At 39.1% G+C, this 57,226-nt stretch carries 58 protein-coding genes and 2 tRNA genes (2 of these 60 running past the window's edge); 34 read left to right on the plus strand and 26 right to left on the minus strand.

Annotated elements, in window-relative coordinates; all coding sequences use genetic code 11:
• Positions 1 to 344, minus strand: partial view of a group I truncated hemoglobin gene (locus tag BUF13_RS11055; RefSeq protein WP_073572439.1) — the 5' portion only. Its footprint begins 31 nt before the window's first position; the window shows 344 of its 375 coding nt (coding positions 1–344); it begins with the start codon at positions 342 to 344; its stop codon lies off the left edge, out of view.
• A gap of 122 nt (positions 345 to 466) precedes the next feature.
• Positions 467 to 1,567, minus strand: a complete 1,101-nt coding sequence (locus BUF13_RS11060) for a nickel-binding protein (protein ID WP_073571874.1) — start codon at positions 1,565 to 1,567, stop codon at positions 467 to 469.
• Between the two features lie 368 nt (positions 1,568 to 1,935).
• On the opposite strand from BUF13_RS11060, the gene BUF13_RS11065 reads away from it, so the two are divergent.
• The 5 genes from BUF13_RS11065 to rsgA all read left to right on the plus strand — a co-directional run bounded on the left by BUF13_RS11065 (position 1,936) and on the right by rsgA (position 7,839).
• A complete protein-coding gene (locus tag BUF13_RS11065) occupies positions 1,936 to 2,595 on the plus strand; it encodes a hypothetical protein (RefSeq protein WP_073571875.1) in 660 nt (219 codons plus the stop codon).
• Between the two features lie 284 nt (positions 2,596 to 2,879).
• The gene (locus BUF13_RS11075; protein WP_073571877.1) at positions 2,880 to 3,566 is read left to right on the plus strand and encodes a CPBP family intramembrane glutamic endopeptidase; all 687 of its coding nucleotides are present in this window, start codon (positions 2,880 to 2,882) and stop codon (positions 3,564 to 3,566) included.
• Between the two features lie 488 nt (positions 3,567 to 4,054).
• Positions 4,055 to 5,452, plus strand: coding sequence for an amidohydrolase family protein (locus tag BUF13_RS11085; protein WP_073571879.1), 1,398 nt, complete (start codon positions 4,055 to 4,057; stop codon positions 5,450 to 5,452).
• Positions 5,453 to 5,553: 101 nt separating this feature from the next.
• On the plus strand, positions 5,554 to 6,726 hold the full coding sequence (locus BUF13_RS11090; protein ID WP_073571880.1) for an alpha/beta hydrolase-fold protein: 1,173 nt from the start codon (positions 5,554 to 5,556) through the stop codon (positions 6,724 to 6,726).
• Positions 6,727 to 6,777: 51 nt separating this feature from the next.
• Complete coding sequence (rsgA, locus tag BUF13_RS11095) at positions 6,778 to 7,839, plus strand: ribosome small subunit-dependent GTPase A (RefSeq protein WP_073571881.1); 1,062 nt, start codon at positions 6,778 to 6,780, stop codon at positions 7,837 to 7,839.
• 85 nt (positions 7,840 to 7,924) lie between these two features.
• Here the strand turns inward: rsgA and BUF13_RS11100 are convergent, their stop codons facing one another.
• Entirely contained in the window at positions 7,925 to 8,320 is a 396-nt protein-coding gene (locus BUF13_RS11100) for a DUF1573 domain-containing protein (protein WP_073571882.1), read from the minus strand.
• 114 nt (positions 8,321 to 8,434) lie between these two features.
• A complete protein-coding gene (locus tag BUF13_RS11105) occupies positions 8,435 to 9,877 on the minus strand; it encodes an ATP-dependent DNA helicase (RefSeq protein ID WP_073571883.1) in 1,443 nt (480 codons plus the stop codon).
• A gap of 15 nt (positions 9,878 to 9,892) precedes the next feature.
• Here BUF13_RS11105 and BUF13_RS11110 point away from each other — a divergent pair, with 15 nt between their 5' ends.
• Genes BUF13_RS11110 through coaD form a run of 4 tightly spaced genes read left to right on the plus strand, consistent with a single transcriptional unit; the run spans position 9,893 to position 12,321 of the window.
• Positions 9,893 to 10,402 carry an NUDIX domain-containing protein gene (locus BUF13_RS11110; RefSeq protein ID WP_073571884.1) on the plus strand — a complete coding sequence of 170 codons (510 nt, stop codon included), beginning with the start codon at positions 9,893 to 9,895 and terminating at the stop codon, positions 10,400 to 10,402.
• A 47-nt stretch (positions 10,403 to 10,449) separates the two neighbouring features.
• Positions 10,450 to 11,031, plus strand: coding sequence for a hypothetical protein (locus tag BUF13_RS11115; protein WP_073571885.1), 582 nt, complete (start codon positions 10,450 to 10,452; stop codon positions 11,029 to 11,031).
• Between the two features lie 12 nt (positions 11,032 to 11,043).
• Positions 11,044 to 11,862, plus strand: a complete 819-nt coding sequence (locus tag BUF13_RS11120; RefSeq protein ID WP_073571886.1) for a DUF3822 family protein — start codon at positions 11,044 to 11,046, stop codon at positions 11,860 to 11,862.
• A 3-nt stretch (positions 11,863 to 11,865) separates the two neighbouring features.
• Positions 11,866 to 12,321, plus strand: a complete 456-nt coding sequence (gene coaD, locus BUF13_RS11125) for a pantetheine-phosphate adenylyltransferase (RefSeq protein WP_073571887.1) — start codon at positions 11,866 to 11,868, stop codon at positions 12,319 to 12,321.
• A 13-nt stretch (positions 12,322 to 12,334) separates the two neighbouring features.
• Here coaD and BUF13_RS11130 read toward each other — a convergent pair whose 3' ends face one another.
• Positions 12,335 to 13,009, minus strand: coding sequence for an NUDIX hydrolase (locus BUF13_RS11130; RefSeq protein ID WP_073571888.1), 675 nt, complete (start codon positions 13,007 to 13,009; stop codon positions 12,335 to 12,337).
• Between the two features lie 97 nt (positions 13,010 to 13,106).
• Between BUF13_RS11130 and pyrE the strand changes: the two genes are divergently transcribed.
• A complete protein-coding gene (pyrE, locus tag BUF13_RS11135; protein WP_073571889.1) occupies positions 13,107 to 13,754 on the plus strand; it encodes an orotate phosphoribosyltransferase in 648 nt (215 codons plus the stop codon).
• A 30-nt stretch (positions 13,755 to 13,784) separates the two neighbouring features.
• Here the strand turns inward: pyrE and BUF13_RS11140 are convergent, their stop codons facing one another.
• The 7 genes from BUF13_RS11140 to BUF13_RS11170 all read right to left on the minus strand — a co-directional run bounded on the left by BUF13_RS11140 (position 13,785) and on the right by BUF13_RS11170 (position 19,913).
• Positions 13,785 to 14,975, minus strand: coding sequence for a hypothetical protein (locus BUF13_RS11140; RefSeq protein WP_073571890.1), 1,191 nt, complete (start codon positions 14,973 to 14,975; stop codon positions 13,785 to 13,787).
• Between the two features lie 5 nt (positions 14,976 to 14,980).
• Positions 14,981 to 15,811 (minus strand): type 1 glutamine amidotransferase, encoded by an 831-nt coding sequence (locus BUF13_RS11145; protein ID WP_317129064.1) that lies wholly within the window; start codon positions 15,809 to 15,811, stop codon positions 14,981 to 14,983.
• A 38-nt stretch (positions 15,812 to 15,849) separates the two neighbouring features.
• The gene (locus BUF13_RS11150; RefSeq protein ID WP_208327376.1) at positions 15,850 to 16,968 is read right to left on the minus strand and encodes a carboxylate-amine ligase; all 1,119 of its coding nucleotides are present in this window, start codon (positions 16,966 to 16,968) and stop codon (positions 15,850 to 15,852) included.
• 11 nt (positions 16,969 to 16,979) lie between these two features.
• A complete protein-coding gene (locus BUF13_RS11155) occupies positions 16,980 to 17,936 on the minus strand; it encodes an ATP-grasp domain-containing protein (RefSeq protein ID WP_073571892.1) in 957 nt (318 codons plus the stop codon).
• Between the two features lie 29 nt (positions 17,937 to 17,965).
• The gene (locus BUF13_RS11160; RefSeq protein ID WP_073571893.1) at positions 17,966 to 18,679 is read right to left on the minus strand and encodes an esterase family protein; all 714 of its coding nucleotides are present in this window, start codon (positions 18,677 to 18,679) and stop codon (positions 17,966 to 17,968) included.
• A gap of 100 nt (positions 18,680 to 18,779) precedes the next feature.
• On the minus strand, positions 18,780 to 19,301 hold the full coding sequence (locus BUF13_RS11165; RefSeq protein WP_134204430.1) for a hypothetical protein: 522 nt from the start codon (positions 19,299 to 19,301) through the stop codon (positions 18,780 to 18,782).
• Between the two features lie 84 nt (positions 19,302 to 19,385).
• Positions 19,386 to 19,913 carry a gamma carbonic anhydrase family protein gene (locus tag BUF13_RS11170; RefSeq protein WP_073571895.1) on the minus strand — a complete coding sequence of 176 codons (528 nt, stop codon included), beginning with the start codon at positions 19,911 to 19,913 and terminating at the stop codon, positions 19,386 to 19,388.
• Positions 19,914 to 20,036: 123 nt separating this feature from the next.
• Here BUF13_RS11170 and BUF13_RS11175 point away from each other — a divergent pair, with 123 nt between their 5' ends.
• The 9 genes from BUF13_RS11175 to BUF13_RS11215 all read left to right on the plus strand — a co-directional run bounded on the left by BUF13_RS11175 (position 20,037) and on the right by BUF13_RS11215 (position 28,775).
• Entirely contained in the window at positions 20,037 to 20,759 is a 723-nt protein-coding gene (locus tag BUF13_RS11175; RefSeq protein ID WP_073571896.1) for a YceI family protein, read from the plus strand.
• Positions 20,760 to 20,815: 56 nt separating this feature from the next.
• A complete protein-coding gene (locus tag BUF13_RS11180) occupies positions 20,816 to 22,051 on the plus strand; it encodes an anthranilate synthase component I family protein (RefSeq protein WP_243839731.1) in 1,236 nt (411 codons plus the stop codon).
• The gene (gene dinB / locus BUF13_RS11185) at positions 22,041 to 23,153 is read left to right on the plus strand and encodes a DNA polymerase IV (RefSeq protein ID WP_262710372.1); all 1,113 of its coding nucleotides are present in this window, start codon (positions 22,041 to 22,043) and stop codon (positions 23,151 to 23,153) included. Before BUF13_RS11180 ends, dinB (BUF13_RS11185) begins: the two co-directional genes overlap by 11 nt.
• A 77-nt stretch (positions 23,154 to 23,230) precedes the next feature.
• Positions 23,231 to 24,709 (plus strand): tRNA (N6-isopentenyl adenosine(37)-C2)-methylthiotransferase MiaB, encoded by a 1,479-nt coding sequence (miaB, locus tag BUF13_RS11190; protein WP_073571898.1) that lies wholly within the window; start codon positions 23,231 to 23,233, stop codon positions 24,707 to 24,709.
• Positions 24,706 to 26,001, plus strand: a complete 1,296-nt coding sequence (locus BUF13_RS11195; RefSeq protein ID WP_073571899.1) for a sigma-54 interaction domain-containing protein — start codon at positions 24,706 to 24,708, stop codon at positions 25,999 to 26,001. Before miaB ends, BUF13_RS11195 begins: the two co-directional genes overlap by 4 nt.
• Complete coding sequence (lptE, locus tag BUF13_RS11200; RefSeq protein WP_073571900.1) at positions 25,985 to 26,524, plus strand: LPS assembly lipoprotein LptE; 540 nt, start codon at positions 25,985 to 25,987, stop codon at positions 26,522 to 26,524. Before BUF13_RS11195 ends, lptE begins: the two co-directional genes overlap by 17 nt.
• Positions 26,525 to 26,555: 31 nt before the next feature.
• Positions 26,556 to 27,320 carry a hypothetical protein gene (locus BUF13_RS11205; RefSeq protein ID WP_073571901.1) on the plus strand — a complete coding sequence of 255 codons (765 nt, stop codon included), beginning with the start codon at positions 26,556 to 26,558 and terminating at the stop codon, positions 27,318 to 27,320.
• 11 nt (positions 27,321 to 27,331) lie between these two features.
• Positions 27,332 to 27,694 carry a preprotein translocase subunit SecG gene (gene secG, locus BUF13_RS11210; protein ID WP_073571902.1) on the plus strand — a complete coding sequence of 121 codons (363 nt, stop codon included), beginning with the start codon at positions 27,332 to 27,334 and terminating at the stop codon, positions 27,692 to 27,694.
• A gap of 151 nt (positions 27,695 to 27,845) precedes the next feature.
• Positions 27,846 to 28,775, plus strand: a complete 930-nt coding sequence (locus tag BUF13_RS11215; protein ID WP_073571903.1) for a sterol desaturase family protein — start codon at positions 27,846 to 27,848, stop codon at positions 28,773 to 28,775.
• A gap of 11 nt (positions 28,776 to 28,786) precedes the next feature.
• On the opposite strand, the gene BUF13_RS11220 is transcribed toward BUF13_RS11215, so the two are convergent.
• Positions 28,787 to 29,497 carry a hypothetical protein gene (locus tag BUF13_RS11220; protein ID WP_073571904.1) on the minus strand — a complete coding sequence of 237 codons (711 nt, stop codon included), beginning with the start codon at positions 29,495 to 29,497 and terminating at the stop codon, positions 28,787 to 28,789.
• A 219-nt stretch (positions 29,498 to 29,716) separates the two neighbouring features.
• Here BUF13_RS11220 and BUF13_RS11225 point away from each other — a divergent pair, with 219 nt between their 5' ends.
• The 3 genes from BUF13_RS11225 (at position 29,717) to BUF13_RS11235 (ending at position 32,232) form a co-directional block, all read left to right on the plus strand.
• On the plus strand, positions 29,717 to 29,995 hold the full coding sequence (locus BUF13_RS11225) for a co-chaperone GroES (RefSeq protein WP_026954618.1): 279 nt from the start codon (positions 29,717 to 29,719) through the stop codon (positions 29,993 to 29,995).
• A 37-nt stretch (positions 29,996 to 30,032) separates the two neighbouring features.
• On the plus strand, positions 30,033 to 31,661 hold the full coding sequence (gene groL, locus BUF13_RS11230; RefSeq protein WP_073571905.1) for a chaperonin GroEL: 1,629 nt from the start codon (positions 30,033 to 30,035) through the stop codon (positions 31,659 to 31,661).
• A gap of 172 nt (positions 31,662 to 31,833) precedes the next feature.
• The gene (locus BUF13_RS11235; protein ID WP_073571906.1) at positions 31,834 to 32,232 is read left to right on the plus strand and encodes a response regulator; all 399 of its coding nucleotides are present in this window, start codon (positions 31,834 to 31,836) and stop codon (positions 32,230 to 32,232) included.
• Here BUF13_RS11235 and BUF13_RS11240 read toward each other — a convergent pair.
• The 10 genes from BUF13_RS11240 to BUF13_RS11290 form a co-directional block, all read right to left on the minus strand.
• A complete protein-coding gene (locus BUF13_RS11240; protein ID WP_073571907.1) occupies positions 32,229 to 33,332 on the minus strand; it encodes a serine hydrolase domain-containing protein in 1,104 nt (367 codons plus the stop codon). The genes BUF13_RS11235 and BUF13_RS11240 overlap by 4 nt on opposite strands.
• Positions 33,333 to 33,345: 13 nt before the next feature.
• Positions 33,346 to 34,851, minus strand: a complete 1,506-nt coding sequence (locus BUF13_RS11245; RefSeq protein ID WP_073571908.1) for a S10 family peptidase — start codon at positions 34,849 to 34,851, stop codon at positions 33,346 to 33,348.
• Between the two features lie 62 nt (positions 34,852 to 34,913).
• Positions 34,914 to 36,191, minus strand: a complete 1,278-nt coding sequence (locus BUF13_RS11250) for a metal-dependent hydrolase family protein (protein ID WP_073571909.1) — start codon at positions 36,189 to 36,191, stop codon at positions 34,914 to 34,916.
• Between the two features lie 50 nt (positions 36,192 to 36,241).
• Positions 36,242 to 36,649, minus strand: coding sequence for a GNAT family N-acetyltransferase (locus tag BUF13_RS11255; protein ID WP_083586435.1), 408 nt, complete (start codon positions 36,647 to 36,649; stop codon positions 36,242 to 36,244).
• 316 nt (positions 36,650 to 36,965) lie between these two features.
• A complete protein-coding gene (locus BUF13_RS11265; protein WP_073571911.1) occupies positions 36,966 to 37,385 on the minus strand; it encodes a VOC family protein in 420 nt (139 codons plus the stop codon).
• A gap of 43 nt (positions 37,386 to 37,428) precedes the next feature.
• Complete coding sequence (locus BUF13_RS11270; RefSeq protein WP_073571912.1) at positions 37,429 to 37,788, minus strand: DUF2116 family Zn-ribbon domain-containing protein; 360 nt, start codon at positions 37,786 to 37,788, stop codon at positions 37,429 to 37,431.
• A gap of 62 nt (positions 37,789 to 37,850) precedes the next feature.
• Positions 37,851 to 38,459 (minus strand): class I SAM-dependent methyltransferase, encoded by a 609-nt coding sequence (locus BUF13_RS11275; RefSeq protein WP_073571913.1) that lies wholly within the window; start codon positions 38,457 to 38,459, stop codon positions 37,851 to 37,853.
• A gap of 54 nt (positions 38,460 to 38,513) precedes the next feature.
• A complete protein-coding gene (locus tag BUF13_RS11280) occupies positions 38,514 to 41,168 on the minus strand; it encodes a PQQ-dependent sugar dehydrogenase (protein ID WP_073571914.1) in 2,655 nt (884 codons plus the stop codon).
• Between the two features lie 92 nt (positions 41,169 to 41,260).
• Complete coding sequence (locus BUF13_RS11285; protein WP_073571915.1) at positions 41,261 to 41,965, minus strand: XRE family transcriptional regulator; 705 nt, start codon at positions 41,963 to 41,965, stop codon at positions 41,261 to 41,263.
• A 204-nt stretch (positions 41,966 to 42,169) separates the two neighbouring features.
• The gene (locus BUF13_RS11290) at positions 42,170 to 42,532 is read right to left on the minus strand and encodes a four helix bundle protein (RefSeq protein WP_243839732.1); all 363 of its coding nucleotides are present in this window, start codon (positions 42,530 to 42,532) and stop codon (positions 42,170 to 42,172) included.
• Between the two features lie 373 nt (positions 42,533 to 42,905).
• On the opposite strand from BUF13_RS11290, the gene dinB (BUF13_RS11295) reads away from it, so the two are divergent.
• The gene (gene dinB / locus BUF13_RS11295; protein ID WP_073571916.1) at positions 42,906 to 44,096 is read left to right on the plus strand and encodes a DNA polymerase IV; all 1,191 of its coding nucleotides are present in this window, start codon (positions 42,906 to 42,908) and stop codon (positions 44,094 to 44,096) included.
• Here the strand turns inward: dinB (BUF13_RS11295) and BUF13_RS11300 are convergent, their stop codons facing one another.
• Positions 44,097 to 44,936: an alpha/beta hydrolase gene (locus tag BUF13_RS11300; protein ID WP_073571917.1), complete on the minus strand. Its 840-nt coding sequence runs from the start codon at positions 44,934 to 44,936 to the stop codon at positions 44,097 to 44,099.
• Between the two features lie 428 nt (positions 44,937 to 45,364).
• Here BUF13_RS11300 and BUF13_RS11305 point away from each other — a divergent pair, with 428 nt between their 5' ends.
• The 3 genes from BUF13_RS11305 (at position 45,365) to BUF13_RS11315 (ending at position 46,244) form a co-directional block, all read left to right on the plus strand.
• On the plus strand, positions 45,365 to 45,808 hold the full coding sequence (locus tag BUF13_RS11305) for a DoxX family protein (protein ID WP_073571918.1): 444 nt from the start codon (positions 45,365 to 45,367) through the stop codon (positions 45,806 to 45,808).
• Between the two features lie 139 nt (positions 45,809 to 45,947).
• Positions 45,948 to 46,021: transfer RNA gene (locus BUF13_RS11310), tRNA-Pro, on the plus strand.
• 141 nt (positions 46,022 to 46,162) lie between these two features.
• A tRNA-Leu gene (locus BUF13_RS11315) sits at positions 46,163 to 46,244 on the plus strand.
• A gap of 32 nt (positions 46,245 to 46,276) precedes the next feature.
• Here the strand turns inward: BUF13_RS11315 and BUF13_RS11320 are convergent.
• Positions 46,277 to 47,374 carry an AI-2E family transporter gene (locus tag BUF13_RS11320; protein WP_073571919.1) on the minus strand — a complete coding sequence of 366 codons (1,098 nt, stop codon included), beginning with the start codon at positions 47,372 to 47,374 and terminating at the stop codon, positions 46,277 to 46,279.
• 122 nt (positions 47,375 to 47,496) lie between these two features.
• Between BUF13_RS11320 and BUF13_RS11325 the strand changes: the two genes are divergently transcribed.
• Both BUF13_RS11325 and BUF13_RS11330 read left to right on the plus strand, forming a co-directional pair.
• The gene (locus tag BUF13_RS11325) at positions 47,497 to 48,348 is read left to right on the plus strand and encodes an alpha/beta hydrolase (protein ID WP_073571920.1); all 852 of its coding nucleotides are present in this window, start codon (positions 47,497 to 47,499) and stop codon (positions 48,346 to 48,348) included.
• A gap of 87 nt (positions 48,349 to 48,435) precedes the next feature.
• A complete protein-coding gene (locus BUF13_RS11330) occupies positions 48,436 to 49,566 on the plus strand; it encodes a 1-acyl-sn-glycerol-3-phosphate acyltransferase (protein WP_073571921.1) in 1,131 nt (376 codons plus the stop codon).
• A gap of 22 nt (positions 49,567 to 49,588) precedes the next feature.
• On the opposite strand, the gene BUF13_RS11335 is transcribed toward BUF13_RS11330, so the two are convergent.
• Positions 49,589 to 50,827 carry a GAF domain-containing sensor histidine kinase gene (locus BUF13_RS11335; RefSeq protein ID WP_073571922.1) on the minus strand — a complete coding sequence of 413 codons (1,239 nt, stop codon included), beginning with the start codon at positions 50,825 to 50,827 and terminating at the stop codon, positions 49,589 to 49,591.
• Between the two features lie 135 nt (positions 50,828 to 50,962).
• Here BUF13_RS11335 and BUF13_RS11340 point away from each other — a divergent pair, with 135 nt between their 5' ends.
• From BUF13_RS11340 to BUF13_RS11365, 6 genes are all read left to right on the plus strand, one after another.
• A complete protein-coding gene (locus BUF13_RS11340; protein WP_073571923.1) occupies positions 50,963 to 51,547 on the plus strand; it encodes a peptidylprolyl isomerase in 585 nt (194 codons plus the stop codon).
• A gap of 4 nt (positions 51,548 to 51,551) precedes the next feature.
• The gene (locus BUF13_RS11345; protein WP_073571924.1) at positions 51,552 to 52,622 is read left to right on the plus strand and encodes a Gfo/Idh/MocA family oxidoreductase; all 1,071 of its coding nucleotides are present in this window, start codon (positions 51,552 to 51,554) and stop codon (positions 52,620 to 52,622) included.
• A gap of 33 nt (positions 52,623 to 52,655) precedes the next feature.
• On the plus strand, positions 52,656 to 54,611 hold the full coding sequence (locus BUF13_RS11350) for a PAS domain S-box protein (protein WP_073571925.1): 1,956 nt from the start codon (positions 52,656 to 52,658) through the stop codon (positions 54,609 to 54,611).
• Between the two features lie 339 nt (positions 54,612 to 54,950).
• Complete coding sequence (locus tag BUF13_RS11355) at positions 54,951 to 55,709, plus strand: SDR family NAD(P)-dependent oxidoreductase (RefSeq protein WP_073571926.1); 759 nt, start codon at positions 54,951 to 54,953, stop codon at positions 55,707 to 55,709.
• Between the two features lie 35 nt (positions 55,710 to 55,744).
• Complete coding sequence (locus BUF13_RS11360; RefSeq protein WP_073571927.1) at positions 55,745 to 56,608, plus strand: fumarylacetoacetate hydrolase family protein; 864 nt, start codon at positions 55,745 to 55,747, stop codon at positions 56,606 to 56,608.
• Positions 56,605 to 57,226: the 5' portion of an amidohydrolase family protein gene (locus tag BUF13_RS11365; RefSeq protein WP_073571928.1), read on the plus strand. It continues 206 nt past the right edge of the window; 622 of the gene's 828 nt are visible here — the first part of the coding sequence; the start codon lies at positions 56,605 to 56,607; its stop codon lies beyond the right edge, outside the window. Before BUF13_RS11360 ends, BUF13_RS11365 begins: the two co-directional genes overlap by 4 nt.

Genomic DNA, 57,226 nt, shown 5'->3' on the forward strand with positions numbered 1-57,226 from the left:
CATAGGATTTCCAGTACATCCTTTTTGGTTTGGGCATTTTTCCCATGCTTATCCAATATTAATAATATATCCTCCATAGTTTCCATATATTCTGAAGCGCTGATGTTCATCCCTTTATGGGTAGTTACCATGTCTTTTCCGGTATAATCTAGAGGACCACCACTTCCTGCTGTGAAGAATTCAACTGTATGTGATTTTATCCTCGACAAATTTTTAGGTTGTTCCAAATAAGGAGTAAATCGTGCTGAAATAACAGGATTGTTCAAATGTGCATCTACCACATCATCAACAATTTTTTCTATCCCTTTTACCCCTCCTAATCTTTCAAATAATGACTCCGACATGGTATTGGCTTTAATGGTTGTTAAAAGTTTTATTTCCATTCAAAATTACCATTTGCTAAAGAGCTGTACTATCACTTTCAAACCAAAAGCTTGTAAAATTTGACCAAATAAAAGTAGAATCTTTAAATCAGTTGGGCGTGAATAGCAGTTTGGTAATCTTTTGGAGAAACTCCATACATGCCTCGAAAGCATTTGGAGAAATAGGAAGAACTAGAAAAGCCACATAAAAAACCTGTTTCAGAAATAGAACTAGGATTACCTTCAAGGATTTTTAAAGACCTTTCAAGTCTATATTTTTTGAGAAAATAATTGGGAGACATTTCTGCCAAATTCATACAATTTCGATAGGCCTGAGACCTACTATACCCCAAATTGCTTGCAAAAGAATCAATTCTTAATTCTGAATTAGAAAAATTACCTTCCAAATACTCGAAGAACTTTTCAAAAAAAATCATTTCAACCACACTGATACTCTTTTCCTTATTCGGATTAAGGTTAATTTCTAAAGAATCGGCTTCATATAGTTTTTGTACTTCAGGAGAAACGGAAAATTCTTTACCGATTTCACTTAGTCGCTTGGAAGTACGAATTGTATCTTCGAAGATTAATTTGTTTCCATCAACGGGCAATCCTGAATCTAACCCCAAACTAAAACTTAGACTGGGAATTGATTGACCAATTGAAGCCTGAAGCTTTTCTCCACACTGGATAGCAATCTGAGCTTGGGTAAATGAAACAAGAAAACTCGTGCTCTCCTGCTGTACCAAATCTCCATGGAATTCATTGACAATCTTCACCACCATACCCTTTAGCTTTCTAACCATAGAAGGTAATCTTTCAATCTGATTTTTGCTTTGCCTTCTGATTTGAATTTGAATTGAAAGCAGAAACCGATAGGCTGGTTCGTCAATTATATTCAATTTATGGCTCGGATTTGTCACTGGGTCGCCCAACCTTCCAAGAAAAGATTCAACAAGATCCGGATTCACCTCAATAATTGAGTGTGGTAATTCTCCATGTGAATGTTCGTGCATTTTATACACAGACTCGGCATTTGGAGCTTCAACTAAACAGAATGCAGTTTTTCGCTTATCATCAAACCAATAAGTCAACCCGCGACAATTGTAATTATGTTGGATCTTTAGATCTTCTTGATGTAGATGAGCAACACTTTCGGCAGTTACTTCTTTAGATACATCATGACGATCCATATATATAGGCATAGATTCAATTATCAGGGTGATGGGCAATATATACTTTATTTATTTAACAGGACCATAAACGCCTTAAAACCAGAATCCTAATAGGTAGGACATATGCAAAGAGCAAATTGGAGTATAGAAGATTTTACTTCAAAGAAGGACCCAAGTTAGATGTTAAGTTAAAAAAGTGTCAGTGACAAATTAATATATAGGGAATAATATTTCTAGTCCAAAAATCACTATTTCGATCTAACCGACAATTATTTAATTAAAGTGAAGAATCTGAATCCATAGAGCTTCAATAACCATAATTAATCTAATAGGAAATTCGGGTTTTTATTATCCAATGCATTTGAACACCTTTAAAATTAAACAATGTCTTAAACCATATGAAAAGCTTCCAAGTATCTTTACTTTTTATCCTGATCGCTTTTTGCTCTTGCAAAGACACCAAAAAATCCATTCCTGAAAATCCTTCAATTTCCAAAAGACTTGAAATTTTCAATATTGTTCATGTAGATTCAACAAAAAACTCAAATCGAGAAGAATTTTTAGACACCCAATTTGAATATTCAGATTCTTTAGGCAATTCTTTATTAATCCTGAACAGCTTTCCAAAAGGAGGACAGAAATACACCGACCCTCAAGGAAACAACTATGTATATGCAGTTTTTTGGACAAAATTTCTTAATAAGACAGACCGACCAGTTGACATCAAAATAAACTTGCCATCAGAGGATCAAGAGCTTTCTAGCTCACAAGAAATCCGATATAAACTGTTCCTACCTCCTACCAAAATGTCTGATGATAAAATTCACCAAATGAATTATGGACTGTCTAACACGGATTTCATTTTAGACCGAATTCTTAGCCAAGAAACTCAACTGGATAAGTCTATCCAACCTAATGAAACTGAAATATTTTATGTAATTGTATTGACTAGTCAAGGTGTAGACGGAACGATTCGAGCAGGCTTAGAACTAGAAAATCAGAATCTATTTTATAAGGTAAATCAGAAGAGAATTTCAGTTGGAACCATCCAATTTTAAAGATAGCATCAAACCTATCAAAAGTAGAAAACATGACTTGTCCCAATTCCGGTGAACCACTTGAACAGGGAAAAGCTAAAATTCATGTAACTCCTCTAAACTTTTTCAAAGTAGGTTTTTCATTTCAGCACTTTCTTTCAAATCAATGTCCTAAAAAAATCAATTTTCAAATAGCGGTTCACCAGATGACGCTTGGAGCTGCTAAGCCTATGAATTGATTATATTAAAAAACAGAAGGAAGGATTGACCTTCATCTTTTTTGAACACCTAACCAAAAAACCTAAATGCTGGGCATCTTATTTGGTTTCATAATTTCTTGGCTACTCCTATATGTTTTTGAGAAGAAAAGTATTCTTGCTTTAGGCTTTTTACCATTTGGGAAACGGTTTTTTCAATTCATTTCTGGTTTTCTGATTACAGGTTTTCTTTGTGTGCTTGCCCAGGTATTTGAATCCTACCTCCAATCCTCTTCTTGGGTTATTAATGATCAAATCTCTTCCAGTCTGATCCTAAATTCCTTTTGGTGGGATTTCAAATCAGTCCTAACTGAAGAATTGATTTTTAGGGGGGCAATTCTTTATATCCTTATCCATAAAATTGGTAATTCGAAAAGCATATTGATTTCTGCCATCGCATTTGGCGTATATCATTGGTTCTCCTATGGAATACTTGGAAATACTCTACCGATGGTACTGATTTTTTTGGGGACAGGATTGATGGGGTATTCCTGGGCTTTGGCGTTTGCAAAAACAAAATCAATCATGTTTCCATTTGGACTTCATTTAGGTTGGAACTTCGTTTATAATACGGTTTTCTCAAAAGGTCCTCTTGGCGAAACAATCCTTATTTCATCCGGTGGCAAGGAGCTTTCTGATTGGGTATCTTTATTGAATTTTTCTACAGGGATGTTCATCGTCCCTGCTATTCTTATTATCTATGTCCATTATTTTGTTGCCAAAGAAAAGTCTTGAAAATTGGAATTTGAAAAGAACAATAAAGCAAACCTCCAAGCGTAGAACCCCTTGAAATTCATTATATTATTACCTGAAAAGAGGATTAATTAAAATCTTGAATTTCAAATGAAAAAATATTTGAAGCTAATTCCATTTTTGATTGGCCTATTCATAGGCATCATTACGTATTGGTTTCAACCCTACAATCAAACCGAGTTGGGGGGAATAAGCATCTGGTTGATAATAGGTGCTTTATCATTCATTGGAGCATTGATTTTCTCTTTTTTGAATGAGCCAAAAGCTTTCAGGTTAGCTTTTTTTATTAGCCTTGGTGTTCTACTTGCAAACTTGATACGGATCTTCTATGACATTCAATTTTGGGATCCTACTTCTCACAATTTGGCTCCATTCGAATTAATCTTCGCCTTTGTTTGCAGCTTCCCTTCAGCCCTTGTTGGAGCATATATAGGTGCTTTCATTCCTATTTCTTTTAAGTCCTAGAATCAATGTCAGCTTTCAAAAAGCTCTTCTTTATTGGTATTTGTATTTTTTTGAATTCTTGTTTAAAAGAAAAGCAAGCAGCCCTACTCATTTCAAATATCACGATTATTGATATCGAAACAGGAAGTCTTTTGAGCAATAAAGACATTTGGATTGAAGGGGAACGAATAAATAAAATTGAGGACCATGACCCTACTAGAAAAAGTCTTCAATTTCTAGATGGAACAAATCAATTCGTAATCCCTAGCCTCTGGGATATGCATGCTCACATAGTTGATTACTCGTGGGTTCCTGACTTGTACACCTCTCTAGGAGTGACTGGATTGAGGGTAATGCATGGAGATTCTTCCCGAATGAACGACATCCTTCTCAACAGAAAAGATGGTTTTTACAAAGGGTTCGAGTTTTTATATTCTAGTCCTATTACTGATGGACCCGGTGACAATTGGCCAGGCACCGAAATCGCTTCTTCCCCTGAGGAAGGTCGCAGCCTAGTGCAAAAATATGTTGAAACAGGGTATGATTTTGTGAAAATTTATCATCACCTGGATCATGAAACCTACCTAGCCATAGTAGATGAGTGCAAAAAACTTGATATCCCTTTTGCTGGACATGTGCCCAATATGCTGACAACACAAGAAGTAATAAAAACTGGCCAAAAAAGTATTGAACATTGGTTAGGATTGGAGCATGCCCTTCCAAACCCCAGCTTTATGGAGACGCAATTTTCAAACTATGACACATACGCTCATTTTCTAAATGAATTTTTAGAAAGGTATGATAGCAGTCTAATAGAAAAGGTTCTTGATGTAACCAAGTCTGACCAAACATGGTTTTGCCCAACATTGATCACAACTAAAAACAGTGCTTATTCAATCGCATATGATTCTATTTTCAGGCATGATGAACGATTAAAATTTATTCCATCAGAAGAACAAGAGTATTGGTTTGGAGATTTAACAGAAGACGAAACTCCAGCCTATTTACAGATCCCAGAAGAATTCAATCAAGCGGAAATAGCATTCTTCAAGTTGCATATGACCATCTTAAAAAAGATGCTAGACAATGGATCTAAGTTCTTAGCAGGAACAGATACAAGCTCCCCAAATGTTTATCCTGGGTTTAGCCTCCATGAGGAATTGCAACTTTTCGTTGAGGCAGGTTTTTCTGAATTGGAAGCTTTACAAACGGCAACTCTTAACCCCGCAATATTTGCACAAAGAGAAAATGATTTGGGAACTATTGAGCAAGGAAAAATTGCCAACCTCCTGATTCTTGATCAAAACCCTTTGGTAAATATTGAAAACACTCTAACCATCGATGGACTCATAAGAAGAGGAATGTATTTTGATAAGGAAACTTTAGAAAGTTTGAGAAATTTGGAAGAAAGAACCTCTAACTAAGGGCCGGCTTTAGGTCAATTCATTCTTAAAACAACTTTTACTGATCACCTACCGTAATTTTGGGATATATTTAAAATTCACCCACCTACAAAATCCCAAGAATGAATAAACCCATCTTAACTTTTCTTTTTGTCCTTTTTGGATTCACACCACTATTTTCCCAAGACATCGATCCAATTACAATTGGCACCAAACACAAAATTCACTCAACAATTCTCAATGAAGAAAGAGAATATTGGATCAACCTGCCTGAATCCTATGATGATGAAGGTACTTCCTACAAAAAATATCCACTTTTAATTATTCTGGACGGAAATCTTCATTTCCAATCCATCACCGGGGCAGTCAATTACATGAGTTCCGGATACAATGGAAACTTAAGAATTCCCGAAATGATTGTGGTAGCTATTCAAAATATAAATAGAAGAAGAGATTTCACTCCGGATAAAATCGTGACTTCTCGTCCCAATGATAGCGGTGGTGGAGAAAACTTTTTGAGTTTTTTGGAGAAGGAGTTAATCCCTGAATTGGATAAAAACTTCAGAACAACGCCCTATCGAATTCTATTTGGCCATTCACTAGGTGGACTTTTGGCAACCCACGCTTACATGAAAGAACACACACTTTTCAATTCATTTATTGCTGTGGATCCAAGCTTTGGTACTTGGGACGACGAAACTATGGATCAAAAATTAGAAGCTCTTACTGAAAACTCCTTTGATAGATACCTTTACATTGCCACGGCCAATTGGGGCAAAAGAAACATCAGAAACAGAGACAGGCATGTGCGCTTATTTGAGTCTTTGAACAGTAAATGTGAAGGGGAATTTCCTGCAAAACTGGAATATTTTCAAGATGAAAATCACGGATCGGTTCCTCAGATTGCATTTTATAACGGTATCTCCGCGATTTTTGAGGGATATGGAATTTATTACCGAGATATTGAAAGTAAAGATCAATTAGACGAAAACTTCAAAGCCCTATCCAATCGTCTTTCTTTTGACTTTTACCCTACTGAACAATTGGTCAATCGAATTGGATACACTTTCCTTCAAAGTAGGAATGATGTTGAAAAAACTAAGGCTTTGGATTTTTTCATTCTAAATACAGAGTACTATCCTAATTCCTACAATGCTTTCGATAGTTTGGGAGAGGCCTATGAAATGCTTGGCAACCTTTCAAAAGCGATTGAAAACTACCAGAAATCATTAGCTCTCAACCCCGATAATAAACACGCTGCCAATAGAATATCTAACCTAAAGGAAAATATGTAAATTCCGCTGAAAGGATTTAAAGCCTATTTTTCAAATTAAATAGAAACCGCCATGACACTAGAGGAATTGGGATTTGATGAGAGGATGGCCAAGTATCGAAAAGAGCATCACCTTGATTCTTTTTTGACGGGGAGAGTTACCTCTGAGCACAAAGAGCGATACATAGTAAAAACATCAGAAAAAGAATATGACAGTGAAATTGTTGGGAATTTAAGATTCACCGCCAATAGCAGAGAAGATTTTCCTGCTGTAGGAGATTGGGTGGCAATTTCTGAATACAACGAAGACGAAGCTTTGATTCATGCCATTTACCCTAGAAAAACAATACTGGAGAGGCAAGCGGTAGGAAAGCATGGAGAAAAGCAGATTATCGCAACCAATATTGATTTTGCCTTTATAGTATTGGCTATTGACCGGGATTTTAGTATTAATCGGATTGAGCGCTACCTCACCATTTGCAACAACTCCAAAGTCAGTCCCTATATCATCCTTACCAAAATTGATTTGATAGATGAAGGTGAATTAAGTTCACTAGTATCAAAAGTTCAGGAAAGAATACCTCATATACCACTTTTTACAATCAGCAATGAGAATTTATCAGGAATCAAAAAAGTAAGAGAGGTAATAAAAAAAGGCAAAACCTATTGTCTTCTTGGTTCATCAGGTGTCGGTAAATCCAGCCTATCCAATATTCTTTCAGGGAATAACTCCATGAAAACTGACATAATCAGTTCTAGCACCAATCGTGGAAAACATGTAACCAGTCACCGAGAATTATTGATTTTGGAAAATGGAGGAATCCTAATTGATAATCCAGGGATGCGGGAAGTAGGAATGGCCGATGTAGGGAAAGGACTTGAAGAAACTTTTGATACAATCTATGAATTGTCCAAGGATTGCAAATTCAAAGACTGTACTCATATAAATGAAAAAGGTTGTGCAGTGATTGATGCAATCGAAAATGGAGACCTTGCTATTTCTACCTATGAAAACTTCCTCAAAATGGAGCGGGAAAAATCACATTTTGAGTCTACTGTGGCTGAAAAAAGAAAAAAAGACAAGCAGTTCGGAAAGATGATGAAGAACTTCAAAAAGGATCAGGGGAAGCTTTAATAAAAGAAAAACGAAAAAGTCGATCAGGTTTTGCAAAAAAAAAGCCCCGAAAATTCGGGGCTTTCAATTTTATTTTGATTTAATATTACTTCGTTTTTGGAAGCACATTAGAGATTAAGGAAACTTTCTCAATCGGCTCTGAGGCATTCGAATAAATCCTTACAACTGAATTTTGTTTACCCATTTTTCCAGCTGAATTAAAGGAAACTTGAATTTTTGCTGTAGCACCTGGAGCTACTGGCTCTTTTGGCCAGCTTGGTACTGTACAGCCACATGTTGCAGCTACATTGGAAATAATCAAAGGGGTATTACCCGTATTGGTCAACTCAAATGTGTGAGAAACCTTATCACCTTGTTTGATATCTCCAAAATCAATTGACTTCTCTTTAAATTTGATCACTGCTCCTGTTTCTGTTTGAGCATTTGCCTGAAACGCAAAAACTAATGCAAACAGGCTTAAGAACAATCCAATTTTTTTCATAATCATATCGGTTATTAGTTTCAAATATTCATTTTTTTGAGGCCTTTTCAAAGGTCTTTCAGATTATACTACCTAAAAAACCTTGCCAAAGACGTGAGAGTTCATTTTTAATTCTCAGCTCTCAGACGTATTTCCACTGAAAAAAGTTGGAGAAAAATTCACCAAATACAATTCTTCTGATGCCCGAGTAACTGCAGTATAGAGCCACCTCAAAAAATCCTTATCCACTTTTTCATCTGGCAAATAGCCTTGATCAACAAAAACTGCCGGCCACTGCCCTCCTTGCGCCTTATGACAAGTCAAAGCGTAGGCAAACTTCACCTGAAGGGCATTTAGATATGGATCCTTTCTGATCATATCCTGACGTTCGGTTTTGTTGGCTATATCAGCGTAATCCTCTGAAACTTGATTGTATAGGTTTCTATATTCCTCCCGAGACAAGGATGGATTTGAAGAATACAGGGTTTCTAAGAGCACTTTCGCCTCAAAGTGTGGCTCATCTGGATAATCCAGCAAGCGTAGCTCCAAAGTGGCAAACCGAAATCCATACAATTCTTCGAAAGACCTAATTTTCATAATTTCCGCCATGTCACCATTGGCCAAAAAATTCACCTTTTCGGACTCAGCCATGTAGGTGTAATTATTTTTAACAATCATTAACAAGTCCCCGGTATTGATCTCATCCTCGAAAAAATGAATCACTTTTCGGATATAAAGATTGTACTGGACTGCATTCTTATTGGACCGGGTAACGATCACTGTGTTGTCTGTCCCAAACTTATCATAGGCGTATCTAAGCCCATCCTCCAACCTTTCACCAGTCATCTTAAAGATATCCCTGAAAGATGATGTATTCAATTGGATCTGTGGGTTTTCTTGAGGAATCAATTGCCTTAATTGAGAAGCATTGTATAGAATCCCAGACTCAAGTCTTTGCCTCATCACCTCCACTAATTCTACTTGGTCTGCATGAAGGCGAAAATACCTTTGAAGGTAATTTGAATCCAAGGCAGGACTATATTCACTTCCCACTGGAGGCAACTGGGCAGTGTCCCCTACCAGAATGAGTCGATTCTCCTCTCCTGAAAAAACAAAGCGTATCAAGTCTCCCAACAAATTACCTGACATCCCCCCATCATCGGCCAACATTGAGGATTCATCTACAATAAAAACTGTGTTTTTGTAATAGTTCTTTTGAAGTATAAAACCCATCCCAAGGCCACTAGAGTCCTCTTTTGGCTTATAAATGATCTTATGAATGGTATAAGCTGCTCGTCCGCTGTAGTTGCTCATTACCTTTGCAGCACGGCCTGTAGGAGCCAATAATAATGATCGCATCTGCAATCTGGGAAGACTTTGAACCAATGCAGAAATCACGGAAGTTTTACCAGTTCCTGCATATCCTCTCAATACAAAGGTGGGTTTCTCGTCTACATTTTGGGCAAGAAAATTGTCCATTTTTCGGAAGAATTCAGCCTGTCCAGAGGTGGGCTGAAACGAAAAATTACTTCGAATCAGATCTGATGGTTTCCATTTGGTCTGGTTATCTTTACCCATAGACAACGAAAGTACATGAAGGAAGACAAAATCGGCAATGAAATAAATGCAAAGTTTGGCAATCAGCTTCGCACAAGAGTAAACGGGGTTTTGATCCAAAACGATAAGGTCCTGATGATCCGACATTTGATGGGAGATCAAAAGGAATTTTGGTCTGTTCCCGGAGGAGGGATGAACTTTGGAACCAGTGCCAAATGCAACTTGAAACGTGAATTTTTGGAAGAAACAGGTCTAGAAATAGGTGTTGAAAACTTCCTGTTTGTGCATGAATTTTTTCGCCCCCCCCTACATTCTATGGAATTGTTTTTTGAAGTTTCCTATATTTCGGGAGAAATCGCGCTTGGCACTGACCCGGAATTGGATGAGCAAAATCAAATCATGACCGATATTGCCTGGATGAGTATTTCAGATATCCGTTCATTGCCCCGGGAGTCAGTTCATCAAATCTTTTGGGATATTAAATCCCTTCAGGAGCTAGGATTGTGTAAAGGATATTTTAATTTTGAAAATAATTATCTAAAATAGCACGATTTAAAACCATCAACCTTACCCAGATTTAAAATTTCAACAAAATGAATCTAACCAAAGTATTATCTATTGTTTTCTTCGTCGTAGCGATCGGCTTAGGCTACCTTCTATGGAAAGGTGTGGACGATGTAGTGGAAACAGAGAAAAGAATTGCCCTTGTAGAAGGAGCTATCATTGAAAAACTACAAATGCTGAGAGATGCTCAATTGGCATATCAAGCATCCAATGGTGAATACGCCGGAAATTGGAATGATTTGAAAAACTTCATCCAAAACGGTGAGATTTGGCTAGTTCAAAGAACTGAGACAACTAAATTGTTGGAATATGGTAAGGAAGAAACAACAGTTGAATTCGATACCTTGGGCTCTGTTCCTGTTATGGACTCTTTGTTCAACGCTAGAAAATACCCTGACTTCAACTTAGAGACTATGGCAGTTGTTCCTGCTTCAGGTGGAAAGCAATTTGAATTCTTCGCTGACAAAATCGAAAGAAACAGCTACGAAATCAACGTTTTCGAAATCAGAGATCCAGCTCCAATGAATCCTGAAAGAAAATTGAACAATAACGAAAAAGCTCTAAGAGTAGGATCCAGAACTGACGCTTCTACTGAAGGTAACTGGAAATAATCCCTCCTAATTTTGGAAAATACTCTCAAAGTATTCAAAAGTGATAAGTTTGATGTGGAAGACGCAGCGAGCTTATCACTTTTTTTATACCCTGATTTTTTGGTGATTTTCGCCAAAGATCAAAATCAATCAAACACCGGTATCCATTATTACCCGAATCTAAACTGGAAATCGATTGATCAATTAATATTGAGTGATCCCCTCCTTAGAGTTGACCTACCTGCCAAGGTCTATATTCACCATAGAGGATTCAGTTTAGTCCCTGGAGTTCTTTTTTCATCAGGAAATGAGGCCAATTTTCTCACATTTATCCAGGAAATGCCAGCCAATCCTTTTTATTTCAATACCCCGCTAGACAGTAACAATCTACAGATCGTTTCATATATTGATGAAAAGCTGAACAAGTCTCTTCAAGCCAGATTCTCTGAATTGAGCTTCTTCCACGGAAGTTCTTCTTTCTTATCTTACTTATTCAAAGAAAGGTTCAATCTTATCGGTCAAGAGATTTTGATCAATATTTTTGGCAACAAAATGTATGTAGCTGCTTTCACAGATCAGGAACTCAGCGCATTCAACTTATTCCAAATAGACTCCAAAGAGGACATTCTGAAATATGTTCTGATATTAATTGAGCAGCTCAAATTCCAGAGAAACTTAGTACGAATCAGCATTTTTGGAGTACCTTCTAAAAGTGACATAACAGATGATTGGGGAAAAGAATATTTTCAGAATTTCAGAATTTTAACTCCCCACGCCAATCAAAATTATTCCCATGGATTTAAGCATCTCAAAGATTTGGGATTGTTTGAAGTCTCTTGGCAATACCAATAAAACATGAGTAAAATAGCCATTTTTCCAGGTTCATTTGATCCCTATACTATGGGACATCACGATATAGTGATGAGAAGTTTAGACCTATTTGATGAGGTCATCATTGGCATTGGATACAATTCCACCAAAAAGAACCGCTATTTTGATATCGATTTGATGGTGGAAAAAATCGAAAGTGTATATACAGAAATACCTGGCGTGAAAGTCATTGTTTACAATGAACTGACCTCTACACTTGCAAAAAAGCATGGGGCTGGTTTTCTGATCAGGGGTTTAAGAAATACAACCGATTTTGAATACGAAAACACCATTTCTCAAATGAACCGCTATCTAAATGAAGATTTGGAAACGGTATTTTTGATCACTTCTCCTCAATACGCGGCCATCAGCTCTACTGTAATCCGTGAAGTTCATAGGTATGGCGGAAATGTAAGTGAATTCCTCCCTTACAATATCTAATCGGTAGATTACTTTATTTAAGGTGATTATTAAGGAATTGCTTAAAAAGCCATCTCATGGATGGGTATGAATTGACCAAAGCTGTTTTTGCATCACCTTCTCTAAACCATCTAATATCCTCGATTCCCTCTTCTTTTTGAGGCTTCATTCCAGCATCTGAAACATTACTCATCGCATACCAATAGGTCTTTTTGAGAATGCTTTTCCGGTTTTGGGTATAGGTATGCCAAGTATTGCAGATTGGCTTACCTAGCTTCACTTGGATCGCACACTCTTCTTCCACTTCTCTCACCGCACACTGCTGAGGAGTTTCTCCTTTATCAAATTTTCCTTTCGGAAAATCCCACTTCCCTAGTCGATATATTAAAAGAATTTTATCCTTTTTGGTCACAATGCCTCCAGCGGCTTTAATCGTATAAAAGCGACTTTTAACAAATTTCTTCAGGGCATTTTTATCACTTGATACCAAAGTAACAGAATCCAAATCTTTCAACTTGCGAGTCCTCATTTGATACAAAATCCGAATGATCAAATCATGGGAAGGCTCTTGAAATAGAATATCATCCTGCCAAAGAGCTGCCGAAGGCAGATCATCAGATTCAGAAAATATGGCGTCGTATTTTTTGGATGGGTGAAGCTCTTCGAAGCTAATTAAGTCCAGAGGCTTGTCATTGACAAAGATTCGCATGCAAGAATCGTCGATTGGTATACTGTGAATGGTCAAAAATGCATAAAAATTTCGCTTACCACAACCTGAACCATTCTTAATCACTTATTTTTGAGGCATGAAAATTCTAGACTCTTCCATCGCAGCCGAGGTTGCTGACCAATTGCTTGAAATTGAAGCGATTCGATTACAGCCTGAAAAACCCTTCACTTGGGCCTCAGGTTGGAAATCTCCAATTTATTGTGACAATAGACTTTCACTTTCTTTCCCGAAAGTCAGAAATCTAATTAAAGAGAATCTGGTTAAGTCAATTCAGCACTTTTTCCCTGAAGCTGAAGCCATCGCCGGTGTAGCTACTGCAGGAATCCCCCAAGGAGCACTTTTGGCAAATGATCTAGACCTACCTTTCATTTATGTTCGCTCCAAACCAAAAGGTCATGGAATGGAAAATATGATCGAAGGTAAAGTTGTCCCAGGTCAAAAAGTCGTAGTGGTCGAAGATTTGGTTTCTACTGGAGGAAGCTCTTTGAAAGCCGTACAAGATCTAAGAAATGCAGGATTTGAAGTGATGGGGATGGTTGCGATTTTCAGCTATGGGTTTGGAATCGCTGACGACAACTTCAAAAATGCAGATGTCGACCTAATCGTACTTTCCCACTATGAAGCGATGCTTCCTAGAGCTGTTGCCCGGAAATATGTAAAAGACGAGGTTTTGAATTCATTGGCTGACTGGAGAAAAGATCCAGCAGCTTGGAATCCTCAATAAATAATGAATGCCGGTTTTAGCCGGCATTTTTTATTTCTCAAATAATCCGATGGATCCTCCAACCCAATCTTTGTCTTTGTTGAATTTGACACCGATCATCTCTCCCCTACTCAATCTACAAAGATTCCCTACCAATGTGGGCTTCTCGTCTTTCTCTGGCCATAGAGCTAATATGCGAACCTCCACTTTTACTCTTCCGTCTATCGCTTGGATAACGGGCTGATAATTCACTTTCTTCTGAAGGATAAAAAGATCTTTCTCCTCGACTTTTTCTATGCCCTCACGAGTCACATTGAAAATGACTCCTGCACCTGAAAAAGAAAACAAAGGCTTCAATACATAATTTTCCAAATCCTCAGGAATACTCTCTAAGTCACTCAGCAAAGTGGTTTCAATAAAGTAGGGTCCCGAAAGGTAAGGAAGAATAAACTTCGAAATCCGAGTGTACCAATTGGGATGACCAGCCCACTCTACTTCCAAATCATCCTGAAAACTAAAGGCCATATCCAAGTCTGGCCTGGCATCCAGTTCATCAAAAATCACCCGGTTATAAATTCGTTTGATTTGGATTCGTTTGCCATCAGCATCCGTATAAAAGAGTTTCTTTCCTTCTTTTTTTATTGCTGTGACACAAACGAACCGCACTCCCAAGTCCCTTTGACAATAGTAAAAGTCAATTTTAGTATTTTGTTTTTCTGGCTCAATCTCAAGCAAAATCACTTCCTCAGGTGAATAGTCTCCCAGAATCACCTCCTTGAGTTTTTCTAAATAACTCGATTCATCCAATCCACTGAGGTATGGAGTATAGTCTTCCAAAAAGGGATATGCTTCTTTGAATTTCCGATTGAGATTAAACTGAAAATTGAAAATTGAAGGAAATCCTTGAACCTCAATTAGCTTGGGAATTAACTTCTCGTTTTCCTCACAAACCCCAAAATCGATAGCCAAAAACTGAGTATGAGCATCTTCATTGGGAACGCTAGTATTCAAATCCAATGCTTTTTGTGTGATAGCTTTGAAATCAGGCCTTTTGATAAAATCTATTACCTGATCGCATGCTTCTTCCAATTGGCTTTGAAAATCCTTTGGTATAAAAAAAGGGCTTTCCGCAATCCGAAAGGTTGGTTTATGATTGAAATCCTTTTCTACAGAATCCAGAAAATCCCGATAAGTTTCAGGAGAAAAATGACTATTAAAAATACTTCTAATCGGTTGAATCATAAATATCAAGTCAAAACTTCAAGATCTCTCCCTCGATGCTTCCGAATGCTATTTTCCAAGAAATTAGGAATCAAAACTTCATTCGTTTTATAAATTTTATTTTCATCTACCAGGTCTTCCAGCATCGTCCTGAACTTGGCTTTTCCTTTTAGGGCAATGATTTTTTCTCGAACCTCAGGCTTTTTCAAATGAGCCAAAAAGGAAACCGGATCTGCTTCCGGATGAAACTGAGTCCCAACAATTTCATCTGAAAAACGAATGGCCATAATAGCTCTTTCGTACTCCACATGATTTCGGATTTTCTCAAGTGCGATAATTTTCGAGCCCAAAAGTTTAAACTTCTTGTGATCCGGCTTCAAAACTTGGAAATCACGGCTATCTACAGCCCAAAATGGATTATCCAAATTGCGGAAAAGTTTATCCTGCATTCCATCAGAGGTTTTATGGATTGCAAACACTCCAAATGAGGTCGACTTTCTTTTACTGATTTGGCCTAGACCAAAATGTCTACAGGCCATCTGGTATGAGTGACAGATTAAAAGAAGGTATTTCTTTCGGCTATGGTTTTGATTCCAAATCCAGACTTGGTCCAAGAAATCAAAATATTTCAAATCCCAATTCCCATCTCCCTCCAAAGGATTCCCAGGGCCTCCGGTCGAGATAAAAAGATCAAAATCTCTTATCTCTGGTAACTCAGCTTTTCCTCTGACATCGAAAATCTTATAAGAAATATTCTCACTGAATCTTTCTACAATTTCACGGATACAACGCATTCCCTGATTGGGCTCTCCATCGTACATATCCAGTATCGCCAAATGCAATTTTCTCTTCCCCAATTTCTTGAAATTTAAATTTCTACAAAGGTAGCAATTGCTTAAATCCCTTGATTAAATTTTCCGACGATATAATCCACTACCTGCTTGGTATCCTTAGTCTTTTCGAAGACTGACAATTGCTGGTCTGCTCCCGTTCCTTTAGCCAAAATCTGATGGACGAATTCAATTTCTTTTCTGCTTCCCAATTCATCCACCACATCATCTACAAAATCTAATAGTTCCAAAATCAGATCTTGGGTCGGTACTTCTGTCTTTTTACCAAAGTCTATCAGCTTGCCTTCCAATCCATTTCTAGCTGCTCTAAACTTATTCTCTCGAATTAAAGCAATACGATAGATATTGAAACTAGTATTGCTCATCAAAAGCTTATAAAGCTTAGCTACCACAGCCTGAATCAATGCTACAACGCAGATTGTTTCATCCACTGTTAGACACATATCGCAAATCCTAAATTCTATGGTGCTAAAGAATGGATGCATCCTCAGATCCCACCAGATCTTTTTAGGATTATCGATGCAATTGGTCTTTACCAAGATCTCCAAGAAATTATCATAGGACTGGACTGAATCAAAATATTCAGGCAAACCCGTTCTAGGGAATTTTGCAAAAATCTTAGCTCGGAAAGCCTTAAACCCGGTATCTCTACCCTCCCAAAAAGGAGAATTAGTGGTCAAAGCATAAATATGCGGGAGGAAATAACATGCCTGATTCATAAGCTGAAGAGCGATCTCTCGACTTTCAATCCCAACATGTACATGAAGTCCAAAAATCAAATTGGACCTAGCGATATCCTTCAGTTCATTGACGATATTATGATATCTCGGATCATCTGTAATTTCCTGATCTTGCCATTTGGCAAAGGGATGTGTGCCTGCAGCTCCAACTACCAAACCTTGGTTCCCAGCAAGTTCTGAAATCTTGTTTCTAAGAAAAGAAACTTCCTTTCTCGCCTCCCCTACGTTCTTACAAATATTGGTACCGACCTCAACAACAGACTGATGCATCTCAGCCTTGACTTGTTCTCGAAGGTGTATTTTCCCACCTTCCACAATCTTGGACATGTGAGATTTCAAATCCCTGGTTTCGGGATCTATTATCTGGTATTCTTCTTCCACTCCCAAGGTAAAAGGAGGGAGTTTTTTAATCAATGCACTCATAAATTCTGAGATTAAAACCTCTTGGCTGTTTCGGCGGCATTTCTTACGAAAGTCCCCCAGGTCAAATTCATTTTTCCTGGCTTTTGGGCTTTTGCATAGGATATAGCCATTTTCGCAGCTTCTTCAACCACCCATTCAAAATTCTCCTGCCCTACAGAATTGATATCTGCATCGGGAGCTGGATTGCCGAAGTCAATGGCATAAGGAATCCCATCTCTTACAGCAAACTCTACAGTATTAAAATCGTATCCCAAGCCTTTGCAAAGAGCAATCGTATATTCTTTGACTTTGGCCAAAAGCTTTTTCGAGGCTGGCGGACCATCCACCACATATCTTAAATGATGAGGATTTCGAGGTTCATATTGCATGATTCTCACAGCCTTTCCTCCCAAACAGTAAACTCTAAAATACTCGTCGAAAACAATTTCTTCTTGAAGAAGCATCACCAGCTGGCCAGTTTCAGGATGTTTTTGGAAAAATTCCTCCTTATTTTCTAAACGGTATACATTTTTCCATCCTCCGCCAGCATAGGGTTTCATATAGGCAGGAAAACCGATGTAATCAAAGATCCCTTGCCAATCCAATGGAGCAACGAGATTTCTAAAGGATTTGCTTGTTGTGTCTGTGGGATGCTCAGCTGATGGTAGAATCACCGTTTTTGGAAGAGGTACTCCCAATTGATCTGCAAGGCAATTATTGAAAAACTTGTCGTCAGCACTCCACCAAAATGGATTATTGATTACGGCCGTCCCTGTTAGCGCTGCATTTTTCAAATATGCCCTGTAAAAAGGAACATCTTGAGAAATCCGATCAATAATTACTGCGTATTCGGTTAATTCATTTTGGATTACCTTATCGATTTTAACAGCTTCTGCGATTATACCTTTTTCGGCTTTCTGATTGACTCTATCAATGAATGCCTGAGGAAAGGTGTCCTCCATTCCGAAAAGTATTCCAATTTTTTTCATAAAACTTTAATAAAAAGGTGATGGTTGATTTAATCAAATTTGATCCTACTGAGATAATGAGGGAACATTTCTTTCCAAAGGTCCCAATCGTGAAGTCGATTCTGCCTAATATCCAGCCAGTGATTGACATGTTTTTTATTGAGACAATCATCTAATTTGAGATTTGCGTCAAAGCAAATATCCCAATTGGAGGTACCCAAGATGATATCCATATTCCAAAGCTCAAAGTCATTCAATCCAGGAAGATATTCAAGAGGGCTATTGTAATAAATATCATCATGCTGATACCCATCCATAAAACTTCGAATATCAAATGCTCCAGACATACTGAACATGTGACTCACATAGCCGGGGTGGCGGAAAGCAAAATTGGCGGCATGATAGCCTCCAAAACTACAACCTGCCATGACGACTTTGGCCATGGCAGTATTGAGCCTAATTCGCTCTACCACTTCATGACAAATCATTTTATCAAAGGCAACTTGATTTTGAATGCGGTCGTGTGGGTGAATGCCTTTGTTGTAGAAACTTTCTGCGTCATTACTTTCAGGACAAAAGATCTGAATCAGGCCTTGCTCTATATACCAGCGAGCAGAATCGATTAGACCCATATCCTTATTTTCGTGAAATGAACCTCGTGAGGTAGGGAATACGACTACAGGGTAACCTGCATGGCCAAATGATAGCATCTGAACATCCCTATGGAGGTGTGGGGAATACCACTTAAAATATTCTTCTTTCATATAAGGCTCCTTGGGGACTGTATTTCAAGACTTTTTGAAAAACTATTCAAAATAAACTGAAAAGCAAAGAACCTTCCTTAAAGATTAGGTCAAGTTTAAATTAAATTTCCACTTCGGACTTAGAATGCAAAGGATGTTTTTTGAAAAGAAAAAGCTTCACTACTCCTACAATTATTGAAAGTCCAACTCCTGCGACCAAAATCCATTTGCATGTCGTGAAAAATGATGCAAATAGTACCAAAAGATGACTGGTAAACGGAAAAGTATTCAATAAGATAGTTTCTAATATATTCTCAAATAGATCAACTGTACCTACAAGCAAAGGAAGCCAAATAATTGGCTGCTTTCCGTATAGCTTTACTAAAATCCCTATTAGGAAAGATGAATAAATCAAAAGGTAAGGAAAATCTAAAATCCAAATCCCAGCCCTATATAAGTTTCTGGTGTTTAGATCCATAGCACTCAGAGACTGAATCGCCTCCCAATAGGTGTAGGCAAATTTCAAATCCAAGGCATAATCCTTAGGCATAAAATAAGACAGTAGAAAATTAAAAATCAGTGTTGCAAAGAATAGGGTTAAGAGCACATACTTTTTCCCTATAAGGTTCAAAAATTTATCCATAAAAAAATCAGTTTAAAAGTCTACCTAAATTTAGGTAAATCAATGTGTTATATAAAAATTTTAAGAGAATTTATCCCCTAAATTTCACTTTTTCTGAAACCATTGAGCATATAGGGGATAATTTTTAGCTGTTCTAAGAATCACCTCCTCCATTTCAGGTCCAGTTTGCTTTACTTTTTTGGCAGGCATCCCCGCGTAGATGGAATTGGCCTCTACTATGGTATTTGCTAAAACAACTGCTCCAGCAGCAATTACTGCTCCTGAATGAACCACAGCTCCATCCATCACGATTGCTCCCATTCCAATTAAAACACGATCATGAATAGTGCAGCCATGTACTACTGCATTATGAGCAATCGAAACTTGATTTCCTATATAGGTTCCTGCTTTCTGATAAGTACAATGAATTACAGCGCCATCCTGGATGTTGGTAGCATCCCCTATTCTGATTTCATGGACGTCCCCTCGGATCACTGCATTGAACCAAACTGTACAATTTCTCCCCATTTTCACATCTCCAACAATAGTTGCATTAGGCGCAAACCAACAGCCTTTACCAAATTGAGGCGTTTTACCATTTACTTCAAGTATCAGAGGATCAGTGCTTTGCATGTTTTTCAATTATTTTTTTAAGCAATTTGAAAAAATTATTTCACAGGTTCGAACTTTTTGCACAATTTTGGGTTTTCGTGTATATACATTGAATCTAAGAACTAAATCAATTTTACAACAACAATGAAATTATTCAAACAATCCGGTCTATTACTTGCTGCAGCATTGATCACTTTTGCATGTAGCAAACCAAGCGAAACTGTAGAAACTTCTGATGCGAAAGAAGTAGCAGAAGCAAAAGGAGCTGTATTAGCTATCAATCCATCTGCAACTACTATTGCATGGAGAGGTTACAAACCAGCTGGTCAGCATTACGGTGAAATCCCATCAACTGAAGGATCTATTGCAGTAGAAGGAACTGAAATCACTGGTGGTAAATTCACCTTTGACATTACTGGCCTTAAAATCACTGATTTGGAAGAAGGATCTGAAAACTATGGAAAACTTTATGGTCACCTACAGTCTCCTGACTTCTTTGATGCTGCAAACCACCCAACTGCAACTTTCGAAATCACTTCTGTTGAGCCGTTTGCAGCTGGTGATGTAATCGCTGATGTAGAGCAATTCGAAACTGAAAATACTCCAACTGCAGCTTCTGCATTGACTCCTGAAAACCCAACTCATTGGATCAGCGGTAACTTGACTTTGAGAGGGAACACCAAAAACATCAAATTTCCTGCAACTGTAATGGTTGAAAATGGAGCAGTAGCTGCTAAAGCTGGTTTCAACATCGACCGTACCGAATGGGGACTTGCTTACGGAGACGAAGCAAACGCAGTAGATAAAGCAAAAGATCAATTTATCTACAACACAGTATCTATCCAATTGGATGTGAAAGCTGATTAATCACAAATACCCTAGATAAAAGAGGAATTCGATCGAATTCCTCTTTTTTTTGCATTGTGAATTCTGAAACACATCAATATCAATTCAAAAACATAGGTGAAATCGAGCAAATCATCCAATGGATCAATCGAGAGTATTCTTTTTTATGTCTGACTTCTGGAAATGAACATCAGTATCCCCAAGGTACATTTCCAAACCAAATCCTGGCTGGCAACACTGCAATAGAAGCGGATGAACTTTGGACTTCAAAGGGGCAAAATATAGCAGGAATCATTTCATATGATTTTAAAAATCAATTGGAAAATCTCCAAAGTGAGAATCCAGCGTGGATCAATGTTCCAGACCTGACATTTTTTAAAAGTGAAATCAAAATACGTTGGGAGTCAGATTCCATTTTCTCCACTGTTGAAATTCCTGAGTCTGTATGGAAAGAAAAGGTGGCTCTATCTCAATCTGAAAAAGTCACAATTTCACCATTGACGAGCCGAGAATCCTATTTGGAGAATTTCAAAAAAGTCCAGAATGAAATTATAGAAGGCAACACATATGAAATGAATTATTGTATTTCCTTCGAAGGAAAAACTTCTCATTTTGATCCTATACTTGCATTTTTTGATTTGATGAAGCTTTCTCCAATGCCATTTTCAGCTCTCTTTAAGGCAAAATCCAAATACCTAATCTCAGCTTCTCCTGAAAGATTTTTGAAAAAGTCAGGTAATCAGTTGATTGCTCAACCCATCAAAGGAACTGCAAAAAGAGGTCATACTAATGATGAAGATGAAAGAAATAAATCTAACCTTCTTCATAGTGAAAAGGAGCAAGCCGAAAATTTAATGATCACGGATCTGATGAGAAATGATCTATCAAAAGTTTCAGAAACTGGCTCTGTAAATGTTCCAGAGCTTTTTGGAATTTATTCCTTCCCAAAAGTTCATCAGATGATCACCACAGTTTCATCACAATTAAAGACTAATACTACTTTTCGAGAAATCATTGAAGCCACTTTTCCAATGGGAAGCATGACGGGCGCTCCAAAAATCAAAACTATGGAAATCATTGATCAAATCGAAAACTTCACGAGAGGATGGTTTTCAGGCACTTTAATGCTTATAGATGAAAATGGAGATTTTGATTCCTCTGTCATCATTCGAAGTATCATCTCTGATTTAGAGAAAAATAAACTGTATTTTGGAGTTGGAAGTGCCATCACAATCGATGCTGATCCAAATGCTGAATACGAGGAATGTCTACTCAAGGCAAGTGCGATTTTAGAAGTTCTCAGTGGAAAATGAACAAGACCAACATAGCTCTCCTACCCGCAAAATCATCCATGTGGATATGGATGCTTTTTATGCGTCGGTAGAGCAATTGGACCATCCAGAATGGAGAGGAAAACCTTTGGTAGTTGGGGGAAATGCCGCCAGAGGCGTTGTAGCTGCAGCAAGCTATGAAGCTAGAAAATATGGTATCCACTCTGCAATGTCCTCAGTTTTAGCAGCTAGGAAATATCACCAATTGATTTTTGCCAAACCACGTTTTGACCGATACAAAGAACTTTCTCTCCAGATCCGGGAAATCTTTTATGAATACACCGATTTGGTTGAACCCTTGTCTTTGGATGAAGCTTTTTTGGATGTCACTGAAAACAAAATGGGTCTCAAATCCGCCATTTTGATTGCAAGGCAGATTCGAGAGAAAATCAAAATCAAAACCGGTCTGAATGCCTCAGCCGGAGTTAGCTACAATAAGTTTTTGGCAAAAACCGCTTCAGATCTCAACAAACCTAACGGGCAAGCAGTGATCCTGCCTGAGGAAGCAGAAGCTTTTTTAGAAAAATTACCCATCGGGAAATTCTTTGGAATCGGAAAAGTAACTGCCGAAAAGATGCAGAAACTGGGCATTCATAATGGCAAAGACCTTAAGGAATACTCCCTACAGTTCCTGACCAAGAAATTTGGCAAATCGGGTCTACACTATTTCAATATTGTCAGAGGAATCCATCTTTCCGAAGTCCAACCACACCGAATCAGAAAGTCATTGAGTGCTGAAAACACTTTTGAAAAAGATCTGATTACGCTAGCTGAATTGGAAGAGAATCTGCACCCTATTTTCAAGGAAGTTATTCGAAGACTGGAAAAATCAGGAATAAAAGGCCGAACAGTCACTCTTAAACTGAAATTCGCTGATTTCACACTTCAGACTCGAAGCAAAACTTTAGACCAATACCCAGACGAAAAAATAATCTGGGATTTGGCTTTGGAACTTTTACATCAAGAAACCATTCCAAAACCTGTACGTTTGCTAGGGCTGGGACTTTCCAACCTTAATATCACCGAGGAGCACGAACACTTTGGAGAGCAGCTCAAGATTCCTTTTGATTCACAAGTGAAATAGTCTGGAATATTTCCTGAAAGAATCTGCCATTTTGTCCGCTTTTTCTTAATTTCGCATCCCTAAGTTTGAAAACATTCATGGACAACTTGATTAAAGACATCGACATCATCAGCGGAGAAGAGGCGCAAGCAGTCGATTATAAAACCACTGTCGAGGAAAACACCGGCAAATCCAAAAAGATATACATAGAAAGCTATGGCTGTCAGATGAATTTTTCTGACTCAGAAATCGTGGCTTCTATCATGAAGGAAAACGGCTTTGATACTACCTCTGATTTTCAGCAGGCAGATGTCATTTTTCTAAATACTTGCTCTATCCGAGAAAAAGCTGAGCAAACAGTCAGAAAACGCCTTTCTGATTTCAACAGAGTCAAAAGATCGAAGCCAGAGATGACTATCGGGGTTTTGGGTTGTATGGCTGAGCGACTGAAGGACAAACTTTTGGAAGAAGAAAAAATAGTAGATGTGGTCGTAGGACCGGATGCTTACAGAGATCTTCCAAATTTGGTAAATGCTGCTGAAGATGGAAGAAAAGGGGTGAATACTTTCCTTTCCAGAGAAGAAACCTATGCAGATATTGCTCCGGTTCGTCTCAACTCCAATGGTATTACTGCTTTCATTTCCATCATGAGAGGATGCGACAATATGTGTTCTTTCTGCGTGGTACCTTTTACCAGAGGACGTGAAAGAAGCCGTGATCCACATTCGATCCTAGCAGAAGCTAAAGACCTTTTTGCAAGAGGATATAAAGAAGTAACTCTGTTGGGACAAAATGTAGACTCCTACAAGTGGTCTCCAGAAGAAAACAACAAAGCGAGATTGAACAAAAAGGAGGATGTAACTTCCTCAATTGTCAACTTTGCAAACCTATTAGAAATGGTGGCTCAAGTAAGCCCGCTTTTACGAGTTAGGTTCTCCACTTCTCATCCGAAAGACATTACAGATGAGGTATTGTATACTATGAAAAAGTATGACAATATCTGCAAATACATTCACCTACCGGTCCAATCTGGAAACAGTCGAGTACTGGATTTGATGAACAGAACTTATGACCGTGAATGGTATTTGAATCGTGTTCGTGCTATTCGTGAAATCTTAGGCGAAAAATGTGGCATCTCTTCCGATATGATTGCTGGCTTCTGTACAGAAACTGAAGAAGAACATCAGGACACCTTGACTTTGATGGATATTGTGAAGTATGACTTCTCTTATATGTTCTTCTACTCTGAGCGACCAGGAACTCTGGCTGCCAAGAAATTTGAAGATGATATTCCTTTGGATGTTAAAAAACGTCGATTGGCTGAAATCATCGAGAAGCAAAGTCAGCTTTCCTATGAAAGAAATCAATTGGATCTTGGACAAGAGCAGATCATCTTGATCGAAGGAACTTCCAAAAAATCACAAGACGAGCTCAAAGGAAGAAACTCTGCCAACAAAGTAGTGATCGTTCCATCTGCAGGCTTGAAAATGGGAGATTATGTCAAAGTAAAAATCACCGAGTGTACTCCGGCTACTCTTTTCGGAGAAATTCTTGAGATCAATCCAGCAATGGCATGATTACACCACAAGAAATTCATAGCGTCAAACTACGGTTTGGGATCATAGGTAATAGCCCACTCCTCAACCATGCGATTCAGGTAGCCATGCAAGCTGCACCCACAGACATGACGGTTTTGATTACCGGTGAAAGTGGTAGTGGTAAGGAAAGCTTTTCCAAAATCATCCATTCACTTTCCTTGAGAAAGCATGGTAAATTTATCGCCATTAACTGCGGGGCAATTCCTGAAGGAACAATAGATTCCGAGCTTTTTGGTCATGAAAAAGGTTCCTTTACTGGAGCTCATGAAGCCAGAAAGGGCTACTTCGAGGTAACAGATGGAGGCTCTATTTTCCTGGATGAAATCGGTGAAATGCCCTTGGGAACACAAGCTCGTTTACTTCGAGTATTGGAAAATGGGGAATTCATCAAAGTAGGTTCTTCCAAAGTTCAAAAGACAAATGTGCGTGTTATCACTGCGACCAATGTTAATTTGATCAAGGCGGTAGAAAAAGGAAAATTCAGAGAAGACCTTTATTATCGATTAAATACAGTTCCGATTTTCGTCCCTCCTTTGCGAGAACGCGGAGAGGATATGGTTTTGCTTTTTAGAAAATTCACCTCTGATTTTTCGGAGCGTTATCATGTAAAACCTATTTCATTGGACGAAGGAGCTCAAAATTTGTTAATGAGGTATCCTTTCCCTGGAAATATCCGTCAGCTTAAAAACATTGCGGAGCAAATTTCCCTTTTGGAACAGGAAAGAGAAGTAGATGCACAGACGCTTTCCAAGTATCTTCCAAATGATAATTCCAGATTACCTATGGCTATTTCTGGAAATACCCAGAAGTCCGAAGGAACTGATTTTTCTGAAAGGGATCTACTTTACAAAGTCCTTTTTGATATGAAAAAGGACATGAATGAGTTAAAAAAATTGGTTTTGGAATCCTATCAGAATGGAGGATTGAACCAAAGCATCATTCAAAAGCATAGTGGATTGTTTGAGGATATGGAGAGTAATTTTACTCCTTCAGAAACTCAAGAAAGCAGTCCAAACTATTCGGTTCCTTTGGTTTTAGAATCTCAAAAATCAAGTTCACCTATAGATGAACATGATTATGAGGATGAAACGATTGAGGACATTATTCACGAAGAGGATGACAATTCACTTTCTTTGGAGAAAAAAGAAAAGGAAATGATCCTTCGAGCGTTAAGAAAGCATAACAATAAGCGCAAGTATGCAGCGAGTGACTTGGGGATCTCCGAGAGAACTCTGTATAGAAAAATCAAGCAATATGAAATCGACCAATAAGGGATTTATTTGGCTTTTTGGACTGATTTTCTTGTTGTTCCAAAGCTGTTCTGTGAAGTATAGCTTTACGGGAACCAATATCAATTATGACATCGTCAAGACCTTTTCGGTAGACAATTTCTTCAATGACTCTGGAAATGGCCCTGCCAATATGCAGCAGACATTTACCGAAGCCTTAAAAGAATACTATCAAAGGAATACGCAGCTGGAGTTGATTAGAACCAATGGAGATCTCCAGTTTTCTGGAGCTATCAAAAACTATAGGTTAACCCCTCAAGCGGCAGTTTCCAGTGGAAGTTCGACAGTGGCAGATCGGGCCGGTTTGATGAGATTGACCATTTCTGTCGAGGTAGATTATATCAATACGACCAATGAGGAAGAGAATTTGAAACAGTCTTTTTCCTTTTTCCAGGATTATGACCCAAGAACCACTACCCTATTGGATGTAGAGAGTCAATTGATTGATGAGATATTCAAAAACATCCTACAGGATGTATTCACAGCAACTGTAGCTAATTGGTAAATTTTCTCTATTTTCACCCAAAAGCCTAAAAGTGAACGCCAGCCAATTTCAAGAAATACTCAAGAAAGCTGACACTCTGGAAAAGAGTGATATTCTGCAATTGAAAAAGGTGCAGGAGAACTTCCCCTATTTCCAGATCCCTCATGTGTTGATCGCCAAATATGAGTTTCAGAAAAAAACGAATTTGGCAGCTTCTTCCTTAGGCTGGGCAGCAATCACCAGCCCAGACAGGATTTGGCTAAAAAAACTAGTAGAGCAAGAGGTAAGCAATTCTGCAACCTCTCCAGCAGAGGATTTACTTCCTGAAGATCAACCGGAGAAACCAAGCCAAGCTAGCAGAACTCAATCCTTGAAGGTTTTGGGAGAGCAGCTGAAAGGCAACAAAACTGAGGAACCAGAGAAAAAGGTAGAGGAAAAGCCAGAACCACCTAAACCTAAAAGACGAACTCGAAGAGCAAGTGCTGGAGATGATCTGATTGAGACTATCAAAAAGCGTGAGAAGAAAACAATCGTCGACTCCAAGAAAAAAGAGCAAATTGATCTCATCAAAGCCTTCAGTAAAAAATCGATTAAACTTGCGACGATCAAAGAAATTGAAGCAAATCAAAATACAGAAAATCTAGCAGCAAATAGTACCCAAATCAATGACAACCTGATTTCTGAATCCTACGCTAAACTCCTCTTGAAGCAAAACAAGAAGGATAAAGCGATTGAAATTTATGAAAAATTGGGCTTGAAGTTTCCGGATAAAAAGACTTACTTTGCGGACTTGATTGAAAACTTGAAAAATTCTTAATTACTAAATATATGTTTACCCTATTAATCACCATCATTCTAATTCTAGCTGTGTTGTTGATCCTAGTGATCCTAGGTCAAAACTCAAAAGGTGGCGTTGGAGCAGCTTTCGGTGGTAGCGCATCCCAAATCATGGGAGTAACTCGTACAGGAAATGTACTTGAAAAAGCAACTTGGATTCTTGCAATTTCTATCTTGGTTCTTTCTTTGGCATCTTCTGCATTCTATTCAGGAAGCCAGCCAAACCAATTCTCTTCACCAAACATTGATAGTGCAAAACAACAAGTCGTAGCACCTGCATTTGGTGAACCTGCTGGAGAAAGTGTACTTCCTACCGAAACTGAAGCTACTCCAGAAGATACAACTGGAAACTAATTCAAGGTTTTTTAGACCTTTTAAGAATAAATATTAAGTCCGCCTTCGCAAGGCGGACTTTTTTGTTTAGTTTGGCAATTAAAGGATTCTTTTTTGCGGATTACAAATCGCCCGTTTAAGAAAATCTGCACCTCAAACCAAACACAACTATATGAACAACCAACCGCTCCGGCTGGAGGACCTTAACCTAGAAACCTGGCCAAATTTGATTTTATGGGCAGCACCTGTCATGTTTTTGCTGGTCTTTGTGGAATGGGGGATCTCTTGGTACCAAAAAAGAGATGCTTATAATACCAAAGACTTCTTTGCTGCAACTACCATTGGTTTGGTAAACGTTGGAATTTCCGCCATGATTAAGCTAGCTACTTTTGGCTCAGCTTTGTTTTTTTATAACATCTCCCCTTTCAAAATCCCACCAACATGGTGGTCTTTCGTACTATGCTTCATTGCGATTGATTTTGCTAGATATTGGGCTCACAGAGTGGCTCATGAGCAAAGATTCTGGTGGGCCACACACATTACCCATCACAATTCTGAGAAGTACAATCTTTCTGTTTCATTCCGTTTGGGATGGACACAGCATATCAAGATTATTTTCTTCTTCCCTGTGATGTTTATGGGATTTGATCCTTATGTATTCTTCATCTGCCATCAAATCGCAGTATTGTACCAATTCTGGATTCATACCGAATACATCAAAAAGCTTCATCCAGTAGTAGAATACATTTTCACTACTCCTTCACACCATAGAGTTCATCACGCGAGTGATGAGCATTACTTGGACAAAAATTATGGCTCTACGTTCATCATTTGGGACAGAATGTTCGGAACCTTTATGCCTGAAGGAGAAAGACCAACTTATGGTATCACTAAGCCAGTGACATCATACAATCCTGTCTATTTGGTGTTCCACGAATGGAGAGATATTTTCAAAGATATCGCACAAGCAAAAAGCGGAAAAGAGGTTTGGAGAATATTATTTGACAAACCTGGGGCAGAGGTAATTGCCAATCGCGTCAAAAAAGAACAGAGGGAAGAACCTCACATCGAAAAAGAGAAAGAATTAGCGGAGGCCGGGTAGGCCTCCTTTTTTTATGCCTTCACATGCTGTAGAAGCAATCTTTTACTAATAGGAACCAACGTTTCATCTATAGGAAATGAATGTTGACTATGTAGCCTCCATGTTGCGGGATTGGGCAATTCCTTCACTTCTTTTACTAAATCTAATTTGAGGGCCTCCAAGGTTTTGACAAGTGTCTTTTGAAAGACTCCAATCAACCAAAGTGAAACACTCCTAAACTTTTCTCCTGCAAACTGGAGCAAACCCGACTTATACCGAAAGGCATGCACATCCGAAGATTGTTCTCTAGTCAGAAACACAAATCCTTCCCGATTATATAATGGCTGTATTCCCACTGGTTCAAACTCCACTTGTTCCTCCACATAATCATAAATGGTCCTACCCTCTCGGATCTGCTTTTCTATTTTTGGCAGAGCAAAATCTGTAATCTGATTGATTTCCTCGATTAGGTTACCTTCTTTTTCGAGTGGTTGGAAATGCAGCTTTGCTTGATCCAAATCTACATTTGAAAGCGCTTTTGGAAACATATCCGAAAGTTTCTTTTTCCCTGACTTGAATTCATTCAGGTTCCGATGGTGCTCAATGAGCTCACCCAAACTAGGGTAAAGTTTGGCAGCTTGAAAATGTCTGTTGGTTTCTTGTAGGTAGGCCAGAAGCTGATACTTCTTGTACTCAAAATCTATCAGTCCTTCTGTCACCCAATTTTTGGAAAGTGTTCTCATAGGTTTGTTGGCTTTACGAAAAAATACAAATTTCTGTCAGTAAATCCATCGGCATTTGAAATTTTGGCAGACTTATACGCATGAAAAATTGTGAGTTAGCAAAGACAACTGACAAGATGTAGTCGATTTGTCAGTCTTTTAAAATAAACTGTACTTGGCACAAGAATCGCTCAAGGAGGAATGTAGAATTTTAAACTAACCTTTAAACAATTTCATATTATGTCAAACGTGAACATCAAGCCTCTTGCGGACAGAGTTCTAGTACAACCTGCAGCTGCTGAAGAGAAAACCGCTTCCGGTCTTTACATTCCGGATACTGCCAAAGAGAAGCCTCAAAGAGGAACTGTCGTAGCAGTTGGCAATGGTAAAAAAGATGAGCCCTTGACTGTAAAAGTTGGAGACACAGTTTTGTACGGAAAGTATTCCGGTACTGAATTGAGCGTGGACGGAGCAGATTACCTAATCATGAGAGAATCTGACATTTTCGCGATCCTTTAATTAATCACCAAAACATTAACCTAAAAAAATCAAGAAAATGGCTAAAGAACTATTTTTCGATACAGATGCTAGAGACCGTCTGAAAAAAGGCGTTGACGCACTAGCAGACGCAGTAAAAGTAACCCTTGGACCTAAGGGAAGAAACGTAATCATCGACAAAAAATTCGGTGCTCCTACCATTACCAAAGATGGTGTTTCCGTAGCGAAAGAAATCGAATTGGAGGAACCAATCGAGAACATGGGTGCACAGTTGGTAAAAGAAGTAGCTTCCAAAACTGCAGACAATGCAGGTGACGGTACTACTACTGCTACCGTTTTGGCTCAGTCTATCTTCAACGTAGGTATCAAAAACGTTGCTGCTGGTGCTAACCCAATGGACTTGAAAAGAGGTATCGACAAGGCTGTTGCAGCTGTAGTTGGACAATTGAGAGATAACTCTAAAGAAATCTCTACTTCTAAAGAAATCGCTCAAGTAGCGACTGTTTCCGCTAACAACGACGAAGAAATCGGTAACATGATTTCTGACGCAATGGATAAAGTAGGAAAAGACGGTGTAATCACTGTAGAAGAAGCAAAAGGTACTGAAACTGAAGTAAAAACTGTAGAAGGTATGCAGTTTGACAGAGGTTACCTTTCTCCATACTTCGTAACCAATACTGAGAAAATGGAAGCTGAGCTAGACGCTCCTTACATTTTGATCTACGACAAGAAGATTTCTTCTATGAAAGAACTTCTTCCGGTATTGGAGCCAGTTGCTCAGACCGGTAAGCCTTTAGTGATCATCGCTGAAGATGTAGACGGTGAAGCTTTGGCTACTTTGGTAGTAAACAAAATCAGAGGTGCTCTGAAAGTTGCTGCTGTGAAAGCTCCAGGTTTCGGTGATAGAAGAAAAGCTATGTTGGAAGACATCGCAATCTTGACTGGCGGAACAGTAATCTCTGAAGAAAGAGGATTCAAATTAGAGAATGCTACCGTAGACATGTTAGGTAGAGCAGAAAAAATCAACATCGACAAAGACAACACTACTGTTGTTAACGGTGCTGGTGATGCAGCCGCTATCAAAGGTAGAATCGCTGAGATCAAGTCTCAAATCGAAAAAACTACTTCTGACTATGACAGAGAGAAGCTTCAAGAGAGATTGGCTAAGCTTTCTGGCGGTGTAGCTATCCTTTATATCGGTGCTGCTACTGAAGTAGAAATGAAAGAAAAGAAAGACCGCGTAGATGATGCTTTGCATGCTACTAGAGCTGCTGTACAAGAAGGTGTAGTAGTCGGTGGTGGTGTTGCTTTGATCAGAGCTGCTGAGGCTTTGGCAGATCTTAAAGGATCTAACGAAGATCAGGATACCGGTATCAATATCATCAGACAAGCTATCGAATCTCCTTTGAGAACAATCGTATTGAATGCAGGTGGTGAGCCTTCTGTAGTGATCAATAAGATCAGAGAAAACCAAGGAAACTTCGGCTACAATGCTAGAATCGACGAGTACGAAGATCTATTCGCAGCAGGTGTAATTGACCCTACTAAAGTGACTAGATTGGCATTGGAAAATGCTGCATCCATCGCTTCACTTCTATTGACTACCGAGTGTGTGGTAGCTGATGTAAAAGAAGACGCTCCAGCTATGCCTCCAATGGGAGGTGGCGGAATGGGTGGAATGATGTAATCCAAATCCCCATTTATGAAAAAGGAGGCTTTAGAGCCTCCTTTTTTTATTCCCCTCATTCTGAGGACAAGTTTTCCCCTAATTGAAAAAATGATTCCAAACTTTTTTCTTGGACTCGGAATAATTGTATTTTGCTTTGAATACATTCAAAATGCGCACTTTTAAAAATTAAATGATCCAATTCGATTCAATTTTTCTTGTGGATGACGATCCGATCAATAATTTGATCAATAAGCGACTATTGGGAAAAGTAGGAATTGCTGAGAATATTTACGAATTCTTGGAAGGATCAGAAGCTTTAAAAAATTTAGAACTGGCTCTAACACCCCATGAAGTCTTAATATTCTTGGATATTAATATGCCAGTCATGAACGGCTGGGAATTTTTGGATGCCTACATGGAAAAGTACCCTGAAAGAAAAGACAAAATTGTCATACTCTCCAGTTCCATTGACTTTCAGGACCGTCAGAAAGCTTTAGAATATGAAGTCGTATTAGGCTTTTTAGAAAAGCCCTTAACAATGGATAAAATCCATCAACAGGTTACCGAATTTTTAGAAAAGGGAATTTAAGGCTGAATAACCGGCGCTAATTTATCCCACATTTGTCGGATCAATAAAAAAGGAATCGTAGTCGAATCCGAAGCACCTCCCATTCGAACTACCACCAAATTTTCCGAAGGTACCACCATCAAGAATTGTCCATTCTTACCCATAGCCTGGTACATATCAATAGGCCCATTTTGGATCAAAGAACCAGAAAGGCTTTTTTCAACTCCCGGAAGCATAAATGACTTTTGACCATTCAACCAAGTCAAATAGCCATAGCTCGGATTTAGATTCTGAGACGACTTTACCATTTGGTCAAAAAAGCTGCCCTCCCATATTTGCTCGCCATTCCATCTTCCCTTAGACAAGAGTAAAATTCCAAAACGAGCCATAGATCTTGGAGAGCTGTAAAAGACATTGTTTTGTCCAGCCTTTTGCCAAAACCCTTTCATCCCAATCTTATCACCAATTCGGGATTTGAAATAGGACTGATATGTCTCACCAGAAGCTTTTTCCAAGAGTTTTTCAAGGACTGTATAAGTTCCATTATGATAACTCCACCTGGTACCCGGTTTAGTCAAAAACTTAAAGGAGGAAGGGCTGGTATCATCTAGGTTCATGACATCATTATCAATTCCAGTAGTCATTGTCAAGTGGTGCACTATTCGAATCTTTTTTTCCTCTTTTGCAGACATAGATGTCCATCCATTTCCCAAGTACTTCTGGGTCTTATCTTTGATTTTAAGCAGTTTTTCATTTTCTGCGATGCCAATCATCGCTGCTGTGAGGGTTTTGCCAGCTGAAGCCCAATACCAGAAAGACTCCGGGTCCATTGGTCCCAAACCTGTCAATTTTCCTCCCCAATATTCCTCTACTACAATTTTCCCATCTTTTAAAATCAAAAAACCTCTTGTATCAGTTTCAGAAAGCCAGGAAAGAAACTCGCCCATCTTTTGCTGATCAAAACCCGCTTCCGACTGAGACATCTTTTCCCATTCCTGCGAATCATTGGGTGGGAAATAGATAGAATTCCCAGAAGATGATCCTTGAGCCGAGAGATGAAAAGAGGAAAAAAAAGCCCCGATGAATATCAGGGCTTTCAAAAAACTAGCAGCTTTATTCATGCTACAAATAAACTTATTTTCTCAAAGTATCCTCAATAAATGCCTTTAGATCATCTCTGAATTTTTGAGCAGATGGCAAATGAGTGTACATCATGTGTCCAGCTTCATAGTATGTCATCTTGATTCTGTCAGAAGCTGACTTAGGCAGTCCCAAATGAGAAATGGAATGCTCTACCCCATAAAATACTGTTGCCAAATCATAATAGCCATTCATGATCAAGACTTTCATATTTGGATCTTTGCTCAAAGCATCAGCCATATCGGGAAGGGTCGTAATTGCCCCGGTAGTCCCCCAAAATTGATTTCCTCGGTGAGACCAATCCCATCTAAAACCATTTCTTCCTCCAGCGGAAGTAGCATAAAGAAGGTCTTTACTTACGCCAAGTGAGCCATGGAAGTAATCCAAAAATAAGCTGGTATATGCAGGCGAGATGGCATCACTCTGCGGGTCTGTGAAAGAAGACATTGACATCGGGTCCAAATTGATCCCTTTATATCTAGAATCCAATCGTCCAACAGTCATCTTCTCATCTCTCAACATTTCCTGAAAAGTCTCCCCAGCATTCAATTTCAAATCAGCACGCAACCAAATCTCTGCACTGATCCCAGAATATGATTCGAGCTTTTGGGCAATCTGATTTTTCTCAGCATCAGAAATTGTATTTCCTTTGAATAAAGCTGGTGCATATTCATTCTCAGTGAACTCTCTTACCTCCTGAACGAAAGATTCAATATCTGCTCCCTTATTGGTGATTTTATCATGATACCTTGCTGTCACCGCTACGGTAGGGAAATAAACGATGTTAGATATATCCTCATTTGGAACAAAAAACAAGGTTCTCAAATCAAAAACTGAGGACACCATCACTACTCCATTCAAAGCATAGCCTCTATTCAAAAGATAGCTCATCACACCTGCGTTTCTAAAGGTACCGTAGCTTTCTCCCAAAATGTATTTTGGAGAATTCAGACGTCCATGCTCTTTCAAAAACTGCATGATAAACAAACTGACACTTCGGATATCTTGATCTACTCCCCAAAAGTCTTTTCCTTCAGATTCGCCAATAGGAACGGATAGGCCAGTACCTATAGGGTCCATCATCACTACATCGGCCATATCCAAAATGGAATACTCATTATTCACCAATTCATAGGGCGCGCCTTGATTGTAATTGGGATCATCAACAGCAATTCTTTTCGGGCCCATGATTCCCATGTGCAACCAATAAGAAGATGAACCAGGGCCACCATTGTATGAGAAAATGATTGGCCGATTCTTCTCAGGATTTTCCTTGAAATAGGCAGTAAAGCCGAAAAGAGCGATAGGCTTATTATTCTCATCTTTCAACTCCATAGTACCGGCCTTTGCATTGAGATTGATGGTTTTCCCATCAATCGTCACAGACTGCTTAGATTCAAAAACCTGGGCTTTTGGATCCTCTTTTTTTGCTTCCGGTTTTTCCTGTGCCCAAGCAAAGCCAGACACAAAAAGGAAGACCAGTAGATATCTTACTTTCATAATTCTTGATTTAAGGTTGGTTGGTATATTTCAAAAAGAAAAGCCCTAAAAAGGGCCTTCATTTATTTTTTAAAGATTTTTCCGTCTTTCATGACAAATACCACATCTTTCATCACTGCGATATTCTCATCAGGATTTCCATCGACAGCAATGATATCTGCGATTTTTCCAGCTTCAATGGTTCCGAGCTTTTCTTCGATATCCATGAAAATAGCATTGGTATAGGTAGCTGCTTGAAGTGCTTCTAAGGCGGGCATTCCAGCCTCCACCATATAAACAAATTCTCTATAATTATCCCCGTGAGGGTAAACACCTGCATCTGTTCCAAAAGCGATTTTCACTCCATTTTTGTAGGCTTTTGCAAAAGTATCTTGAATTTGAGGTCCGATTCTTTTCGCCTTCTCTGCTACAACTGCAGGATAATAACCTGGAATTTCAGCCAATTGAGCAGCAGTCATCCCTGCAGTGATGGTAGGAACATACCAAGTCCCTTTTGACTTCATCAAGCTCATCGTCTCATCAGTCATCATGGTTCCATGCTCGATAGAGTGAACACCAGCTTTGATTGCACGCTGCATCCCTTCATCTCCATGGGCATGAGCTGCCACGTGAATCCCAAAGTCATTGGCAGTTTCAACAATCGCATCCAATTCATCTTGTTGGAATTGTGGAGCAGACCCGTCTCGAGCCACCGAAAGAACTCCACCGGTAGCAGTTACTTTGATCACATCAGAACCCAGTTTCATGGCTTGCCTTACAGCCTTCCGTGCATCATAAGGGCCATTAATTACTCCCACTTCCGGTCCCGGATCACCCATCAAATCTCTTTTTCTTCCATTGGTTGGATCAGCATGTCCACCTGTTGGAGCAATGGATTTTCCAGCCGTATAAATTCTAGGTCCAGAAACTGTACCAGCATTGATTGCATTTCTAAGGGCAATATTGACACCGGAACCACCTAGATCACGGACAGTTGTAAAACCAGACATCAAGGTTTTCTCAGCTAGAGGAAGTGCTTTGTAAGCTACATCGGCTTCATTGTCACGAAAGCCATCAATATATCTTGTTGGTGAAGTTTCTCCTTCAATGTGAACGTGCATATCCATCAATCCCGGTAGCACAGTTGAATTTTTCAGGTCGACCATTTCATCTCCGGAGCCACCATTTTGGTAGCCTGGGGAAACTGAGGTGATTTTACCACCTTCGACCACAATGGTCTGTTCTATCAAAACCTTCATCGACTTGGTATCAATTAGTCTACCCGCGTGGATGTAAGTTTTTTGGGCAAAAGCGCCCATGGCTAGCATGCATGCCAGCCCAGTGAGTACTAGTTTGTTCATACGGTTGGTTTTTGATCGTTTGGTAAGGAAATATAACCAAATACCGCATTTCAGAGAAGCTTATCTTCCGGTTTTAACTGATAAGTGTGATCATGGGGGTAAAAACCCAATTTGCGGTAAAAAGGGATAGCCCCTTCGGCTGCAAAAAGAAATAATCTAGCATCTTCAGCTGAATTTCTAGCCTCTTGAATAAGAGCCTTTCCTATCCCCTGCTTTTGGTAGACTTCATCCACCGCCAAATCCGCAATAAAACATCGATAAGAAAAATCAGACAAGGCTCTAAGCAAGCCAACCAACTTTCCTTGGACCCTAGCCGTAATGATCAAATTAGAACCGGAGATCATCCGTTGAAGCTGAGTAGGATTATCCATCGGTCTTCTTTTGGAAAGTGTGGATGACTCCAATATCGAGACAAATTCTTCCAATGAAATCTCTTTTTCTATTTGATAGGTTATCATTATTTTCAGTAAAATAAAATCTAATATGGCCGGAGGTTCAGGGTTTATAGTCGACTCAAACAAAACAGGAAAAGATAATCGCAACCTTGGAAAAATCAGACCTAGACTAAAGTCTGAAGCTCATCCAAGATCTGGAAAAAATGCACGAATCTTAGATTTGAAAGATGCGATAAAACACAGATTTCAAATCAAAAACCAATCCCGAAAACTAACATTGGCAGTCTTTTTAGGAATTTTCATAGGGATAGTGATTTTAGGTTTGTATCTATTTTTTTCGAATTAAGAATACCTAAAATCAATTAAAAAAGGACCTTTCTCAAGTTTTTGCATTCTCATCAAGGATATCTTCATACACCTCATCTACAGGTTCCCAAAGTTCGATAGCATGTCCATCTGGATCCATGATATGGACAAATTTCCCGTAATCATACACCGCTATTTCATCAAGAATCTGTACCCCCTCTTTTTTCAGCTCTTCCACTAATTCCACCAAGTTTTCCACCCGATAATTAATCATAAAATCCTTTTCAGAGGGATTAAAATAAGTGGTCTTTTCACCCATAGGTGACCATTGGGTATGTCCTTTCAGATTAGGGTCGGATGCATGTCTCCACTCAAAAGTAGTCCCGTATTTATCTGTATTCAGCCCCAAGTGCTTTTGATACCAAGACTTAGTTTCATCAGGATTTTTCACCTTGAAAAAGATTCCTCCTATGCCTGTGACTCTTTTTTCCATAAGAATATTTTTTTGGAGAAGTTAGTGAAAGCAAAGGGGATTTTCACTCTTTCACCTTGACAATTAGCATCCAACCGGCATCCAGCGGCAAATAGCCGAAATCATAACAATAGGTATAAACGCTACCCTTTTTGGTTTCATAAGAATGGGTCGAGTACTTAAATTGAAACCCTTCCTGAATCATCCTCTCCTTAGTGGTTTTGGCCATTTCTTCGCCTTCTGGGATGAGAGACTCTAAAATATTCCGGTTCCGCTTTAAGGCATGATTGATCCTTCGAATCAGATTATTGGAGTCGGCAGTTTGTTGATAATTATAGGTATTCCTACACTGATCATCACAAAATTTCTTGTCAACCCGTCCTTGGATCGGTGCTCCGCAATTCAAACAATGTCTTTGTTCCATTTTATAAAAATAAAGTCTTATTAATTTATAAAATTAGTTTAAAACAACCTCAGCTTTGAGATTTACTTTTGACCAATCATACGAATCACGGAAGATTGTCCTTGATGAAATTCACCTTCGCTTAAGAATACCTCGATTTCATCCAAAGAAATTTCCTGTAGGGATGCAAAATCTTCCATCAGTTCTTCTCTTGAAAACAACATGCTGATTTCTTTTGGACCTCCTGCTTTTGGATTTGCTGTACTAAAAGCCAAATGAGCTTTTGAAAAACATTCCAAAATCACCAATCCTCCCGGTTTCAATAATTCTAAAAGTCCAGCATGAATCAAACTTCTAATTGGCTTGGGAAAATGTGCGAAAATCAGAACTATCAGATCAAAACTCTCTTTTTCATAATTCATCTCTTCCAAAGTTCCAACCTGATAATCCAGAGACACTCCTTCCAAACCCGCCAACTTTTCAGCTTTCAACTTTCCTGATTCACTGATATCAAAGGCGAATACTTCCCATCCTAATTTGGCAGCGAAAACAGCATTTCTACCTTCTCCTTCGGCAGGAAACAAGGCTTTCCCAGGTTTTATCCTCTCTAGCTCCTCTTTCAAAAACTGATTAGGTTCTACTCCATAAGCATATTCTTTAGCCCCATATCTTTGATTCCAAAACTCTTTCATTTCACAAGGTATTTAGCACAAAAACAAAAAAGGAACCCGAAGGTTCCTTTTCAATTATCGACTCAACTGAATAGTGTCGAGATTAAATGTATTCCAAATATTCACATCCGACTCAGACCGGAGCACAAAGAAAACTTTCCTGATTCCTGATTGCTCTTTCAAAGAAACCTTCACAGGGAAATACCCTTTTTTATCCCCTTGAGAAAGTAGTTCAGTACTTCCCCAAAGTTCTCCATCTGGTGAATCCAAGCGAATTTCCAAAATACCTTTGATCCCAGCTGGATTGACCAATAGTTCCGCTGATCTGATCCCAGAAACATCCCAATTGTCAAACGCAAACCATGAATTTTTCGAAGTAAAACGAATAAAATAAACTCCGTCAATATTTGCCTTAGCTGTGTTTTCAAATTCATTGGCAGTCAAGGCTGAAACCAAACTGTTTCGAATCAATAGTTGCGAACTCCCCTTCAAAGAGGCAATTCCATTTGCTCCTTTATCTGAATAAGCTGCCTGAACCAGATAATATCCTTCTGGATTTTCAGTCTGATTGATTTCAAAGGCTCCTTTCAAAGGAAGGTTTTCATTTCCATAATCTGGGTCTTCCAAAGACAAAATAAAATCAACCATTTCTCCTACCTGATCTTGCGGCAAATGCAAATGGCCAGGCATGGCCTGTTCACCCCAAACTCCATTTCCACCATTTCTGATTTTGTTAATCAAATAAGTTCTTGAATCTGATTGACCTTTGTATTTCGAAGAGACATTGCGGAAAGTCGGTCCAACAGACTTATTCTCCACATCGTGACAGGCCTTGCAACCAGATTGAGTGATGAAGTTCTCACCAATAGAAACTTGCTCCTCTTGATGTCCAGCCTCGATCACATCGAATCCACCTGCGATATAGTCAATGCTAAATTGAATCGCATTCGAATCAATTTCCCCATCCTCTTGATCAGTGACTTTCACTTCATAATCGACAGTCTCAGGTCCAAAATAGAAGCTTTTGTTTCCATTCCAATCAATCTCAACCTGTGGTCTTTCATTTCCAACCCGAACCTCAATCGATGCAGATGCTTCTTCTCCTTCCAAGTCCTTCACAATCAAAGTTGCTTGGTAGGTTCCCGGGGTTTGATAAGTATGACTAGGATTAGGACTTGAATCTTTAGCAGAGCCATCGCCAAAGTCCCAACTGTATGTCAATTGATCTTCTGGGTCAAAATCCAGAGAACCTTCTGATGAGAAATCCACTGTTAATGGAGCTCCACCTGTGGTATGATTAGCTTTCAGCTTTGCAACAGGCTTTCTATTTCCTGCCGCAAATTCGATTTTATACAGACCAGAATTATCATTTTGTGAGCGCCAGAAGGTTCCATATTCCAAAACATACAAAGCACCATCTTTGCCAAATTGCATATCCATTGGCTTTTCAAATACCGTCGAAGGCATGAATCGTTCCATGGAATCATACTCAAAGTTTTCTGTCAAGGAAACGGTGAAAATCCAATTTCTCATCCAGTCATAGATGAACAGTTTTTCATTGTAATAGCCAGGAAAACGCACATCCGTTTTATCAAAATCCTCACGGTAATAAACCGGACCGGCCATGGCATTTCTACCACCAGAACCTAGCATTGGAAACTCCTCAGATTCATTATAGGGATAATAAATCATCGCTGGTTGTGCAGGAGGTAAGTTTTGAATCCCCGTGTTATTCGGAGAGGTATTCAAAGGAGCGGCTGGATCAAAGCGAAAAAGACTGTCCTTTTTCTCAAAATCATACTTCCAGTAGGCATAATTATTCCCTACGAAATATGGCCAACCAAAGAACCCTGGTTCCGTTGCAACATTGATCTCATCATACCCGCGAGGACCTCTGCCCACTTTATCCTGAGAACCATCAGGCCCTACTTCCCCCCAATACAAATTTCCATTATGCTGATCCAAAGAAATACGGAATGGGTTTCTATTTCCCATCACATAGATTTCAGGGCGAGTTCCTTCTGTTCCTGGAGGAAATAAATTGCCTTCCGGAATGGAATAAGTCCCATCAGCTTCCGGCTTGATTCGGATGATAGCTCCGCGAAGATCATTCGCATTACCCGATGATCTCTGCGCATCTACATTTGCAGGTCGGTCAGGACGCTCGTCAATCGGATTGAAATTTTGGGAATCAAAAGGCGTGGTATCATCACCTGTGGAAAGGTAAAGCAAGCCATTGGCATCGAATTCAATGGAGCCTCCTGTATGACAACATCCTCGGAAAACAGGGATTTCCAAGATGATTTTTTCTGAGCTTAAATCCAGATGGTTGTCTTTGAAATCGAAACGAGATAGGCGATTGACATCCGGGCTATAATTGACAGGTGCATAGTAGAAATAGACCCAATGGTTTTCATTGAAATTGGGATCGATGGCAAAGCCGTCTAATCCATCCTCATGCTCCAAGAAAACATCCAATTCACCTACCACCGAAGTCTCTCCAGTGCTCGCATCATACATTTTCAGTTTTCCGGCCCTTTCGATAAAAAGTACATTTCCATTATCGAGCACTTCCAGCTCCATGGGTTCATTTAGCTTTTCTACTAGGGAAACTTTGGTAAATCGGGACTCATCCGGCTTGATGGTTGCAAAAGGATCTACGTCCTTTTCAGTACAACTCCATCCAGCCAATCCGGTTAGAAGCATTGCTGCCCATACCGCCTTTTTCATTCTGTAGTTTTTTTAATAGGGTTGGCAAAGCCCGAAGGTAGCTAAAAAAACCACCTCAGATTTGCCGATTATGGAATTCTAGGACATTTAGCCTAGACCTGCTCACTCATCACCAATCTATAGCGCCAAACCTCTTTTACATCTTCGATATTCACTTCAAAAGGAGGATAAATCGGGTTGGCTGAGCAAAGCAATAGCTGATGATCTGCTTGAATCCGATTGTAAGCAATTTTGAATGTCACTCCATCTTGCTCGGTCACGATCACATAACGCTGACCGTCTTTGATTGCCAGCCAATCGTCTACATATTCGCAGATAATCCAGGAACCATCCGGGATCGGCAACATGGAATCGCCATCCACCTGAAAGACCCGGTGCTTTTTATCCATCGGCAAAAAAGGCAAAGCAAATCGAGGTAATTCTGAAATGAATTCCGGATCAGCAAAACCCGCCAGATAACTGGCCTTGGCCCGTTGGGAAACCACCTCAATCAATTCCCTACCCTCACTATCGACTGTGGTGGACAGGATTCTCAATTTTCTTCCTCGAAAAAACTGATCCGTCTCCAACAGCTCCCTCAATTTGTATTCAGAATAGGTAGTTAAATCCACTTTGATCAAGATATCCAGAGAAACAGAAAAATACTCAGCGATCTTCACCATCATATCCAATGGAGGAGTAATAGTCGCTTCATAGCCTGCCAACTTAGAACGACTGATTCCCAGCGCCTCCGCCAGACTTTCTTGGGTCAACTTTTTCTTTTTGCGAAGGAATTTGAGGTTGTTATTTAGGGACATATTAAAATGGAAATACGATAGAAATAAGAGATAGCCCTACGGGCAGATATTAATTAAGATAGCCTAAAGGCAGATATTACTAGCTCGGGAGCGCAGCGATCTTACCTAGGCCTAGCCACATCTTTATTATTAAAAAGATAGCCCTACGGGCAGGTAGATAAGACAACCTAAAGGCAGATACTTCAATAGCACATTCAATTTTGTTTAAATCTTCTTTTTCGCATCGTATGCTATTTTTATTTGCTTATTCAGTTTGATCTGGAGGTTTTTCGATATCGAATAAATCTCCGAGTGCTCTTCTTCTAGGATTATTTTCCTTTCAAACCCCAAATCAATCCAATGTTCTACACTTTCTGAAAGAGATGCCCTGGCGATATAGTAAAACTTAATCCTATCAAGAAAATGATATCTCGCATACCCTTCAGCAATATTAGCTCCTACAGAATCTATAGAGCTTATCATTTGATCTCCCCAATTTTTCCGAAGATGATAATCCAATCGCTGATAAATCGACCATGCTTTTGCAGATAACTGCCTAGACGACTGATAAATCTCAAGCTCCTTCAAGGGTATATATTTTGACTTTGATTCCATACCCAGCATTCATTAAATATCTTTTACTTCAACTATTTCATCTCCAGAGCTATCTTATCTTGGCGAAGCCATGTCTTTGTTTTCATAAAACAGCTCTACGGGCAGGTAGATCAAGATAGTCTAAAGGCAGACATTACTATCTCGGAAGCGCAGCGACCATATCTTGCGAAGCATATCTTAATAGAAATCTTGACAACATCACATCTAAGGAAACATACCATTACTTAAGTGCATTTCAACTGTATTTCATTTACCCCCTGACAATTCCCGGCTTCACCTTATTCAAATCTAATCATTTTGTTTAAATTATAAACATTAAAATGTTAAAATATTTAACAAAATAGAGATGGAGACGACGAGAAGTATTGCGCACATGGATCTGGATTCCTTCTTTGTGTCTGTAGAGCGGTTATTTGACAGTCGCCTGGATGGAAAACCTATCCTGATCGGAGGTTCCAGCGACCGCGGAGTGGTAGCGTCATGCAGCTATGAAGCCCGTCGTTTTGGCGTTCACTCCGCTATGCCCATGCGAGTAGCGCGACAGCTTTGCCCCGAAGCGATAATCGTCCGTGGGGATTTTGAAAAATACAGCCAAAAGTCTCATGAGGTCACCGATATCGTGCGAGAATCGGTTCCGCTTTTTGAAAAATCCTCCATCGACGAATTCTACATGGATCTGACAGGAATGGACCGTTTCTTCGGTTGCTTCAAACTAGCTCATGAGCTCCGACAACGCATCATCAAAGAAACGGGCTTACCAATCTCCCTTGGATTATCCGAAAACAAAACCGTATCCAAAGTCGCTACCGGAGAAGCCAAACCCAATAATGAAAGACAGATTCCCTTTGGCCAGGAGAAACCTTTTTTGGCTCCTCTTTCCGTGAGAAAGATCCCCATGATCGGAGAAAAAACTTCTCAGACCCTGTATAATATGGGGGTCAAAAAAGTACAGACCCTGCAGCAGATGCCCGCAGAGTTGCTCAAGGCTACCTTTGGAAAGAATGGCAATATGATCTGGGAGAAAGCCAATGGAATCGACCGCAACCCCGTTATCCCCTATTCCGAGGCCAAGTCCATTTCTTCTGAAAACACCTTCGAGCAAGATACGATCGATGTAAAAATGCTGGAAGCCACACTGACCGCCATGTGCGAACAACTGGCTTCCAAGCTTCGTCAAAAGGGACAATTGACAGCATGTGTGACAGTTAAGATCCGCTATTCGGATTTTGAAACCCATACCATGCAGCAACGGATCCCTTATACTTCGGCAGATCATACTTTGCTTCCCATTGTCAAAGAGCTTTTTCGAAAACTCTACAGTCGACGATTGTTGATCCGGCTGATCGGAGTACGCTTCAGTACCTTGGTTTACGGAAATTATCAGATCAACCTATTCGAGGACAGCCAGGAGCAAATCAATCTCTACCAGGCTCTGGATCGACTCAATGTCAAGTATGGTGACAAAACCGTCTGTCGGGCCGTCGCCATGTCAGTAGGCAGAAGAAGGTTCAATCCTTTTAATGGGATGGAGACCTAATTACACCAGCTTGTTTCCTACCCACTCCAAAATATCCTTCAAAACCTCTTCCCTATCAGAATCATTGAGCAACTCATGATAGGCACCAGGAATGATTTTAAGGGTTTTGTCTTGAGATTGGGCTTTTTCAAAAAGCAATTCTGATCCTTTCGAATTAGTCAAACGATCTGAAGTACCATGAAAAATGAGAAGTGGCTGAACAAACTCATTTGCATGACTTTGGATAAACTGCATCATCTGGTAAACCTCATATCCGGTTCGAACTGGAATAGATTTCTGAAAAATCAGAGGATCATTTTTATATTTCTCCACTTCCTCAGGAATTCTGGAAACTCCATCAATATCCAACTTCACCGCATTTAATTTGGGAGCTACAGCATTTAAAAATCCAGATAAAGCAATCAATATTTTTGGAGTCCCTTCAGCTTCTTTGATTGCCGGGGCAGAAAGAACAACACCGGCTACATCAGGCTGATATTTCAAAACATAAGCGGCTACCAAACCTCCACCCATGCTATGCCCAAACATAAAAAATGGCAAACCAGGGGTGTAATTTTTCACTTTTCCGGCAAGAGTATCAATGTCCTCCAAATACCTTTCGTAGGAATCAAAATATGCAGTGGGTTTAGGAAGTGAAGATTTCCCATGTCCTCTCCCGTCGAAAGTAAAAACCGCAACTCCCAAATCTACCAAGCCCTGAACCAAGCTTTCATATCGTCCACTATGCTCTCCTAATCCATGAACCAATAACAAAGAGGCTCTTGGAGCTTCTGGCATCCATGCTTGAAGGTAAAGTTTAACACCGTCTGGACTTTTATATTCTGTTTCTAAATGTTTCATCCGAAAAATAAAATTTGGAACTCTTGACAAGAATAAGGTAATGAGAATTGTTTGAATCCGAACAATAAAATTGTTCGATCCAAAAAAACCCGTCCAAATGCGCTCAAACGCAATTTTTGATCAATTTCGAGCCTTTTAGTTGAAACTAAAAATAGACCGATAAACAGCTATATTTTCCTGAAATCACAAAGAACTGACAGAACAGAACTTAAGACCTCGATCTCCTGTATGTCTTTATTGCAATGTCAATTGAATTCTTTACTGCTCATACGGAGAGTAAGGCTTTTCTCTTAGTTTAGTTGATCCAGACATTGCATAGGAAGCCCCGAATCGGGGCTTTCTTTTTTATTAAAAAAATATATTTATCTGAAAACCAATTGATTAAACCCTAATTTATTCGTATTTTCTAATAATAAACCCTTATAACCATGGAAACTACAAATAGACTGGAGCACTGGGCAGACACCCATCATCCGAATTGGCTGGATTTTATCAGAATTGCATTGGGAATTTTCATTATGTACAAAGGAGTCTTGTTCATTTCGAATACAAGCGCCTTACTCAATATCATGAAAAATAGTGACCTCCAATTCGTCAATTTAGCATTAGCTCATTATGTCGCTTTTGCCCATTTGGTAGGAGGTTTTTTAATCGCCTTGGGACTAAAAACCCGCTTTGCTATCCTATTCCAACTTCCGATTTTGATTGGAGCAGTTTTCTTTGTCAATATCGATCAAGGATTCCTTTCTGTATCCAACAATTTGGAATTTGAACTATCCCTTATTGTCTTGGTTTTGCTTTTGGTCTTCCTTTTCTATGGTTCTGGAAAGGTTTCCATGGATAACTGGTGGAAAAACCATCCTAATTGGTAAAATTTTTCACCTGAAAATCAACCAAATAGACTAATCCACACTTTTTGGAAAAAGAAAATTGTGGACTGAATTGATATTTAATTACATTTGCAATCCGTTAAGCAAAGGCTTGACGGATTTGTCTTTTAAGATAAAGTTTCGGGGTGTAGCGTAGCCCGGTATCGCGCCACATTTGGGATGTGGAGGTCGTAGGTTCGAATCCTGCCACCCCGACTTAAAAATTAAAGGAGGTAAAGGTTCTCCCGATCCACGATTACTATCGGGATGGGACTGCCACCCAGACTTAAAAATGAGATAAAAGATCTCATCAAAGCTTTCTAAGGAAAGTCTTTCTTAACAGAATTAAAAAATAATGCGGATGTGGCGAAATTGGTAGACGCACTAGACTTAGGATCTAGCGCCGCGAGGCATGGGGGTTCGAGTCCCTCTATCCGCACTGAAAGCTTCTCAGATTCTGAGGAGCTTTTTTTATTCCCCCTCTTCAGACTTTTTCCTGAATAGTTTTCCCCAAAACCCAATCCTGATTTTTCCTGAATTCTCTTCTTTGGGCACTTCGTCACTAAGCAGAAAACCAAAAGCTTCAAGACCTTCAATCCTTTCAAGGGTAATTTTTAAAACTCCTACCAAAGGGATAAACAGTATCATTCCAGAAACTCCCCAGAGATACCCCCCAAGCAAAATTGCCAATATTACCGCCAAAGCATTTACTTTCACTTGTGATCCCACTACCAAAGGTGTAATGATATTATTTTCCAATAATTGAATTCCCCAAAGCACCGCAAATGTCATCACAGGGTAAACCAAAGAATCTGTAGTTAAAAACACATACAAAATCGCAAAAAGCGAGGAAAGAAATACTCCTGCATAAGGGATCAAGTTCATGATTGCAATGAAAGCTGCAAAGAGTAAGAAGTACTTTAATCCAATCAAATAGAAATAGACTCCAGCTAAAATCGCAACGATCAATGTCACGCGAACCATTCCGCTCAAATAGGATTGAATGATCTTTCCCGAATCCATCACCCAAGCAAGCACCCGGTCTTTATTTTCAGAACTGAATCGAATGAGAAATGCCGCAAAAAAATCCTTGTAATACATCAACAAGAAAATATATAAGGGAATTATCCCTGCTAATGTCAAGGACTTGCCCGTTGAAAATAGTGTATTGTTTAGGCCATCTGGAGTCAAATATTTAAGGATTTGTTCACTCCTTAATGGATCAGAAAAATCCCCTCCAACCATACCGCCGACTTCTTCCAGATAATGACTCATTTTCCCCTGAAGGTTCTCCCCGATTTCAGGAATATCTTTTACCAGTCCTACCATTTGATCGAGCAGGGCATAAAAAACTCCTACCACAATTGCAGTCACTAGAAGGATACTCAAAATAATGGCAAGACTTCTTGGGATCTTTCTTTTCTCCAGCCAGACAGCGATCGGATTTAACGCAAATGCAAAAAAAACACCCCATACCAAGGGCACTAAAATGAAATCCCCCTCACGCATCACTATCGCTCCAAAAACAATAATTATTAGGTAATACGCTATCTTTTGTATCAAGGGCATATCGTCGGATTTTTGCTTTGGGAATATACAAATTCCCTCCGACCTAAATCAATTGATTCTTCTCAGGTATTGGATTCAAGATAATTTGTATTTTTCTAGTCTTAAACCCTTCAACCTAATCTATGAAAAAGCTAATTCTCTTTCTTTTACTCCTTCCAACTATTGGATTTTCTCAGGCAAAAGTTGACACAATCGAGGTATTCAGCACTGCCATGAACAAGTCTCTAAAAGCCGCTGTAACCCTTCCAACTGGCTATGAGTCCTCCAAAGAATCCTATCCAGTTCTCTACTTACTTCATGGAGGCAGTGGTGCCTTTAGTGACTGGCATCAAAAAGTTACTGAGCCAGGTCTGGTCAATCGTTTGGCAGATCAATATGACTTGATCATTGTTACTCCGGGAGTAGGACCTGCAAGTTATTATTTTAATAGTCCATTGATGGATTCGGTTAGATACGAGACCTATATGACCAAAGAATTGATTCCATTTATCGACTCGAATTATAAAACACTGGCACAAAAAGAATCACGAGCGATCACAGGGCTTTCAATGGGAGGTCATGGGTCTATTTATCTTTCTGCAAAACACCCTGAATTATTTGTAGCAGCTGGTAGCATGAGCGGTGTCATGAACATTGATACCAGAATGTGGAAAGTACCTGAGGGCTTTAGCACCCTTCGAACCAGTCAACAAAAAGAAATGCTGGGCGAGATAAATTATGATGCTCCGAACTTCAATCCATTTACAGCGGTTTCCTATACTAATCAGATGAAAGAAAATGGAATTGCGCTGATTATTGATTGTGGTGTGGATGACTTTCTGATTGCTACCAATCGCCAAATGCACCAGCTTTTGCTAGAAAATGAAACGCCGCATGATTACACCGAAAGACCCGGCGCACACACTTGGGAATACTGGACTGAGGCACTTCCTTTTCATCTTTTGTATATAGACAAGTATCTGAAACGAAACTAGATAGCAAACCTTTAAAGTTTCAAATAGCAAAACGCCTTCGATTTTTCGACTATTTTTTGCTTTTTGCAGACTTTATTTCACCCAAATATGTCAAAATTCGATCCCATAAGGCCTTACTATGATGCGGAAGCCAACCCGGCTATCATGAAAATCTTGGAAGACCCTATGCTAGAAGCAATGATGAGTTTCACCTTTCCTCAAGACAGAAATGGATTGTGGAAAGAACTAATGCGTCACACCCACTCCCTTCGAGATTTCCAGATTAATTTTATTTATCCGGGATTGATGAAGGTATTGGAAAAAAGTTCTGACGGGTTGAGTACGGGTGGATTCGAGCAATTGGAGCCTAATACTCCTTATCTATTTATCTCGAATCACCGAGACATTATTTTGGACACTTCACTACTGAATTCATGCCTTTTTGAAAATGGCTTGGTCATGACCACATCGGCCATCGGAGACAACTTAATCAAGAAGCCATTCCTACACACCCTTTCTAGACTTAGTCGCAATTTTGCTATCAAAAGAGGCGTTTCCGGCCGGGATTTGTTCGAAAGTTCCAAACTAGTCTCTGACTATATCAGCCAGTCTCTTTTGAAAGAAAACAGAAGTGTTTGGACTGCTCAGCGCGAAGGAAGAACTAAGGATGGAAATGACATCACCCAAAAAGGGGTATTGAAAATGCTGACTTTGGCAGAAGAAAGCAATGACGCTTTCTCTTACTTCGAAAAAGTCAATATCGTACCTGTTTCCATTTCTTATGAATATGACCCAACAGACATGTTGAAAATCCCTGAATTGTTGGCAAAGGCAAGGGATGAAAAATATATCAAGAGCGAAAATGAGGATTTCCTAAATCTCTTGAGGGGGATCATGGGGACCAAAAAACGAATTCACATTCAAGTAAATGGAATTCTCAATGAGGAAGTAAAGGCAATTTCTAAAAGTGAATTGAGTCAGAGCGACAAACTCAATCAACTTACCAGCCTAATCGATCACAAAATCTGGGCAGGCTATAAATTATGGCCTAGTAATTACATTGCTCACGATTTGCTTTATGGTGAAAATGAATGTGTAGAGTATTATACCAGCGCAGAAAAAGAAGCTTTTGAAAAACGAATTTTGGAAAAAGTAAATACCAATAATCCGGAAGAAGTGAAAAATTACCTGGCCATGTATGCCAATCCGGTCAATAATCAAAAAAAGACACTCATTTAATCTGAGTGTCTTTTTTTGTCTTTTAGTAAGGTATTGGAATAGAAATTTGGATCTTTGTCCCTTCTCCTTTCATAGATTGTATTCCTATTTTTCCATGGAGAGAATCGACTAGGTGCAATACAAGCTTTAATCCAAAGCCATATCCTTTCTCCCCTTTAGTTCCACTGGTAGAGCTCCCTTCTCCATTCAAAATCTCATCAACTTTAGTTTGGTCCATTCCGGAGCCTGTATCCGAAATCTGAAAATTCAGAATTTGCTGAAGCCCTAAAATTTCCATTTCTAGCTTAACTGAAACAACTCCTCCTTCACCGGTAAATTTGATAGAGTTTGAAATTAGGTTTCCTAAGATTTGAAGGATTTTGTTCTTGGGAAATGGAACTGAGGAGTTTCTATTACATAATTCCACCTTAAGCTCTACTCCTTTGGTCCTGGCTTGTGGGATAAATAAATCTTCCAGCTTTCCAGCCAAAACCTGAAGAGTCAGACCTTCTCCATGAATCAAATTTTCTGGATTTTCTCCTTGTGACAAATCTTGAGTTAGAATATCATTTGCTAAATCCAAAACAGAACGGCTTCCCTTTTCAATCAAATTAAAATATTCCAACAGCTCCTCCATCTCATTTTGATCTCCTTGAATCCGAACAATCTCTGCCAAACCCTGAAACCCGCTAATTGGACCCCGGATATCATGCGCCAATCTATTCTTTATTTTATCTATAGCTAAAACCTTAGCTTGAAGTTCATCCATAGTCTTGTGCGCTTTCAAGCGATTGACGATTTCATCTGCTATAATCGTCAGCATTTCCTTTTTTTCTGAGGAAATCTGATGAAGTCCCGGATCCATCACACATAATGCTCCCAGGCTAAATTCTTCATTGATCTTCAAGGGAATCCCGAAGTAGTATCTCAAATTAGGCTGATCTCGGACATAATCCATCGAATTAAACCTATCATCCGCAGTCAAATCCGGCACCTCAAACTCAGAAATATTCTGTTCAGAAATCGTGTATTGACAAATTGACTCCTCTCTTGGCATCTGACTCATATCAATCCCAAATGAGGAAATACTCCACTGGGTGAAATGATCTATTAAGTTGATCAGAGATATTTTGGTACCAGCAATTTTTGCGGCCAATCTGGATAAATCATTCATGGATTTCTTCAACTCCAAATAGTCCAAATCGAACTCTCCCAAGGCTTTCAATCTCTCTAGTTCATTAGTAGGAATCGGTCTTAGTTGCTCGTTTAAAGGCTTATTCATAATTCGAAATAACTACTATATTGGGCTTCAATCCTAATTTAAAATCAGCTATTTTGAGCTTAGGAAACAGATTTCAAAAATCTATTTCCCAAAAACAAAAAACGCTATTTGTTTATTTCTATCCATTTTCAAATAATGAATAAAACTTCATATTTTCTTTCTCTGATTTTATTAATCAGCCTTTTTTCAAATTCCACTTTTGCTCAAGAAAAAAGTGCAATAGGTAAAATCGAAACTCCCCTTGGAAACATTTATATCCAACTAGATGACCGTACCCCAAATCATCAAAAGAGCTTTATTGAGCTGGCTGAAAATGGGTATTGGGATTCATTGACATTCAATAGAGTTATCCCCAATTTCGTCGCACAAGGAGGATGTCCTGATACTCCTGAAGGGTTTAAAGACCCTGAATATTTATTAGAACCTGAGTTTCACCCAGAACTTACCCATGTATATGGAGCGGTCGGAGCAGGAAGAGATGACAATCCCAGAAAGCTATCGGCACGATGTCAGTTTTATATTGTTCAAAACAAAGATGGGTTGCATCGGTTGGATGATAACTACACTGTTTTTGGCCATGTGATCAAAGGGATGGATATCATTGATCAAATCGTATCTGTAAAGCGGGATGATATTGATGAACCGTTGACACCGATTACTCTGAATGTATCAGTTGAGTACCTTAGCACTGCTGAAATCGAAGCATTAAAAAACAAATAGACCTATGAACCCAATAAAAATATTGATAGTAGGATGTGGAAATATGGGAGCTTCCCATGCAACAGCCTATCATCATATGCCTGAGTTTGACATTTGTGGACTCGTTTCTAGAGGAGAAAGCAAAAACAAACTAAACAAAAAGCTTCAGGCAGACTACCCCCTTTTTGAAGATTATAACGAGGCATTAGCGCAAACGAGTCCAGATGCAGTTTGCATTTCAACTTACCCAGACACCCATGAAGAGTTCGCTTTGAAAGCCTTAGACCAGGGATGTCACATTTTCATCGAAAAACCCCTTGCAGACACGGTTTTAGGCTGTGAAAAAATTATTGCAAAAGCTAAAGAAGTCAATAAAAAAGTAGTCGTTGGTTATATTCTAAGACACCATCCATCCTGGATGAGATTCATTGAGGAGGCTCAAAAGCTTGGAAAACCACTTGTCATGCGAATGAATCTTAACCAACAAAGCCATGGCTTTATGTGGGATGTTCACAGAAATTTGATGAAAAGCCTCAGTCCTATTGTGGATTGTGGAGTCCATTACATCGATGTGATGTGTCAAATGACTCGTTCCAAACCCATTTCCGTATCCGCGATTGGAGCTCGGCTGACAGAAGATATTTCTAAAGACAATTACAATTATGGCCAATTACAAATCCGTTTCGATGATGGCTCCGTAGGTTGGTATGAAGCTGGCTGGGGACCGATGATTTCTGAAACGGCTTTTTTTATTAAAGACGTATTTGGTCCCAAAGGCTCAGCATCTATAGTTGCAAAGGATGCTGGAGGATCAGGGAAATCTGATGATGTAGATTCACACACCAAAACCGAATCCATTCGGGTCCATCATTCAGAAATTGATTCCAAAAACAACTTCGTTCATAAAGATGACTGGATTGATATGCAAGATGAACCCGGCCATCAGGAATTATGTAATCGAGAACAAGCTTATTTTCTAAACTCCATTCAATCTGATATTGACCTTTCTGACCATTTAGATGATGCGCTAAACAGTTTGAAGATTGCTTTTGCATGTGACGAGTCAGTGAAAACTGGAAATATTGTAATACTTTAAAAAACTAAAATTTTAAATGTATTATTTTACGGAATGACAAACTTTCTTCGGAAAATATTCTTTTCTCATCCTGCTTTAACTGGGATCTCAGTATTTATTCTTGCTGGAATAGTAGGTTTTTTGTTGAGCTACAGAGAATACCAATTGGATGTTCTGGACGAAGAAAAATCTGTAAAAGATTTAGTAGAAATTCTCGAAGAAAAATTACAAAGTATTATCAAGGCTTCTAGCTCTTCTACTAAAATACTAGCTTATTTATATCAACATGATGGTTTAGATGATGATTTCGATGAAGTTGGAAAAAGTATCATTGACAATATCCCTATTCTTGACCACATCCAGTATTTGGATAGTGGGACCATTGTGGCTACCTACCCCTTAGCAGGAAATGAATCCATAATCGGATATAACATTCTTGAGGACAACGAAACTATAATTGCTGAAGAAGCTATTGAAGCCATAAAGAGAAAAACACTCTACTTTGCAGGCCCTTTGGAATTGAAGCAAGGAGGAAAGGCCATAATAGGAAGACAACCCATTTTTGAAAATGAAAATTTCATCGGTTTTGCTGCTGTAATTATTGATTGGGAAAAACTCAAAAAGGTGGTTTTTTCCTCAGATGTTCCATCTCAAGGATTTGCTATCGATATATTAAAGGAAAATCCGACATCAAATGAAATCAATTCAATACTCGAAACTTCTTTTGAAGACCTTTCTGGGCCAATGTTAGAGAAAAAGATTATCGAAGGAAATTGGATAATCAAGGTACAGAAAAATAAAAATGAAGCATTCAGTCAGATATTAATACCGTCAGGGTTTAGATTAATTACCTCGATATTACTGGGTTTTTTGATTTTCAACATCACCAAGCAACCTGCAAAACTTGAGAAAAGAATAACTGAAACAACAAAGGAACTTCAAGTCAGCAACCAAAGATTTGAATATGCAGCCCAAGCTACATCTGAAATGATTTGGGATTGGGATATGGTGTCTGATAAAGTATATAGAAGTCCAAATTTTGAAAAACACCTCGGCTATTCATTGGAGGAATTAAATTCCGATTCCAATTTTTGGTTCGCATTAATTCACCCTGACGAAAGAGAGGAAAACCTCAAAAAAGTTGAAAAATTCCTGAAAAGTGACAAGACATTTTGGGAGGTAGAGGTTAGAGTAAAAACCAAGCAGGGTGACTACATCTATGTGCTCGAAAAAATCTATCTCATTCGGGACAAAAAGGGCAATCCAGTACGAATCATCGGATCCACACAAAATATTACTGACAGAAAAGTCAAAGAGCAAGAGTTAAAAGATGCTCATGCTCAATTGAAAAAGGCATTTGAAGAACTTGGGACTTCTCAAGACAAATATTCTAAACTCTTCGATCGAAGTCCACTTCCAATTATTGTATACGATCCCTCAAGCCTCAAAATTCTTGAGGTTAATAATGCTGCCGTTGAAAAATACCAATTTTCGTATGCTGAATTTATGACCATGGATATTTTGGACATTCACCCTAAGGATGAAGTTCCAAAATTTCTAGATAAGCTTGATGAATTTAAACAAACTCAAAGAAAGGATTTCAGGAAATTATCCAAACACCAGAAAAAGGACGGGACTATTTTCGAGGTAGATGTAAGACCTTCTAAGATTAAACTTAATTATTCAAGTGTCAATATGGTCCTGATTTCCGACATCACTGAAAAATTAAGACACATCCATAAAATCGAAGAGCAAATAGAACTCTTCAAAGAAATAGCCTGGATTCAATCACATGTGGTAAGAGCACCTTTGGCTAGAATTCTTGGTCTATTGTCTTTATTGGAAGTTTCAGAAGAGCCTCTTCCTGAAGAAATCGAAGAATACATCACCCACATTAATGATTCCGCAAATGAACTAGATGGCATAGTAAAAGACATTGGTAAAAAATTAGATGTCATCGCTCAAAATGAGGACAAGGAAGCAAATTTTTATTTTGGTAAAAAGTCGTAAAAATTTACTGGCCAACTATTCCTTATATAAAAGAGGAAGAATGTAACGCTTTTCAATCAGCCCTTCTTTGACATATTCTGGCTCTAAGCATTCATACTAATGAAAATCAAAAGTTTACTAAACATTTCCATCAAATTCATTTTGTTTGAAATTGATTTAGAAAGCCTGATTACCCTAAAAAAGTTTTTTTAATTTGTTTTAAAATTAGATTTCGAAAGATCCAATGATGGAAAAGCATTTGGGTCAATTAGGAAAAATGCCCTAACTTTTGCGATTAATTAGTAAATCAACCTGCTAATTCCTTAAAATTATCGAATTAGCGTATTTCCAATACCAAAGATGACAGATCAAACAGTCCTTATTACAGGTGGAGCAAGTGGTATCGGCCTAGCAATGGTCAGAAAGTTTGCCAAGACAAAAGCAAATGTTTATTTCATTGATGCCAACGTAGCTGAAGGTGAAAAAGTAGCCAAAGAAGAACAAGATAAAGGTCACTCTGTCACTTTTTGGAATGCAGATGTCACTTCCTTTGAGCAGGTTTCTGGCTTTATCAATCAATTGCCTGGAAAAATCCACACATTGATCAACAATGCGGGTGTTTCTCATGTGGGAAAAGTTGAAAATACATCTGAAGAAGATTTCGACAGACTTTACAATGTCAACATCAAAGGCATGTTTATCTGTACCAAGGCTGCACTTCCAAAATTGATCCAAGACGGTGGCGGTTCTGTATTGAACATGGCCTCTGTGGCTGCTACGATTGGTATCCCGGATCGTTTTGCCTACTCCATGACCAAAGGTGCTGCACTTTCCATGACCCTAAGCATAGCCCGAGACTATGTAGAGCAAGGTATTAGATGTAACTGTCTTTCTCCAGGAAGAGTACATACGCCATTTGTGGATGGATTCTTGGCAAAGAATTATCCTGGACAGGAAAAAGAAATGTTTGCCAAACTAGCTGCAACCCAACCTATCGGCAGGATGGGCACCCCTGAGGAAATTGCAGAATTGGCTTATTTTGTCAGCTCAAATGAAGGTAGCTTCATCACTGGCGCGAATATTAATATTGACGGTGGATTCTTGGGATTGAAAATGTAATCCTTTCCCCATCATTAACCTATAATATCTAAATCATGAAATTGATTCGATTTGGCCAAGAGGGCCAAGAAAAAGCAGGAATCCAAAATGCTCAAGGTGACTACCTAGATTGCTCCAGCTTTGGAGAAGATTGGAACGAGACGTTTTTCACCAACAATGGCTTAGAAAGATTGACCGTTTGGTTGGATGCCAACGAATCCAAACTTCCTAAAATCCCTGAAGGTGCAAGATTGGGATCCCCAGTGGCCAGACCTTCTAAAATCATCTGCATTGGCTTGAATTATTTGAAGCATGCTGAAGAATCCGGAATGGCTGTTCCTGAAGTTCCAATCGTATTTATGAAGGCAACTTCATCTCTTTGCGGTCCATTTGATCCGATTTATATCCCTAAAAATTCCAAGCAAACTGACTGGGAGGTTGAATTAGCTGTAGTCATTGGAAAGCGCGCAAAATACGTTTCTAAGGAAAATGCTTTGGATTATGTTGCAGGTTATGCCCTTCACAATGATGTGAGTGAAAGAGACTTCCAGCTAAGACATGGTGGGCAGTGGGTGAAAGGCAAAAGTGCTGATCACTATGCTCCACTAGGTCCAGTTTTGGTAACAAAAGACGAAGTAGCAGACCCTCATAATTTGAGATTATGGTTGAAATTAAATGATCAAATCCTACAAGACAGTAATACCTCTGATTTGATCTTTGATATACCTTACATCATCGAACATTTGAGTCAATACATGACTTTGCTTCCAGGTGATGTGATTTCTACTGGCACTCCATCTGGAGTTGGAATGGGATTGAAGCCTGAGCCAAGATACCTTCAGCCGGGAGATGTTGTAGAACTAGGCATCGATGGTTTGGGAGTATCCAAGCAAGTAGCGATGAACGATCCTGAAGCATGAAAATAGATTCTCATCAGCATTTTTGGGAGTATGATCCCAAGCGTCATGAATGGATCGATGAAAGCATGAAAAGAATCCGTCGGAATTTCCTTCCGGCGGATTTAAAGCCTTTATTGGATGATGCTGGCGTTGAAGGCTGTGTTGCAGTTCAAGCTGATGAAAGTCTGAGAGAAACAGATTTTTTATTGGATCTGGCTGACCAAAACCCTTGGATTAAAGGAGTGGTAGGCTGGGCTGATTTGGGTGCTGACAACCTGAATGAAACTCTAGAAAATTATTCTTCTAAAGCCTTTCTAAAAGGTTTTAGAGAAGTTCTTCAGGGAAGAGATCCAGAATACATGCTTCGTGAGGAGTTTATAAGAGGAATTCAGACCATTGGAAAAGCAGGATATACTTATGATATTTTGGTTTTCCCCCACCATCTCAAGGCTACTTTGGAACTGGTGAAAAAATGCCCTGAACAAGCCATGGTGATTGATCATCTTGCCAAACCCTACATCAAAAATGGGGAGTGGAAAGATTGGAAGAAGGACATGAGTCCGATTGCTGAACGAGAAAACATCCTATGTAAGATTTCAGGGATGGTTACTGAGGCAGATTGGGCAAAATGGACTCCGG

Source organism: Algoriphagus zhangzhouensis (genome assembly GCF_900148515.1).
In the GTDB taxonomy this organism is placed as follows: domain Bacteria; phylum Bacteroidota; class Bacteroidia; order Cytophagales; family Cyclobacteriaceae; genus Algoriphagus; species Algoriphagus zhangzhouensis.

Excerpts from the sequence above, each read along its gene's own strand:
- BUF13_RS11060 (WP_073571874.1), bottom strand. The coding sequence starts at position 1,567 with ATGCCTATATATATGGATCGTCATGATGTATCTAAAGAAGTAACTGCC.
- BUF13_RS11065 (WP_073571875.1), top strand. The coding sequence starts at position 1,936 with ATGAAAAGCTTCCAAGTATCTTTACTTTTTATCCTGATCGCTTTTTGC.
- BUF13_RS11075 (WP_073571877.1), top strand. The coding sequence starts at position 2,880 with ATGCTGGGCATCTTATTTGGTTTCATAATTTCTTGGCTACTCCTATAT.
- BUF13_RS11085 (WP_073571879.1), top strand. The coding sequence starts at position 4,055 with ATGTCAGCTTTCAAAAAGCTCTTCTTTATTGGTATTTGTATTTTTTTG.
- BUF13_RS11090 (WP_073571880.1), top strand. The coding sequence starts at position 5,554 with ATGAATAAACCCATCTTAACTTTTCTTTTTGTCCTTTTTGGATTCACA.
- rsgA (WP_073571881.1), top strand. The coding sequence starts at position 6,778 with ATGACACTAGAGGAATTGGGATTTGATGAGAGGATGGCCAAGTATCGA.
- BUF13_RS11100 (WP_073571882.1), bottom strand. The coding sequence starts at position 8,320 with ATGAAAAAAATTGGATTGTTCTTAAGCCTGTTTGCATTAGTTTTTGCG.
- BUF13_RS11105 (WP_073571883.1), bottom strand. The coding sequence starts at position 9,877 with ATGGGTAAAGATAACCAGACCAAATGGAAACCATCAGATCTGATTCGA.
- BUF13_RS11110 (WP_073571884.1), top strand. The coding sequence starts at position 9,893 with ATGAAGGAAGACAAAATCGGCAATGAAATAAATGCAAAGTTTGGCAAT.
- BUF13_RS11115 (WP_073571885.1), top strand. The coding sequence starts at position 10,450 with ATGAATCTAACCAAAGTATTATCTATTGTTTTCTTCGTCGTAGCGATC.
- coaD (WP_073571887.1), top strand. The coding sequence starts at position 11,866 with ATGAGTAAAATAGCCATTTTTCCAGGTTCATTTGATCCCTATACTATG.
- BUF13_RS11130 (WP_073571888.1), bottom strand. The coding sequence starts at position 13,009 with ATGCGAATCTTTGTCAATGACAAGCCTCTGGACTTAATTAGCTTCGAA.
- pyrE (WP_073571889.1), top strand. The coding sequence starts at position 13,107 with ATGAAAATTCTAGACTCTTCCATCGCAGCCGAGGTTGCTGACCAATTG.
- BUF13_RS11140 (WP_073571890.1), bottom strand. The coding sequence starts at position 14,975 with ATGATTCAACCGATTAGAAGTATTTTTAATAGTCATTTTTCTCCTGAA.
- BUF13_RS11150 (WP_208327376.1), bottom strand. The coding sequence starts at position 16,968 with ATGAGTGCATTGATTAAAAAACTCCCTCCTTTTACCTTGGGAGTGGAA.
- BUF13_RS11155 (WP_073571892.1), bottom strand. The coding sequence starts at position 17,936 with ATGAAAAAAATTGGAATACTTTTCGGAATGGAGGACACCTTTCCTCAG.
- BUF13_RS11160 (WP_073571893.1), bottom strand. The coding sequence starts at position 18,679 with ATGAAAGAAGAATATTTTAAGTGGTATTCCCCACACCTCCATAGGGAT.
- BUF13_RS11165 (WP_134204430.1), bottom strand. The coding sequence starts at position 19,301 with ATGGATAAATTTTTGAACCTTATAGGGAAAAAGTATGTGCTCTTAACC.
- BUF13_RS11170 (WP_073571895.1), bottom strand. The coding sequence starts at position 19,913 with ATGCAAAGCACTGATCCTCTGATACTTGAAGTAAATGGTAAAACGCCT.
- BUF13_RS11175 (WP_073571896.1), top strand. The coding sequence starts at position 20,037 with ATGAAATTATTCAAACAATCCGGTCTATTACTTGCTGCAGCATTGATC.
- miaB (WP_073571898.1), top strand. The coding sequence starts at position 23,231 with ATGGACAACTTGATTAAAGACATCGACATCATCAGCGGAGAAGAGGCG.
- BUF13_RS11195 (WP_073571899.1), top strand. The coding sequence starts at position 24,706 with ATGATTACACCACAAGAAATTCATAGCGTCAAACTACGGTTTGGGATC.
- lptE (WP_073571900.1), top strand. The coding sequence starts at position 25,985 with ATGAAATCGACCAATAAGGGATTTATTTGGCTTTTTGGACTGATTTTC.
- secG (WP_073571902.1), top strand. The coding sequence starts at position 27,332 with ATGTTTACCCTATTAATCACCATCATTCTAATTCTAGCTGTGTTGTTG.
- BUF13_RS11215 (WP_073571903.1), top strand. The coding sequence starts at position 27,846 with ATGAACAACCAACCGCTCCGGCTGGAGGACCTTAACCTAGAAACCTGG.
- BUF13_RS11220 (WP_073571904.1), bottom strand. The coding sequence starts at position 29,497 with ATGAGAACACTTTCCAAAAATTGGGTGACAGAAGGACTGATAGATTTT.
- BUF13_RS11225 (WP_026954618.1), top strand. The coding sequence starts at position 29,717 with ATGTCAAACGTGAACATCAAGCCTCTTGCGGACAGAGTTCTAGTACAA.
- groL (WP_073571905.1), top strand. The coding sequence starts at position 30,033 with ATGGCTAAAGAACTATTTTTCGATACAGATGCTAGAGACCGTCTGAAA.
- BUF13_RS11235 (WP_073571906.1), top strand. The coding sequence starts at position 31,834 with ATGATCCAATTCGATTCAATTTTTCTTGTGGATGACGATCCGATCAAT.
- BUF13_RS11240 (WP_073571907.1), bottom strand. The coding sequence starts at position 33,332 with ATGAATAAAGCTGCTAGTTTTTTGAAAGCCCTGATATTCATCGGGGCT.
- BUF13_RS11245 (WP_073571908.1), bottom strand. The coding sequence starts at position 34,851 with ATGAAAGTAAGATATCTACTGGTCTTCCTTTTTGTGTCTGGCTTTGCT.
- BUF13_RS11250 (WP_073571909.1), bottom strand. The coding sequence starts at position 36,191 with ATGAACAAACTAGTACTCACTGGGCTGGCATGCATGCTAGCCATGGGC.
- BUF13_RS11255 (WP_083586435.1), bottom strand. The coding sequence starts at position 36,649 with ATGATAACCTATCAAATAGAAAAAGAGATTTCATTGGAAGAATTTGTC.
- BUF13_RS11265 (WP_073571911.1), bottom strand. The coding sequence starts at position 37,385 with ATGGAAAAAAGAGTCACAGGCATAGGAGGAATCTTTTTCAAGGTGAAA.
- BUF13_RS11270 (WP_073571912.1), bottom strand. The coding sequence starts at position 37,788 with ATGGAACAAAGACATTGTTTGAATTGCGGAGCACCGATCCAAGGACGG.
- BUF13_RS11275 (WP_073571913.1), bottom strand. The coding sequence starts at position 38,459 with ATGAAAGAGTTTTGGAATCAAAGATATGGGGCTAAAGAATATGCTTAT.
- BUF13_RS11280 (WP_073571914.1), bottom strand. The coding sequence starts at position 41,168 with ATGAAAAAGGCGGTATGGGCAGCAATGCTTCTAACCGGATTGGCTGGA.
- BUF13_RS11285 (WP_073571915.1), bottom strand. The coding sequence starts at position 41,965 with ATGTCCCTAAATAACAACCTCAAATTCCTTCGCAAAAAGAAAAAGTTG.
- dinB (WP_073571916.1), top strand. The coding sequence starts at position 42,906 with ATGGAGACGACGAGAAGTATTGCGCACATGGATCTGGATTCCTTCTTT.
- BUF13_RS11300 (WP_073571917.1), bottom strand. The coding sequence starts at position 44,936 with ATGAAACATTTAGAAACAGAATATAAAAGTCCAGACGGTGTTAAACTT.
- BUF13_RS11305 (WP_073571918.1), top strand. The coding sequence starts at position 45,365 with ATGGAAACTACAAATAGACTGGAGCACTGGGCAGACACCCATCATCCG.
- BUF13_RS11320 (WP_073571919.1), bottom strand. The coding sequence starts at position 47,374 with ATGCCCTTGATACAAAAGATAGCGTATTACCTAATAATTATTGTTTTT.
- BUF13_RS11325 (WP_073571920.1), top strand. The coding sequence starts at position 47,497 with ATGAAAAAGCTAATTCTCTTTCTTTTACTCCTTCCAACTATTGGATTT.
- BUF13_RS11330 (WP_073571921.1), top strand. The coding sequence starts at position 48,436 with ATGTCAAAATTCGATCCCATAAGGCCTTACTATGATGCGGAAGCCAAC.
- BUF13_RS11335 (WP_073571922.1), bottom strand. The coding sequence starts at position 50,827 with ATGAATAAGCCTTTAAACGAGCAACTAAGACCGATTCCTACTAATGAA.
- BUF13_RS11340 (WP_073571923.1), top strand. The coding sequence starts at position 50,963 with ATGAATAAAACTTCATATTTTCTTTCTCTGATTTTATTAATCAGCCTT.
- BUF13_RS11345 (WP_073571924.1), top strand. The coding sequence starts at position 51,552 with ATGAACCCAATAAAAATATTGATAGTAGGATGTGGAAATATGGGAGCT.
- BUF13_RS11350 (WP_073571925.1), top strand. The coding sequence starts at position 52,656 with ATGACAAACTTTCTTCGGAAAATATTCTTTTCTCATCCTGCTTTAACT.
- BUF13_RS11355 (WP_073571926.1), top strand. The coding sequence starts at position 54,951 with ATGACAGATCAAACAGTCCTTATTACAGGTGGAGCAAGTGGTATCGGC.
- BUF13_RS11360 (WP_073571927.1), top strand. The coding sequence starts at position 55,745 with ATGAAATTGATTCGATTTGGCCAAGAGGGCCAAGAAAAAGCAGGAATC.